The organism is Mycobacterium sp. P2_H7, from assembly GCF_056403275.1.
Genome location: NZ_JBFUFU010000023.1, coordinates 1 through 55,463, shown reverse-complemented (window position 1 = coordinate 55,463; position 55,463 = coordinate 1). Strand labels below are relative to the sequence as shown.

Annotated in this window: 56 protein-coding genes and 1 pseudogene (1 of these 57 running past the window's edge); 21 read left to right on the top strand and 36 right to left on the bottom strand. The window is 68.1% G+C overall.

Going from position 1 to position 55,463, the window contains the following annotated elements; genetic code table 11:
• Both AC1DY7_RS28545 and mqo read right to left on the bottom strand, forming a co-directional pair.
• Positions 1 to 381 carry the 5' portion of a GNAT family N-acetyltransferase gene (locus AC1DY7_RS28545; protein WP_477497120.1) on the bottom strand. 84 nt of this gene lie to the left of the window's left edge, so only the first 381 of its 465 coding nucleotides appear in the window; its start codon is at positions 379 to 381; the stop codon falls past the left edge of the window.
• Between the two features lie 13 nt (positions 382 to 394).
• A complete protein-coding gene (gene mqo, locus AC1DY7_RS28540) occupies positions 395 to 1,906 on the bottom strand; it encodes a malate dehydrogenase (quinone) (RefSeq protein ID WP_477497119.1) in 1,512 nt (503 codons plus the stop codon).
• Positions 1,907 to 2,050: 144 nt separating this feature from the next.
• Here mqo and AC1DY7_RS28535 point away from each other — a divergent pair, with 144 nt between their 5' ends.
• Together AC1DY7_RS28535 and mtr are read left to right on the top strand one after the other, a co-directional pair.
• On the top strand, positions 2,051 to 3,082 hold the full coding sequence (locus AC1DY7_RS28535) for an alpha/beta hydrolase (RefSeq protein ID WP_477497118.1): 1,032 nt from the start codon (positions 2,051 to 2,053) through the stop codon (positions 3,080 to 3,082).
• Between the two features lie 5 nt (positions 3,083 to 3,087).
• Positions 3,088 to 4,476 carry a mycothione reductase gene (gene mtr / locus AC1DY7_RS28530; protein ID WP_477497117.1) on the top strand — a complete coding sequence of 463 codons (1,389 nt, stop codon included), beginning with the start codon at positions 3,088 to 3,090 and terminating at the stop codon, positions 4,474 to 4,476.
• Between the two features lies 1 nt (position 4,477).
• Here mtr and nicT read toward each other — a convergent pair whose 3' ends face one another.
• From nicT to AC1DY7_RS28495, 7 genes are read right to left on the bottom strand one after another with little or no spacing between them, the layout of a single operon-like run.
• On the bottom strand, positions 4,478 to 5,548 hold the full coding sequence (nicT, locus tag AC1DY7_RS28525; protein WP_477497116.1) for a Nickel transporter NicT: 1,071 nt from the start codon (positions 5,546 to 5,548) through the stop codon (positions 4,478 to 4,480).
• Between the two features lie 48 nt (positions 5,549 to 5,596).
• A complete protein-coding gene (locus AC1DY7_RS28520) occupies positions 5,597 to 5,893 on the bottom strand; it encodes an ArsR/SmtB family transcription factor (RefSeq protein ID WP_477497115.1) in 297 nt (98 codons plus the stop codon).
• A 20-nt stretch (positions 5,894 to 5,913) separates the two neighbouring features.
• Positions 5,914 to 6,645: a FadR/GntR family transcriptional regulator gene (locus AC1DY7_RS28515; protein WP_477497114.1), complete on the bottom strand. Its 732-nt coding sequence runs from the start codon at positions 6,643 to 6,645 to the stop codon at positions 5,914 to 5,916.
• Positions 6,646 to 6,669: 24 nt separating this feature from the next.
• Complete coding sequence (locus AC1DY7_RS28510; protein ID WP_477497113.1) at positions 6,670 to 7,443, bottom strand: 3-oxoacyl-ACP reductase; 774 nt, start codon at positions 7,441 to 7,443, stop codon at positions 6,670 to 6,672.
• On the bottom strand, positions 7,444 to 8,808 hold the full coding sequence (locus AC1DY7_RS28505) for an aldehyde dehydrogenase family protein (RefSeq protein WP_477497112.1): 1,365 nt from the start codon (positions 8,806 to 8,808) through the stop codon (positions 7,444 to 7,446). It lies immediately after the preceding gene.
• Positions 8,805 to 9,560 (bottom strand): gamma-glutamyl-gamma-aminobutyrate hydrolase family protein, encoded by a 756-nt coding sequence (locus tag AC1DY7_RS28500; protein WP_477497111.1) that lies wholly within the window; start codon positions 9,558 to 9,560, stop codon positions 8,805 to 8,807. Before AC1DY7_RS28500 ends, AC1DY7_RS28505 begins: the two co-directional genes overlap by 4 nt.
• Positions 9,547 to 10,914: a glutamine synthetase family protein gene (locus AC1DY7_RS28495; RefSeq protein WP_477497132.1), complete on the bottom strand. Its 1,368-nt coding sequence runs from the start codon at positions 10,912 to 10,914 to the stop codon at positions 9,547 to 9,549. The genes AC1DY7_RS28500 and AC1DY7_RS28495 overlap by 14 nt, the downstream gene beginning before the upstream one ends.
• Positions 10,915 to 11,107: 193 nt before the next feature.
• Between AC1DY7_RS28495 and AC1DY7_RS28490 the strand changes: the two genes are divergently transcribed.
• Positions 11,108 to 12,682, top strand: coding sequence for an amino acid permease (locus AC1DY7_RS28490; RefSeq protein WP_477497110.1), 1,575 nt, complete (start codon positions 11,108 to 11,110; stop codon positions 12,680 to 12,682).
• Here the strand turns inward: AC1DY7_RS28490 and AC1DY7_RS28485 are convergent, their stop codons facing one another.
• From AC1DY7_RS28485 to map, 4 genes are all read right to left on the bottom strand, one after another.
• Positions 12,683 to 13,246, bottom strand: a complete 564-nt coding sequence (locus tag AC1DY7_RS28485) for an alpha/beta fold hydrolase (protein ID WP_477497109.1) — start codon at positions 13,244 to 13,246, stop codon at positions 12,683 to 12,685. It abuts the gene before it with no gap.
• 63 nt (positions 13,247 to 13,309) lie between these two features.
• Positions 13,310 to 13,972 (bottom strand): hypothetical protein, encoded by a 663-nt coding sequence (locus AC1DY7_RS28480; RefSeq protein WP_477497108.1) that lies wholly within the window; start codon positions 13,970 to 13,972, stop codon positions 13,310 to 13,312.
• 9 nt (positions 13,973 to 13,981) lie between these two features.
• Positions 13,982 to 15,493, bottom strand: a complete 1,512-nt coding sequence (locus tag AC1DY7_RS28475; RefSeq protein WP_477497107.1) for a cobyric acid synthase — start codon at positions 15,491 to 15,493, stop codon at positions 13,982 to 13,984.
• Positions 15,490 to 16,347, bottom strand: a complete 858-nt coding sequence (map, locus tag AC1DY7_RS28470; protein WP_477497106.1) for a type I methionyl aminopeptidase — start codon at positions 16,345 to 16,347, stop codon at positions 15,490 to 15,492. Before map ends, AC1DY7_RS28475 begins: the two co-directional genes overlap by 4 nt.
• Positions 16,348 to 16,447: 100 nt before the next feature.
• Between map and AC1DY7_RS28465 the strand changes: the two genes are divergently transcribed.
• Positions 16,448 to 16,825 carry a PaaI family thioesterase gene (locus AC1DY7_RS28465; protein WP_477497105.1) on the top strand — a complete coding sequence of 126 codons (378 nt, stop codon included), beginning with the start codon at positions 16,448 to 16,450 and terminating at the stop codon, positions 16,823 to 16,825.
• Here AC1DY7_RS28465 and AC1DY7_RS28460 read toward each other — a convergent pair.
• The 7 genes from AC1DY7_RS28460 to AC1DY7_RS28430 form a co-directional block, all read right to left on the bottom strand.
• A complete protein-coding gene (locus AC1DY7_RS28460; RefSeq protein ID WP_477497104.1) occupies positions 16,822 to 17,409 on the bottom strand; it encodes a DUF1707 SHOCT-like domain-containing protein in 588 nt (195 codons plus the stop codon). The two genes, AC1DY7_RS28465 and AC1DY7_RS28460, sit on opposite strands and share 4 nt — an antisense overlap.
• Positions 17,410 to 17,450: 41 nt before the next feature.
• Positions 17,451 to 19,268 (bottom strand): penicillin-binding transpeptidase domain-containing protein, encoded by a 1,818-nt coding sequence (locus tag AC1DY7_RS28455; RefSeq protein WP_477497103.1) that lies wholly within the window; start codon positions 19,266 to 19,268, stop codon positions 17,451 to 17,453.
• Between the two features lie 87 nt (positions 19,269 to 19,355).
• Positions 19,356 to 20,210: a GNAT family N-acetyltransferase gene (locus AC1DY7_RS28450; RefSeq protein WP_477497102.1), complete on the bottom strand. Its 855-nt coding sequence runs from the start codon at positions 20,208 to 20,210 to the stop codon at positions 19,356 to 19,358.
• Positions 20,211 to 20,282: 72 nt separating this feature from the next.
• Complete coding sequence (gene ispG / locus AC1DY7_RS28445) at positions 20,283 to 21,419, bottom strand: flavodoxin-dependent (E)-4-hydroxy-3-methylbut-2-enyl-diphosphate synthase (protein WP_477497131.1); 1,137 nt, start codon at positions 21,417 to 21,419, stop codon at positions 20,283 to 20,285.
• Positions 21,420 to 21,467: 48 nt separating this feature from the next.
• Positions 21,468 to 22,703, bottom strand: a complete 1,236-nt coding sequence (locus AC1DY7_RS28440) for a M50 family metallopeptidase (protein ID WP_477497101.1) — start codon at positions 22,701 to 22,703, stop codon at positions 21,468 to 21,470.
• Entirely contained in the window at positions 22,700 to 23,878 is a 1,179-nt protein-coding gene (gene dxr, locus AC1DY7_RS28435) for a 1-deoxy-D-xylulose-5-phosphate reductoisomerase (RefSeq protein ID WP_477497100.1), read from the bottom strand. The genes AC1DY7_RS28440 and dxr overlap by 4 nt, the downstream gene beginning before the upstream one ends.
• 162 nt (positions 23,879 to 24,040) lie before the next feature.
• Positions 24,041 to 24,169 carry a hypothetical protein gene (locus tag AC1DY7_RS28430; RefSeq protein ID WP_477497099.1) on the bottom strand — a complete coding sequence of 43 codons (129 nt, stop codon included), beginning with the start codon at positions 24,167 to 24,169 and terminating at the stop codon, positions 24,041 to 24,043.
• Here AC1DY7_RS28430 and AC1DY7_RS28425 point away from each other — a divergent pair.
• Both AC1DY7_RS28425 and AC1DY7_RS28420 read left to right on the top strand, forming a co-directional pair.
• On the top strand, positions 24,162 to 24,704 hold the full coding sequence (locus tag AC1DY7_RS28425; RefSeq protein WP_477497098.1) for a fasciclin domain-containing protein: 543 nt from the start codon (positions 24,162 to 24,164) through the stop codon (positions 24,702 to 24,704). The genes AC1DY7_RS28430 and AC1DY7_RS28425 overlap by 8 nt on opposite strands.
• Before the next feature lie 102 nt (positions 24,705 to 24,806).
• Positions 24,807 to 26,492, top strand: coding sequence for a cytochrome c biogenesis protein DipZ (locus AC1DY7_RS28420; RefSeq protein WP_477497097.1), 1,686 nt, complete (start codon positions 24,807 to 24,809; stop codon positions 26,490 to 26,492).
• Here the strand turns inward: AC1DY7_RS28420 and sigI are convergent.
• Positions 26,483 to 27,322, bottom strand: coding sequence for an RNA polymerase sigma factor SigI (sigI, locus tag AC1DY7_RS28415; RefSeq protein ID WP_477497096.1), 840 nt, complete (start codon positions 27,320 to 27,322; stop codon positions 26,483 to 26,485). The two genes, AC1DY7_RS28420 and sigI, sit on opposite strands and share 10 nt — an antisense overlap.
• 71 nt (positions 27,323 to 27,393) lie before the next feature.
• On the opposite strand from sigI, the gene AC1DY7_RS28410 reads away from it, so the two are divergent.
• The gene (locus tag AC1DY7_RS28410) at positions 27,394 to 28,248 is read left to right on the top strand and encodes an NmrA family NAD(P)-binding protein (protein WP_477497095.1); all 855 of its coding nucleotides are present in this window, start codon (positions 27,394 to 27,396) and stop codon (positions 28,246 to 28,248) included.
• Positions 28,241 to 28,684: a nitroreductase family deazaflavin-dependent oxidoreductase gene (locus AC1DY7_RS28405; RefSeq protein ID WP_477497094.1), complete on the top strand. Its 444-nt coding sequence runs from the start codon at positions 28,241 to 28,243 to the stop codon at positions 28,682 to 28,684. The genes AC1DY7_RS28410 and AC1DY7_RS28405 overlap by 8 nt, the downstream gene beginning before the upstream one ends.
• On the opposite strand, the gene puuE is transcribed toward AC1DY7_RS28405, so the two are convergent.
• Genes puuE through AC1DY7_RS28390 form a run of 3 tightly spaced genes read right to left on the bottom strand, consistent with a single transcriptional unit; the run spans position 28,675 to position 31,962 of the window.
• Positions 28,675 to 29,595: an allantoinase PuuE gene (puuE, locus tag AC1DY7_RS28400; RefSeq protein ID WP_477497093.1), complete on the bottom strand. Its 921-nt coding sequence runs from the start codon at positions 29,593 to 29,595 to the stop codon at positions 28,675 to 28,677. The two genes, AC1DY7_RS28405 and puuE, sit on opposite strands and share 10 nt — an antisense overlap.
• A gap of 52 nt (positions 29,596 to 29,647) precedes the next feature.
• The gene (locus tag AC1DY7_RS28395) at positions 29,648 to 30,493 is read right to left on the bottom strand and encodes a TIGR03619 family F420-dependent LLM class oxidoreductase (protein ID WP_477497092.1); all 846 of its coding nucleotides are present in this window, start codon (positions 30,491 to 30,493) and stop codon (positions 29,648 to 29,650) included.
• Positions 30,493 to 31,962: an amino acid permease gene (locus tag AC1DY7_RS28390; RefSeq protein ID WP_477497091.1), complete on the bottom strand. Its 1,470-nt coding sequence runs from the start codon at positions 31,960 to 31,962 to the stop codon at positions 30,493 to 30,495. Before AC1DY7_RS28390 ends, AC1DY7_RS28395 begins: the two co-directional genes overlap by 1 nt.
• 114 nt (positions 31,963 to 32,076) lie before the next feature.
• Here AC1DY7_RS28390 and AC1DY7_RS28385 point away from each other — a divergent pair, with 114 nt between their 5' ends.
• Positions 32,077 to 32,331, top strand: coding sequence for a DUF2631 domain-containing protein (locus AC1DY7_RS28385; protein ID WP_477497090.1), 255 nt, complete (start codon positions 32,077 to 32,079; stop codon positions 32,329 to 32,331).
• A gap of 92 nt (positions 32,332 to 32,423) precedes the next feature.
• Here the strand turns inward: AC1DY7_RS28385 and AC1DY7_RS28380 are convergent, their stop codons facing one another.
• Positions 32,424 to 33,008: a hypothetical protein gene (locus tag AC1DY7_RS28380; protein WP_477497089.1), complete on the bottom strand. Its 585-nt coding sequence runs from the start codon at positions 33,006 to 33,008 to the stop codon at positions 32,424 to 32,426.
• Between the two features lie 110 nt (positions 33,009 to 33,118).
• Between AC1DY7_RS28380 and AC1DY7_RS28375 the strand changes: the two genes are divergently transcribed.
• Both AC1DY7_RS28375 and AC1DY7_RS28370 read left to right on the top strand, forming a co-directional pair.
• Complete coding sequence (locus tag AC1DY7_RS28375; protein WP_477497088.1) at positions 33,119 to 33,823, top strand: DUF427 domain-containing protein; 705 nt, start codon at positions 33,119 to 33,121, stop codon at positions 33,821 to 33,823.
• A gap of 23 nt (positions 33,824 to 33,846) precedes the next feature.
• A complete protein-coding gene (locus AC1DY7_RS28370; protein WP_477497087.1) occupies positions 33,847 to 34,317 on the top strand; it encodes an SRPBCC family protein in 471 nt (156 codons plus the stop codon).
• On the opposite strand, the gene AC1DY7_RS28365 is transcribed toward AC1DY7_RS28370, so the two are convergent.
• Genes AC1DY7_RS28365 through AC1DY7_RS28345 form a run of 5 tightly spaced genes read right to left on the bottom strand, consistent with a single transcriptional unit; the run spans position 34,306 to position 38,890 of the window.
• Positions 34,306 to 35,223 carry an alpha/beta hydrolase gene (locus tag AC1DY7_RS28365; protein WP_477497130.1) on the bottom strand — a complete coding sequence of 306 codons (918 nt, stop codon included), beginning with the start codon at positions 35,221 to 35,223 and terminating at the stop codon, positions 34,306 to 34,308. The genes AC1DY7_RS28370 and AC1DY7_RS28365 overlap by 12 nt on opposite strands.
• Positions 35,220 to 35,939: an SDR family NAD(P)-dependent oxidoreductase gene (locus AC1DY7_RS28360; RefSeq protein ID WP_477497086.1), complete on the bottom strand. Its 720-nt coding sequence runs from the start codon at positions 35,937 to 35,939 to the stop codon at positions 35,220 to 35,222. Before AC1DY7_RS28360 ends, AC1DY7_RS28365 begins: the two co-directional genes overlap by 4 nt.
• The gene (locus tag AC1DY7_RS28355; protein ID WP_477497085.1) at positions 35,936 to 36,715 is read right to left on the bottom strand and encodes an HpcH/HpaI aldolase family protein; all 780 of its coding nucleotides are present in this window, start codon (positions 36,713 to 36,715) and stop codon (positions 35,936 to 35,938) included. The genes AC1DY7_RS28360 and AC1DY7_RS28355 overlap by 4 nt, the downstream gene beginning before the upstream one ends.
• Positions 36,712 to 37,674, bottom strand: a complete 963-nt coding sequence (locus AC1DY7_RS28350; RefSeq protein WP_477497084.1) for a zinc-binding dehydrogenase — start codon at positions 37,672 to 37,674, stop codon at positions 36,712 to 36,714. The genes AC1DY7_RS28355 and AC1DY7_RS28350 overlap by 4 nt, the downstream gene beginning before the upstream one ends.
• 1 nt (position 37,675) lies before the next feature.
• Positions 37,676 to 38,890, bottom strand: a complete 1,215-nt coding sequence (locus tag AC1DY7_RS28345) for a cytochrome P450 (protein ID WP_477497083.1) — start codon at positions 38,888 to 38,890, stop codon at positions 37,676 to 37,678.
• Positions 38,891 to 38,981: 91 nt separating this feature from the next.
• Here AC1DY7_RS28345 and AC1DY7_RS28340 point away from each other — a divergent pair, with 91 nt between their 5' ends.
• Both AC1DY7_RS28340 and AC1DY7_RS28335 read left to right on the top strand, forming a co-directional pair.
• Complete coding sequence (locus AC1DY7_RS28340) at positions 38,982 to 39,791, top strand: SMP-30/gluconolactonase/LRE family protein (protein ID WP_477497082.1); 810 nt, start codon at positions 38,982 to 38,984, stop codon at positions 39,789 to 39,791.
• A 26-nt stretch (positions 39,792 to 39,817) separates the two neighbouring features.
• Positions 39,818 to 40,633 carry a thioesterase family protein gene (locus AC1DY7_RS28335; RefSeq protein ID WP_477497081.1) on the top strand — a complete coding sequence of 272 codons (816 nt, stop codon included), beginning with the start codon at positions 39,818 to 39,820 and terminating at the stop codon, positions 40,631 to 40,633.
• A 4-nt stretch (positions 40,634 to 40,637) separates the two neighbouring features.
• Here the strand turns inward: AC1DY7_RS28335 and AC1DY7_RS28330 are convergent, their stop codons facing one another.
• The gene (locus AC1DY7_RS28330) at positions 40,638 to 42,569 is read right to left on the bottom strand and encodes a flavin-containing monooxygenase (RefSeq protein ID WP_477497080.1); all 1,932 of its coding nucleotides are present in this window, start codon (positions 42,567 to 42,569) and stop codon (positions 40,638 to 40,640) included.
• Positions 42,570 to 42,655: 86 nt separating this feature from the next.
• Between AC1DY7_RS28330 and AC1DY7_RS28325 the strand changes: the two genes are divergently transcribed.
• Together AC1DY7_RS28325 and AC1DY7_RS28320 are read left to right on the top strand one after the other, a co-directional pair.
• Positions 42,656 to 43,297 carry a TetR/AcrR family transcriptional regulator gene (locus AC1DY7_RS28325; protein ID WP_477497079.1) on the top strand — a complete coding sequence of 214 codons (642 nt, stop codon included), beginning with the start codon at positions 42,656 to 42,658 and terminating at the stop codon, positions 43,295 to 43,297.
• 49 nt (positions 43,298 to 43,346) lie between these two features.
• Positions 43,347 to 44,051 (top strand): NIPSNAP family protein, encoded by a 705-nt coding sequence (locus AC1DY7_RS28320; protein ID WP_477497129.1) that lies wholly within the window; start codon positions 43,347 to 43,349, stop codon positions 44,049 to 44,051.
• A gap of 10 nt (positions 44,052 to 44,061) precedes the next feature.
• Here the strand turns inward: AC1DY7_RS28320 and AC1DY7_RS28315 are convergent, their stop codons facing one another.
• Positions 44,062 to 44,247: a ferredoxin gene (locus AC1DY7_RS28315; RefSeq protein WP_477497128.1), complete on the bottom strand. Its 186-nt coding sequence runs from the start codon at positions 44,245 to 44,247 to the stop codon at positions 44,062 to 44,064.
• A 14-nt stretch (positions 44,248 to 44,261) separates the two neighbouring features.
• Positions 44,262 to 45,518: a cytochrome P450 gene (locus AC1DY7_RS28310; RefSeq protein WP_477497078.1), complete on the bottom strand. Its 1,257-nt coding sequence runs from the start codon at positions 45,516 to 45,518 to the stop codon at positions 44,262 to 44,264.
• A gap of 86 nt (positions 45,519 to 45,604) precedes the next feature.
• On the opposite strand from AC1DY7_RS28310, the gene AC1DY7_RS28305 reads away from it, so the two are divergent.
• Together AC1DY7_RS28305 and AC1DY7_RS28300 are read left to right on the top strand one after the other, a co-directional pair.
• A complete protein-coding gene (locus AC1DY7_RS28305) occupies positions 45,605 to 46,150 on the top strand; it encodes a TetR/AcrR family transcriptional regulator (protein WP_477497077.1) in 546 nt (181 codons plus the stop codon).
• 9 nt (positions 46,151 to 46,159) lie between these two features.
• Positions 46,160 to 48,319 (top strand): glycoside hydrolase family 3 C-terminal domain-containing protein, encoded by a 2,160-nt coding sequence (locus AC1DY7_RS28300; protein WP_477497076.1) that lies wholly within the window; start codon positions 46,160 to 46,162, stop codon positions 48,317 to 48,319.
• On the opposite strand, the gene AC1DY7_RS28295 is transcribed toward AC1DY7_RS28300, so the two are convergent.
• Positions 48,297 to 49,478, bottom strand: coding sequence for a CaiB/BaiF CoA transferase family protein (locus tag AC1DY7_RS28295; protein WP_477497075.1), 1,182 nt, complete (start codon positions 49,476 to 49,478; stop codon positions 48,297 to 48,299). The two genes, AC1DY7_RS28300 and AC1DY7_RS28295, sit on opposite strands and share 23 nt — an antisense overlap.
• Positions 49,479 to 49,521: 43 nt before the next feature.
• Here AC1DY7_RS28295 and AC1DY7_RS28290 point away from each other — a divergent pair, with 43 nt between their 5' ends.
• Entirely contained in the window at positions 49,522 to 50,637 is a 1,116-nt protein-coding gene (locus AC1DY7_RS28290; protein WP_477497074.1) for a phosphotransferase, read from the top strand.
• A 25-nt stretch (positions 50,638 to 50,662) separates the two neighbouring features.
• Positions 50,663 to 51,211, top strand: a complete 549-nt coding sequence (locus AC1DY7_RS28285; RefSeq protein ID WP_477497073.1) for a TetR/AcrR family transcriptional regulator — start codon at positions 50,663 to 50,665, stop codon at positions 51,209 to 51,211.
• Here the strand turns inward: AC1DY7_RS28285 and AC1DY7_RS28280 are convergent.
• The gene (locus AC1DY7_RS28280; protein WP_477497072.1) at positions 51,208 to 53,391 is read right to left on the bottom strand and encodes a molybdopterin-containing oxidoreductase family protein; all 2,184 of its coding nucleotides are present in this window, start codon (positions 53,389 to 53,391) and stop codon (positions 51,208 to 51,210) included. The genes AC1DY7_RS28285 and AC1DY7_RS28280 overlap by 4 nt on opposite strands.
• A 45-nt stretch (positions 53,392 to 53,436) precedes the next feature.
• Here AC1DY7_RS28280 and AC1DY7_RS28275 point away from each other — a divergent pair, with 45 nt between their 5' ends.
• Together AC1DY7_RS28275 and AC1DY7_RS28270 are read left to right on the top strand one after the other, a co-directional pair.
• Entirely contained in the window at positions 53,437 to 54,909 is a 1,473-nt protein-coding gene (locus tag AC1DY7_RS28275; protein ID WP_477497071.1) for an aldehyde dehydrogenase family protein, read from the top strand.
• Positions 54,906 to 55,313 (top strand): nuclear transport factor 2 family protein, encoded by a 408-nt coding sequence (locus AC1DY7_RS28270; RefSeq protein ID WP_477497070.1) that lies wholly within the window; start codon positions 54,906 to 54,908, stop codon positions 55,311 to 55,313. The genes AC1DY7_RS28275 and AC1DY7_RS28270 overlap by 4 nt, the downstream gene beginning before the upstream one ends.
• On the opposite strand, the pseudogene AC1DY7_RS28265 reads toward AC1DY7_RS28270, so the two are convergent.
• Positions 55,310 to 55,463: pseudogene (locus tag AC1DY7_RS28265) on the bottom strand (IS481 family transposase); the annotation flags it as partial. The gene AC1DY7_RS28270 and the pseudogene AC1DY7_RS28265 sit on opposite strands and share 4 nt — an antisense overlap.

Sequence of the window (55,463 nt, the reverse complement as noted above, 5' to 3'; positions counted from 1 at the left end):
TCCGTGCGCGCCGTACATGTCGTGCAGGTAGGTCTGGGCGTCGATCCGGCAGGGGTAGTTGCCGACCTCGGCGAGCGCGGCCTGCATCAGCCGGGCGGTGTGCCCGTTCCCGCGCGCCGGGCGTTTGGTGCAGACCCGCCCGATCCGGAAAACCTTCTCCCCGCGCGGGTGCTCCTCCATCAGACGCAGCGTCGAAATGACTTGTCCGTCATCACTTTCCAGCCAGAAGTGGCGCGTCTCGGCGAGCAGGTCACGGCCGTCGAGCTCCGGATAGGGGCAGGCCTGTTCCACGACGAACACCTCGACCCGGAGCTTGAGCAACTCATAGAGAGTGGCGGCATCGAGGTCCTGGGCCCAGCTTCGGCGCAAGGCGACCGTCATCGGCGCACCGCCGTCATACGACTGCGGGCGTATCGAGTTGCAGCACCTTGGTCCCGTGATCCCACACCTCGCGGAACAGGCCCGGCTCCCCGGACAGCTTGCTGCCCAGCGACGGGACCATCTCCTTGAGCTTGGGCTGCCACGACGAATACCGGTCGGGGAAGCACCGTTCCATCACGTCGAACATGGCGGGCACCGCCGTGGAGGCACCCGGCGAGGCGCCCAGCAGACCGGCGATGGATCCGTCGGCGGCCGAGAGCACCGTGGTCCCGAACTCCAGCACACCGCCGGCGCCCTTCTTCCGGATGACCTGGACGCGCTGCCCGGCGATGGCGAGGTCCCAGTCGGAATCGCGTGCGCTGGGCGCGAATTCCCGCAGATCGTTCACACGGTCGGCCTCGCTCAGGGCGAGCTGGCCGACCAGGTACTTCACCAGGCTCATCTCGGTCAGCCCGACCCCGAGCATCGAGCCGAGGTTGTTCGGCTTGACCGAGAGGGGCAGGTCGGTGAACTTGCCCTGCTTGAGGAACTTCGGCGTCCAGCCCGCGAACGGACCGAACAGCAGGTAGGACCTACCGTTGATGACGCGGGTGTCCAGGTGCGGCACCGACATCGGCGGGGCACCCAGCGGCGGGGCACCGTAAACCTTCGCCTGGTGCGCGGCCGCCAGCTCGGGGTTGTCGGTGCGCAGCCACTGGCCGCCGACCGGGAAGCCGCCGAAGCCCTTGGCCTCCTGGATGCCAGACTTCTGCAGCAGCGACAACGCGCCGCCGCCTGCACCGACGAAGACGAATTTGGCGTTGGTCTTGTACTTCTCGCGGGTGCGCCGGTTGACATAGCTGACGGTCCAGGTGCCGTCGGATTCCTTGCTCAGGTTGCGTACCTCGTGCCCGAACAGGGTGTCCATGCCCTGACCGGCGGTGTAACCGATCAGCTGACGGGACAGCGACCCGAAGTCGACGTCGGTGCCGGACTGGGTCCAGTTCAGCGCGACGGGCTCGGAGAAGTCGCGCTTGGCGGCCATCAGCGGCAACCGGCGGGCGAATTCGTCGGCGTCGTCGATGAACTCCATCGAGGCGAACAGCGGATTGCCGACCAGCGCTGCGTGGCGGGCCTTCAGGTAGCCGACATGCTCGGCGCCGTGCACGAAACTGACGTGCGGGATCGGGTTGAGGAAGTTGCGGACGTCGGGCAGCACACCGTTCTCCACGGCGTAGGCCCAGAACTGCCGGGACACCTGGAACTGCTCATTGACGTTGACGGCCTTGGCGATGTCGATGGTGCCGTCGGCGTTCTGCGGGGTGTAGTTCAGCTCGCAGAGCGCCGAGTGCCCGGTACCGGCGTTGTTCCACGGATCACTGCTCTCGGCAGCCGCGCCGTCTAGGCGCTCGATCAGCGTGATCGACCAGTTCGGCTCGACCAGACGCAGCAGCGCACCGAGGGTGGCGCTCATGATCCCGGCGCCGATGAGTACGACGTCGGTCTTGGCAGGCTTGGGGTCAGACACCGTTGGCTGGTCCTTCATATCGCAGGTCCGCCGCAGGTGGTACACGACGGTTCTTGTGCTTCTCAGGTTATCGTGACGCGTCCGCCGGGTAACGCGCTGTGCCGGGTGCTTTCGGTCACCACGGCTCCCCCCGGACCGCAACCGTGCCGATAGGGTGAACCCGTGACGGCATCGCAGGGCCATTCGCAGGTGCAATGGGAGCCCGACGTCCTGCCCGGCTACCGGGCGCTCGCCCTCCCGTTGGGCGCGGACCCGGACGGCGAGGGCTACCTGGTCGCCACTCTGGTGCACCGCGAGCAGGACAGCGCCCTGCCCCGCGCCGTGCTGGTGGTGCACGGATTCACCGACTACTTCTTCCACACCGAACTGGCCGATCGGTTCGCGGCCCGGGGATACGCCGTCTACGCCCTGGACCTACCCAAATGCGGGCGCTCGTGGCGCGAAGGGCAAACCCCGCACTTCACCACGGACCTGCGCCGCTACGACGCCGCCTTGCAGGCCGCCCTCGAGCGCGTCGAGGAGCCCGAGGTGCTGGTCTACGGGCACTCGGCGGGCGGGCTCGTCGTGACGCTGTGGCTGGATCGACTGCGCCGTCGCTGCGCGACCGGGCGGATCACCGGCCTGGTGCTCAACAGCCCGTGGTTCGACCTGCACGGACCGGCGATCCTGCGCAGCGCACCGACCTCGGCCGCCCTGATCGCGCTGGCCCGGTTCCGCAAGATGAAGGTCATCCGCCGCCCGGTGCCCGAGGGCGGCTACGGCAGCACCCTGCATCGCGACTATTCAGGCGAGTTCGAGTACGACCTGCAGTGGAAACCGCTGGGCGGATTCCCGGTGACGTTCGGCTGGATCAATGCGATCCGGCGGGCGCAGGCCCGCCTGCACCGCGGCCTGGACGTCGGGGTGCCGTCGCTCATCCTGCGGTCAGGTCACAGCGTCCCGGAATCCCAGGACCCCGACTCCATCCAGCGCGGTGACGCGGTGCTCGACGTCACCCAGATCGCCCGCTGGGCCGGTTGCGTCGGCAACCGCACCACGATGGTGCCGATCACCGACGCCAAGCACGATGTGTTCCTGTCCCTGGCCGACCCGCGGGCGGCCGCCTACACCGAGCTCGACGCTTGGCTGGACTGGCATCAGAGTCATCAGCGCGACCAATCCAATTCCTCCACAACACAATCCGGACAGGGCTAGAACGCGTGCAGCATTACGACCTGACGATCATCGGCAGCGGCTCGGGCAACAGCATCCCCGACAGCGGCTACGACCCGCGGTACGGCGACATGCATATCGCCCTCTGTGAACAGGGCACCTTCGGGGGCACCTGCCTCAACGTCGGGTGCATCCCGACGAAGATGTTCGTCTACGCCGCGGAGGTCGCCCACACCATCCGCGACTCGGCGCGGTTCGGCATCGACGCCCACATCGACGGGGTGCGCTGGCCCGACATCGTCGACCGCGTGTTCGGCCGCATCGACCCGATCGCCGCCGGCGGCGAGTCCTACAAGCGCGGCCTGCCCAACATCGACGTCTACGGCCACCACACCCGGTTCACCGGCAGTCAGGATGGCCGCTACCTGTTGCGCACCGACGCCGGCGACGAGTTCAGCTCCGACCGGGTGGTGATCGCCGCGGGCTCGCGTGCCTCGGTGCCGCCGGCGATCGACGACTGCGGTGTGGCGTATCACACCAGCGACACCATCATGCGGATCAAGGAACTACCCGAGCATCTGGTCATCGTCGGCGGTGGTTTCGTGGCCGCCGAGTTCGCGCACGTGTTCTCCGCGCTGGGGGTGCGGGTGACCATCGTGGTGCGCGGGCCGGGTCTGCTCACCCACTGCGACGAGACGATCTGCCACCGCTTCACCGATCTGGCCACCGCGAAATGGGATCTGCGCACCCACGTCAACGTCACCGGGTCCCGGACCGAGGCCGGCCGCACCGTGCTGGAGCTCGACGACGGAACCGAGATCGACACCGATGTCCTGCTGGTGGCCACGGGCCGGGTGCCCAACGGCGACCAACTGGACGCCGAGAAGGCCGGGGTGACCGTCGAGGACGGCAGCATCGCCGTCGACGAATACCAGCGCACCACGGCGCGTGGCATTTTCGCGCTCGGCGATGTGTCCTCGGACTACCAGCTCAAGCATGTGGCCAACCACGAGATGCGGGTGGTGCGGCACAACCTGCTGTTGGACTGGGACGACACGGCGGCGATGGTGGCCAGCGATCACCGGTTCGTGCCCTCCGCCGTGTTCACCGACCCGCAGCTGGCGATGGTGGGTCTCACCGAAGCCGAGGCCCGGGAGGCCGGCCACGACATCGTGGTGAAGGTGCAGGAGTACGGGGACACCGCCTACGGCTGGGCGATGGAGGACACCACCGGCGTGGTGAAGCTGATCGGTCAGCGGGGCACCGGCCGGATCCTGGGGGCACACGTCATGGGCCATCAGGCGTCGTCGATCATCCAGCCGCTGATCCAGGCGATGAGCCTGGGACAGACCGCCAAAGCGATTGCCACCGGCCAGTATTGGATTCATCCCGCGCTGCCCGAGGTGATCGAGAACGCGCTGCTCGGCCTGCTGTAGTTCAGCCCGCCGGGGTGGCGTCCCAGCGTTCCTCGATCCGGCCGAATCGCCAGATGCCGAGCGCGATCAGCCAGGTCACCACGAACATGCCGGCGATGGCGAAGCCGACGAACTCCAGGTCGGCCGAGCCGATCACGCTCAGCGGCCCCGAGGTGATGCCCAACCGATCCACCAGCAGACCGGTCAGCACGATCACCCCGACGGCCAGCGCGACGAGCACCGACAAGACGGTGACGGTCAGGTTGTAGTAGACCTTGCGGATCGGCTTCAGGAACGCCCAACCGTAGGCACGGGCCATGAAGATGCCGTCCAGGCTGTCGAACAGGCTCATCCCCGCGGCGAACAACACCGGCAGCACCAGCACGGCGTACCAGGGCAGCGTGAACGCCGCCGTGCCCGCGGCCAGGATCAGCAACGCCACCTGGGAGGCGGTGTCGAAACCCAGGCCCATCAGGAACCCGACCGGGTACAGATGCCAGGGCTTGTCGACGCGGTGCATCACCCGGCTTACCAACCGGGCCAGCAGGCCGCGGTGGTGCAGCTGGCGTTCCAGTTCCGCTTCGTCGAATTCCCCACGGCGCATGGACCGGAACACCTTGGCGATGCCGACCGCGGCGAACAGATTGCTCAGCCCGATCAGCAGCAGGAATGTGCCCGCGACCACGGAGCCGATCAGGCCCAGCGTCTGCAGCATCGGCGAACCGTCGTCCTGGACCGGGCCCGCGACGGCGCGCACGCCGAGCGCCAGTAGCAGCGCCAGCCCGAACACCACACTGGAATGTCCGAGGGAGAACCAGAATCCCGCCGACAACGACCGGGTGCCCTCGCCCACCAGCTTGCGAGTGGTGTTGTCCACGACGGCGATGTGGTCGGCGTCGAAGGCATGCCGGGCGCCGAGCAGGTACGCGGTGACCCCGAGTCCGACCCCGAACACACCGGCCGACCCGAGCGTGATGTGTTGCGGGGCCACCCCGAAAATCAATACGCCCCAACCGAAGACGTGCAGCGCGAGGACGATTCCGCCGATCGCCGCGATGGACATCCAGTCGGCGCGGTCGAAACGGGATGCCATCAACGCAGCGTAGGGCGCGACGTTATATCTGTCCACCTGAACAGATGATCAGCCGTGCCTGGCGCCGATCCAGTGCAGCAGGTCGTGCACCACCTCGTCGTCGAGCCGGTAGGTGGCCAGCCGCCCGACCCTGGTGCTGGTCACCCAGCCCTGATCGCGGAGCACTCGAAGTGCTTGGGACACCGCATTTTCCGAACGCCCGAGCACGGCGGCGAGATCTCCGACACAGATGCCGGGCGTCCGGTGCAGGGACAGCAGGATCTCCAGGCGGTGCGGGTCGGACAGCAGATCGAATCGCCGGGCCCAGCCACCCGTGTCGACATGGGGATCTGCAGGTCCGGCCATCTGCCAGATTCTAGTGACGTCTAGTCCAGGAAGCCGTGCAGCAGCGCGGTGGAACCGGCGATGTGGGCGGCCATCGCCACGGCGGCACCGTCGGCGTCGCCCGCGAGGATCGCCATCACGATGGCCTCGTGTTGCTCATCGGAGTGCGCGATGTTGCGGGACAGCAGCGGGATCTGGTCCAGCAGGGCGTTGATCCGCATCCGGTTCTGGGCCACCAGGGGCACCAGCGACGGCGACCCGGCGGCCTCGGCGATGGCCAGATGCAGCCGCGAGTCCAACCGCCGGTAGTCGTCGGGGTCGGCGCCGCGGACATCGCCGAGACGCGACCAGAGTCGCTCCCGGTCGGCGGCGGTCAGGCTGCGCCCGGCCGCCATCCGGGCCGCACCGACCTCGAGGATCTCGCGCAGCCGCACCGCGTCGTCGATCTCCTCGCGGGTCAGCCCGTCGCCGCTGGCCGGCAACACCGGCACCTCGGTGGCCAGAAAGGTGCCGCCGTAGCGACCCCGTTTGGACACCAGGTACCCGGCGTCGGCCAGGGACTTGATGGCTTCGCGGACGGTGTCGCGGCTCACGCCGAGCCGGGTGGCCAGTTCCCGTTCGGGCGGTAGGGATTCCCCGGGTGCGAGCACGCCGAGCCGGATGGTCTCCAAGAGTCGCCCGACGGTGTCCTCGAACGCGTTGCCGAGCCGCACCGGGCGCAGCAGAGCCGCACTCGCCGGCAGTGGATCGGGTAGCCGATCGGACTCGGACATGCGACAGAACCTACTGTTCCCGGCTCACAGCGGAGTCACGTAGTGGCCGCTGATGCCGCCGTCGACCAGGAACGTCGAGCCGGTGATGAACGACGCGTCATCGCTGGCGAGGAACGCCACCGCGGCGGCCAGCTCCTCGGGTTCGGCGAATCGGCCCACCGGCACGTGCACCAGCCGGCGGGCGGCCCGCTCGGGGTCCTTGGCGAACAACTCCTGCAGCAGCGGCGTGTTCACCGGACCGGGGCACAGGGCGTTGACCCGAATGCCCTGACGGGCGAACTGGACGCCGAGTTCACGCGACATGGCCAGCACGCCGCCCTTGGACGCGGTGTAGGAGATCTGCGAGGTGGCCGAACCCATCACCGCGACGAACGATGCGGTGTTGATGATCGAACCCTTCTGCGCGGGCACCATGTGCCGCAGCGCGGCCCGGCAGCACAGGTACACGCTCTTGAGGTTGATGTCCTGCACGCGCTGCCAGGCCGGCAGTTCGGTGTTCTCGATCAGGTCATCGTCGGGCGGGCTGATCCCGGCGTTGTTGAAGGCGATGTCGAGTCCCCCGTGCGTCTCGACGGTGGTGGTGAAGAGGTGGTCGACAGCATCCTCGTCGGAGACGTCGACCTGCACGAAGGTGACGTTGAGCTCATCCGCGACGGCCTGGCCGGCGACGGGGTCGACATCGCCGATGACAACGATGGCGCCCTCGGCCTGCATGCGTCTGGCCGTTGCCAGCCCGATGCCGCTGGCGCCACCGGTGATGACGGCGACCTTGTCCTTCAGTCGCTGGGTCAGATCCATCTAGAGCTCCTCTACTGCGAAAAAGACGTTCTTGGTTTCCGTGAACGACAGGGGTGCGTCGGGGCCGAGTTCGCGGCCCAGGCCGGATTGCTTGAAGCCACCGAACGGGGTGGTGTAACGCACCGACGAATGCGAGTTCACGCTGAGGTTGCCGGCTTCCACCGCGCGCGAGACCCGCAGTGCGCGTGAGACATTGTCGGTCCAGATGGACCCGGACAGTCCATAGGACGTGGCGTTGGCCAGCGCGACGGCATCGGCCTCGTCCTCGAACGGCAGCACCGCCACGACGGGCCCGAAGATCTCCTCGGTGACGGTCCGGTCGGTGCGTCCCGGTGTGAGCACCGTCGGCGCGAACCAGTACCCGGGCCCCGTCGGCGCCGATCCCCGGAACGCCACCGGCGCGTCATCGGGTACATAGGCGGCCACCGATTCCCAGTGCGGTTTGGACACCAGCGGTCCCATCTCGGTGTCACGGGCGGTCGGGTCGCCGACCACCACACCTTTGACCGCGGGTTCCAGCAGTTCCATGAACCGGTCATAGACGGTGCGCTGCACCAGGATCCGGCTGCGGGCACAGCAGTCCTGACCGGCGTTGTCGAACACACCGTACGGCGCTGTCGCGGCGGCCCGCTCCAGGTCGCAGTCGTCGAAGACGATGTTGGCACTCTTGCCGCCCAATTCAAGGGTGACGCGTTTGACCTGCGCGGCCGCTCCCGCCATCACCCGGGTGCCGACGCGGGTGGAGCCGGTGAACACCACCTTGCGCACATCGGGGTGGGTGACGAAGCGCTCGCCGACCACCGCACCCGCGCCGGGCAGCACCTGGAAGAGGTCCGGGTCCAGGCCGGCCTCGACCGCCAACTGGCCCAGCCGGATCGACGTCAGCGGCGTCCATTCGGCGGGCTTGAGCAGCACGGCATTCCCCGCGGCCAGGGCCGGGGCGAACCCCCAGGCCGCGATGGTCATCGGAAAATTCCACGGCGTGATCACACCGATCACCCCGAGGGGCTCATGGAAGGTCACATCGAGGCCACCGGCCACCGGAATCTGCTTGCCGCTCAACCGCTCCGGGCTGGCCGCGTAGTAGGTCAGCACGTCACGCACGTGGCCGGCCTCCCATTCGGCCTGCGCGACGGGATGCCCGGAGTTGGCCACCTCGAGCGCCGCGAGCTCACCGATGTGGGCATCCACGGTCGCCGCGAAAGCCCGCAGCCCCGCGGCCCGTTCGGCGGGCGCCAGCCGCGCCCAGCGGCGCTGGGCGGCCAACGCGCGCGCCACCGCGTCGTCGACGGCGGCCTCGTCGAGCAGCTCGACGGTGCGCAGCACCTCCTCGGTGGCCGGGTTGATGACCTGGGTCGCGCTCATGAAACCCTTTCCGTCGCATACAGGGTGGCCGCCTGCACCAGTCCCGCGAACAGCCGCAGGTCGTCGAGGCGTTCCTCGGGATGCCACTGCACCGCCAGCACGAACTGCTCGCCGGGCAGCTCGACCGCCTCGACGACGCCGTCGGCGGTGTCCTGGGCGCTGATGATCAGTCCGTCGCCGAGCCGGTCGATGGCCTGGTGGTGATAGCACTGCGCGTGCGAGGACTCCCCAATGAGCGCGGCCAGCCGGGTGCCGGGCACGGTGTGCACGGCCGAGGTGGAGAACACCGCGTTGCCCTGTTGGTGGCGGGTGTGGCCCAGCACGTCGGGCAGGTGCTGGTGCAGCGTTCCGCCGAGTGCCACGTTGAGCACCTGGGCGCCGCGGCAGATGCCGAGCACCGGCATACCGCGGCGCAACGCCACCTCCAGCAAGGTGAACTCCCAGACATCGCGGGGGCCGGCCGGCTCGTCGGTGGACGGATGACGTTGCTGGCCGTAACTTTCCGGGTTGACGTCGCGACCGCCGGTGATGATCAAACCGTCGATGCCGTCGAGCACCCGCTCGGCCACGGCGGTACTCACCGGCTGCGGCGGCAGGAGCACGGCCGTCCCGCCGCCGAGGTTGACACCCTCGACGTAAATGCCGGGCAGAAAACTGGCCTGCACGTCCCACACCCCGGTCTGCGCCTGTTGCAGATAGGTGGTGAGGCCGATGACGGGCAGCGGCGGGGGGTTCTGCTCAGAGGCGCTCAAAGCCTCGTCTCCTCTCCCAATCCGTGACGGCCCCGTTGAAGGCCGTCAGTTCCACCCGCGCGTTGTTGAGGTAGTGCTCGACGACGTCGTCGCCGAACGCCGCGCGGGCGATCGCCGACCCCTCGAACAGGTCGGCCGCCTCGGCCAGCGTGGTGGGCAGGCGCGCGGCGCCGCCGGTGTAGGCGTTGCCGGTACACGCCTCTTCGAGCTCGAGATTCTGCTCGATACCGTGCAGGCCACCGGCGATCAGTGCGGCGACCGCCAGATACTGGTTCACGTCGCCACCGGGCGCGCGGCATTCCGCCCGCATGCCGTGGCCGTGCCCGACGACACGCAACGCACAGGTTCGGTTGTCCATCCCCCAGGCCACCGCCGTCGGGGCGAAGCTGCCATCGGCGAAACGCTTGTAGGAGTTGATGTTCGGCGCGTAGAACAGCGCCATCTCACGCAGCGTCGCCAGTTGGCCTGCCACGAAGCTGCGGAACATGCTCGACATGCCTTGCGGATCGGCGTCGTCGGCAAAGACTGCCGTGCCGTCGGTGCCGCGGAAGGACAGGTGGATATGACAGCTGTTACCTTCGCGCTCATCGTATTTCGCCATGAACGTCAGCGATTTTCCGTGCTGGTCGGCGATCTCCTTGGCACCGTTCTTGTAGATGGTGTGGTTGTCGCAGGTGACCAGTGCGTCGTCGTAGCGGAAGGCGATCTCCTGCTGGCCGAGGTTGCACTCCCCCTTCACGCCTTCGCAGTACATCCCGGCGCCGTCCATGCCGCGCCGGATGTCCCGCAGCAGCGGCTCCATCCGGGTCGAGGCGTGCATGGCGTAGTCGACGTTGTAGTCGGTGGCCGGCGTCAGGCCGCGGTAGTCGGCCGCCCAGGCCGCCCGGTAGGTGTCGTCGAACACCATGAATTCCAGTTCGGTGCCGACGAAGGCGCCCAGCCCCCGTTCGGCGAGCCGGTCGAGTTGCTTGCGCAGGATGCTGCGTGGCGCCTGCAGCACCGGACGCCCGTCCGTCCAGGTCAGGTCGGCCATCACCAAGGCGGTACCGGGCAGCCACGGCAGCTTGCGCAGGGTGCTGAAGTCGGCCGTCATCACCATGTCGCCGTAGCCGGTCTCCCAGCTGGAGATGGCGTACCCGTCGACGGTGTTCATGTCGACGTCGACGGCCAGCAGGTAATTGCAGCACTCGGCGCCGTGGGCGGCGACGTCCTCGACGAACAGCCGCGCCGACACCCGTTTGCCGGTGAGTCGGCCCTGCATGTCGGTGAACGCGACGATGACGGTGTCGATCTCACCGTCGGCGACCAGCCGCTCGAGCTCGAACTGCGTCAGCACGCCGGTTCCTTCAAGTATCCAGGCATCAGCACCCTCTCCACGCCGAGAAGTCAACCATTACCGCCATGTCGTCAACGCAGGTGCGTTGGGATCGACGGTCATTCACCTACACATTTACACATCCGTCACCCCAAAGGTAGGACAGCAGACCAATAGCGGCCTATTCTCCCCCTAGATCCGCCATGCCAGGGCTGTCACAAAGGAGAACGCCGTGCCAGAAGGCCACGAACTGCTCGACGAGGACGAACGACACCTCGCGAGCCTCGGTTACACCCAGGAACTGCACCGCTCGTGGTCGGGGTTCTCCAACTTCGCCATCTCGTTCTCGATCATCTCGATCCTGGCCGGCTGCTTCACGTCGTTCGGGCTGGGCTGGAACAACGGCGGCCCGGCGGCCATCGCCTGGGGCTGGCCGATCATCTCGGTCTTCATCCTGATCATCGGGCTGTGCATGTCCGAGCTGGTGTCGGCGTACCCGACATCGGGCGGAATCTATTGGTGGGCAGCCAAACTCGGCGGCCCCAAGGCCGGGTACTACACCGGCTGGCTCAACCTCGTCGGCTTGATCGCCATCCTGGCGTCGGTGGCCTACGGCAGTGCCACCTTCCTGGATCTCACCCTGAGCACCTTCAGCGAGACGTGGGCGTCCGAGTACAGCCTGACCCGGGTATTCGTCATGTTCCTGGTGATCCTGGCGATCGTCGCCACCATCAACATCTTTTCGTCGCATCTGCTGGCTGTCATCAACAACATCTCGGTGTGGTGGCACGTCGCGGGCGCGGCGGTGGTGATCGCCATCCTGTGGCTCATCCCGCAACAACACGCCAGCCTCTCGACGGTCTTCGCCACCACGGTCAACAACACCGGCTTCTTCGGCGGGTCGACCTCGGGGCTGACGTTCCTGTTCTTCGTGTTACCCATGTCGGCGATCCTGACGCAGTACACGATCACCGGTTACGACGCCTCGGCCCACCTGTCCGAAGAGACCAAGAGCGCGGCCGACGGTGCGGCCAAGGGCATCTGGCGCTCGATCTTCTACTCCGCCATCGGCGGCTGGATCCTGCTGCTCACCTTCCTGTTCGCCGTCCAGGACGTCGACGGGGTGACCGCGGGCGGCGGCGCGGTGGCCACCATCTTCACCCAGGCCATGGACTCGAAGTGGGTCGGCATCGTGCTGCTGATCTCGACGGCGGGCCAGTTGTTCTGCACCACCGCCTGCCAGACCAGTTCCTCGCGGATGCTGTTCGCGTTCAGCCGGGACCGCGCGGTGCCCGGTCATCAACTGTGGTCCAAGGTCAACGCCAAGCGGGTGCCCGCCAATGCGGTGATCATCACCGCCGTCATCGCCGCGCTGATCACGCTGCCCGCCCTGGTCCAGGTGGACATCAACGGCGCCCCGGTGCCCGTCGCCTTCTTCGCGGTCGTCTCGATCGGCGTGGTCGGCCTGTACTTGTGCTTCGCCGTGCCGATCTACTACCGGTGGAAAGCCGGGGACGATTTCCCGCTGGGCAAGTGGAACCTGCGCGGACACCACAAGTGGATGGCACCGCTGGCGCTGGCCGAGATCATCATCACCTCGATCATCGCGATGTTCCCCACATCCATCGGTGGCGCGCCCTGGGATCCCAGCTTCGAACTGAAGTTCGTCAACTACACACCGATCCTGGTGGGCGTCGTACTAATCCTGCTGTCGCTGTATTGGCAACTGTCGGTTCGACATTGGTTCACCGGTCCGGTGAAGCAGGTCGACCTCAGCGGCGACGCGCTGGTAGAGGACGGCGCCTGATCACCAGGTGCTCGTGCGCATGACGATCTCCGCGGCGACCTGCGCGGTGGATTCACCGGCGTTGCGCCGGCTGAGGAGTTCCACCAGCCGGTATTCGCCGTAGACGTAGCGCTGGCTGGCCTGCGCCACCGCGCGGGCGCCCGGGTTGCTCACCAGCACAGTGGTGTTCAGTTCCACCGGCGGGCACTGTTCGTCGCGGACGACGCCGGTCTGGTCGGCGACCCGCGGGTGACCGCGGTCGATCACCACCAGCCCGATGAACCGGTCGAGCCGGGTCGCCGCCAGCTCCCAGGCCAGTTCGCCGCCGAGCCGGTCCCCCACCAGCAGGCCCCACCGGACCCCGAGGGCGTCGAGCACCCCGACCACAGCCGCGGCCGTCAATTGTGGATCGGGATAGATGACGATCGTGCGGAGGGTGGCGGTGTGCAGCCTCTGACACACGGCGTCATACGCGCGTGCCCCGGGCTGCGCGGCGCCGAGCAGCACCACTACGCCGCCCTTGTCCGGGCCCGCCACCTCGACGGCGACAGGTACTCCGTCGACGGTCACCATGGTCGAAGGCATTGCGTCACGCTAGGACATGAACCGGTCCGGCGCGGGCGTTTTCGCCGGTCTGACCCCGGACGGTCAGCTGCCACCGATGCGGCCCGCTTGTTTGCCGGTGACGTCGAGGAAGGTTTGCGGCAGGGCCCCACGGACGGTGACGGTGGGGTCCGGCGTCGGGAAGCCGACGGCGAAAACCGCCATCCCGTCCACGTTTTCGAACGAGTAGTACACGCTGCTGCGCTGGGCGCCGAGCTGCATCGTCTGCTCGAAAGCCAGCGCCGCCGGGCGCGGGGTGTCCAATCGGGTGGTGGTGATCGGGATGGCGGGCGAGGACCGATCGAAGAAGGTGTCGTAGTGCGCGCACCGTTGCGCGGTCGCCTCCAGCGCGTCGACGTCCAGTTGCCAGCTGAGCACCGTGACGAGCATCCGGGCTCCGTCGTAGGTCACCGTGTACTTGGCCGCACTGCCCGGACCGCGTTCGGCCGTCGCCGCGATCACCCGGGTGAAGCCGTCACTGCAGCCCTCCGGCGTGGACAGCATCGCCGGTGGCCCACCGGCACCGTCGGGCTCGCCCGGCCGTTCGACGACGCGGTCATAGAGCACGCCGGGCGCAAAGTCGGCCGAGGTGAGCAGAACTTTCTGCAGCCGGGTTCCGGGCCAGGCGGGTGTGCCGTCGATGACATGCGCGCATCCGCTGAGCGCCGACGCGATCAGCAGCGCTGGTATCACCAGGCGCGCGATCATCGGCCCAGGCTACCGATCGGCGACGTCCGCCGTCGGCGTGATCGTGCTGGCGATGATGTTGCGCCGCGGTGGCCCGTCGAGCAGCCCCCACACCGCGTCGAGGTCGACGTGGGCGGCCAGCGCGTCGGCCATCACATCCAGTTGCCCGTCGCGCCGGGCCCGCACATCGGTATCGGTGGCCACGACGAATCCGGTACGGCCCGCCGCCCCAGCCGCCTCGGTGAGCCATGCCCGGCGTACCTCGTCGTTGTCCAGCAGACCGTGCCAGTGCGTGCCGAAGACCGTACCGCGGCGGATGCCCACCCCGAGCCAGTCCTGTTCATCGGAGCTGCGTACCTGCCCGTGGTGGATCTCGTAGCCGTGTAGCGGAGTCTCCCAGTGCCGCAAGGTTTTCTGCGGGTCGAACACGATCTCGGCGTCCAGCAGGCCCAGACCGTCGACCGCGCCGGCCCGCGATTCGACGGAATCGTCGATCCGGCGGCACAGCATCTGGAATCCGCCGCACACCCCCAGCACCGGCCGGCCGGCCCGGGCGTGCGCCACCACCGCGTCGGCAAGTCCGCGCTCGCGCAGCCACGCCAGATCCGACACGGTGGCCTTGCTGCCCGGCAGCACCACCACGTCGGCGTCACCGATATCGGCCGGGTCCGCCACCCAGCGCACCAGCACACCGGGCTCGCAGGCGAGCGCCTCGACGTCGGTGGAGTTGGAGATGCGCGGCAGCCGGACCACCGCCACCCGCAGCCATTCGGACCCGCGCGGCGCCACCGGTTCACCGAGGGTGGCACCGGTGGTCACCGACAGGGAATCCTCGGCGTCCAGCCACAACGAGTCCAGATGCGGGATCACGCCGTAGGTGGGCCGTCCGGTCAGCGTCTGCAGTTGCTCCAGCCCGGGAGCCAGCAATGCGGGATCACCCCGGAACTTGTTGACCAGGAAGCCGCTGATGAGTTTCTGGTCCTCGGGTTCCAGCACCGCCACCGTGCCGAACAGATGTGCCAGCAGGCCACCGCGGTCGATGTCACCGACCAGCAGCACCGCCAGCCCGCCGGCCCGCGCCAGGCCCATGTTGGCCAGATCGCTGGCGCGCAGGTTGATCTCGGCGGGCGACCCCGCGCCCTCACAGATCACGACGTCGAATTCGGCTCGCAGCGCGGATAATTCGTCGGCCACGACACCGGCCAGCTCGGTGCGGCGGGTGAAGTAGTCTCCCGCCGCCATGGTGCCCGCCACCTGACCCCGCACCACCAACTGCGAGGTGCGGTCACTACCGGGTTTGAGCAGGATCGGGTTGAACCGGATGCTGGGCGCCAGGCCGGCGGCGCGGGCCTGCATCGCCTGCGCGCGGCCGATCTCGCCGCCCTCGACGGTCACGGCGGAATTGTTGCTCATGTTCTGGGCCTTGAACGGGGCCACCCGAATACCCTTGCGCGCCAACAGCCGGCACAGCCCGGCGACGACCATCGACTTGCCGGCGTCAGAGGTGGTGCCGGCGACCAGTAGCGCGCCGCCGGAGCTCACGCCAGGGTCAGGATGTCGGCGCCGTCCGCGGTGACGACGAGGGTGTGCTCGAACTGCGCGGTCCACTTGCGGTCTTTGGTGGCCACGGTCCAGCCGTCGTCCCAGATCTCGTAGTCCAGCGCGCCGAGATTGATCATCGGCTCGATGGTGAAGGTCATCCCCGGCTCGATCACGGTGTCGACGGCCGGTTGGTCGTAGTGCAGCACCACCAGGCCGTTGTGGAAGGTGGTGCCGATACCGTGGCCGGTGAAATCGCGAACGACGTTGTAGCCGAAGCGGTTCGCGTAAGCCTCGATGACCCGTCCGACCACCGAGAGCTGCCTGCCCGGTTTGACCGCCTTGATGGCCCGCATGGTGGCCTCGTGCGTGCGTTCCACCAACAGCCGGTGTTCCTCGGACACGTCGCCGGCCAGGAAAGTGGCGTTGGTGTCCCCGTGCACCCCGTCGATGTAGGCCGTGACGTCGATGTTGACGATGTCGCCGTCCTCGATGACGGTGGAGTCCGGGATGCCGTGGCAGATGACCTCGTTCAGCGAGGTGCAGCAGGACTTCGGGAAGCCCTTGTAGCCCAGTGTGGACGGATAGGCGCCGTGGTCGAGCATGTACTCGTGGGCCACCCGGTCCAGGTGATCGGTGGTGACGCCGGGCGCCACCGCCTTGCCGGCCTCGGCGAGTGCGGCCGCGGCGATCCGGCCGGCGACCCGCATCTTCTCGATCACCTCGGGTGTCTGCACCCAGGGTTCGTGTCCTTCGACCGCGGTCGGCTGCCACGCGTACTCCGGGCGCGGGATGGACTTGGGCACCGGCAGGGTCGGGGACAACTCTCCGGACCGAAGAGGCGCGCGAACAGACATGGCGGTCAGCCTAGTCGTCAGCCGACGGCGATCGTCCCGACGAGCCGCGGCTTCGTGGGCACCGGGCTTCCACCAGCGGTAATGGTGTTACCGTACGGCGGTGAGCGAAGACCACATCCTGAACCGGCTCGGCTACGTCGAGGTCGAGTCGACCGATGACCGGCTGGTCCTGGAGATGGACAACCGGCCCGATCTGGCCAACGTCCGGGGCGCGCTGCAGGGCGGCCTGGTGGCCACGCTCATCGACATCGCCGCGGGCATCCTCGCCGGACGGCACACCGGCGTCGGGTACGACGTCACCACCGCCGACCTGAACATCCACTTCCTGGCGCCGGTGCTGGGCCGGGCCCGGGCCGAGGCGACGATCGTGCGCGCGGGCAGGCGCCTCATTGTCACCGCCGTCGATGTCTTCGACGTGGACCGGAACAGGCTGGCCGCCAAGTCCACCCTGACGTTCGCGGTGCTCGAGCCGCGTTAGTTCCCGCGTCGGATCCGAGGCACCCAGGACCGCCGGGGCCCGCGGATGTCCACCGACCCGCAGACCACCTTGCCCGTGAAGACGATGTGCGGCGTGCCCTCGGCCGGGGCGTCCCGCCGGTGGTCGTTGGCGCTGCCCACGACCACCTCGACATCGTCGATCGAGGCACTCGCGCCGTCGGGCAGCCGGATGTCGATGCCGCCGAATTTGAGGTCGAGCTCCACCACGATCATCGGGCCGGCGAACCGCGCCTGAGTCAGGTCGAGATCGACCGACCCCATCCGGCGATGCAGCGACAGGCGGGTGGGCACCACCCACTCCCCCTGGCGCTTGAGCGAACCCATCACCCCGCGCAGCTCCACCCGGTCGGTGGCCGACGTCACGATGGCCCCCGGACCCGGCAGGTCGCCGACCAGGGCGTCCAGGTCGGTGTGCAGCCGGGCTTGGGAGACCAGGGCCGACCGTTCCTCGAACTCGCCGATGTCGATCAGCCCGAGTGCCACAGCGTTGTGCAGCCGCCGCAATGTGCCGTTGCGGTCGGCGTCGGAGACGCGCAGCGCCGTGTAGTCGTCTATGCCTGTCATGGTCACCCGCCAGGGTACCCAGCAGGCGTCAGGCGAGGTAGTCAGGCCAGATAGTCCGGCGGCAGGCCGTTGAGCATGTCCCGGCACATCCGCACGGCATACTCCGAGCTGCCACCACCGACGATCAGCGCGGCGAAGGCCATATCGCCGCGGTACCCGGCGAACCAGGCATGCGACCCGCCGTTGAACTCGGCCTCACCGGTCTTGCCGCGGACGTCGCCGAGCCCGTTGAGGTCCTTGGCCGTGCCGTTGGTCACCACCAGGCGCATCATCGGCCGGAGCGCGTCGAGCATCTTCGGCGAGATCGGCGCAGCGGTGCCGTTGATCTGCGTCTGGCGTCCCAGGATCAGTTGTGGCACAGGTGTTTTCCCGGCCGCCACGGTGGCTGCCACCATGGCCATCCCGAACGGGCTGGCCAGCACTTTGCCCTGGCCGAAACCGTCCTCGGTGCGTTCGGTCAGGTCCACCGTCGGCGGCACCGATCCGGTCACCGTGGGGATACCGTCCACCACGTAGTCGGGGCCCAGACCGTACTGGGCAGCCGCCTGGTTCAGGCCACGCGGCGGCAACGTGCTGGCAAGTTCGGCGAAGGTGGTGTTGCACGAATTGGCGAACGCCCGCGACATCGGGACCGTGCCCAAGTCGAAGGTGTTGTAGTTGTTGATGGTCCGGTGCCCGATGTCCAGCGACCCCGGGCACCCGAGCAAGGTGTTGGGGGTGGCCATGTCCCGGTCCACCACCGCACCCGCGGTGACGATCTTGAACGTCGACCCGGGTGGGTAGAGCCCCATCGTGGCCGTCGGTCCGTCGGCATCGGCGGCGGCGTTCTGCGCGACGGCCAGGATCTCACCCGTCGACGGCTTGATCGCCACGATCATCGCCTTCTTGCCGACCATGTTCACCGCGTCCTGCGCAGAGTTCTGCACCGCGCGGTCCAGACTGATCGTCACCGAGGGCGCCGGGTTGCCCGGCACCTCGTTGAGCACGTCGACGTCCACGCCGTTCTGGTTGACGCTGACCACCCGCCACCCGGCCTGACCCACGAGGTCGGCTGACACCGCCTTCTTGACCTCCGAGACGATGGCCGGCGCGAATCGCTCGTCGGTGGGCATCATCTCGGGTTGTGGGGTGACCACCACGCCGGGCAACTTGCCGATCGCGGGCGACACCCGGTCGTTGTCGTCCTTGCGCAACGTGATGAGGTCCATCGGCTTGGTCGACGAACTCGCCTCCTCGGCCAGCCGCTGCGCGTCCAGGGTGTTGTCGAACGGCCGCAGCGCGTCGGTGACGGCGCGGGCCGTCGGCATCAGCGCCGCGCCGGCGACCCTGGCGTCGAGCTCGTAGTGGTACAGATACCCCGGAACCAGCACGTCGGAGCCGCCGCGCTCGTTGACCGAGGCCCGCCGGGGTGGGTCGGCCCGCAACGCGAGGGTCTGGTTCTCACCGAGCTGGGGGTGCAGGCCGGTGGCTTTCCAGCGCACCTGCCAGTGCCCTTCCTCGCGGATCATGTTGAGTTCGCCGTCGTAGGTCCAGACCCGGTCCTTGGGCAGGTGCCAGCTGTACCGGTATTTGATGGTGCCGGTGTCCTGGGCGTACTTGGATCCCAGGATCTGGGTGTCCAGCCGGGTGGCCTGCAGCCCTGACCAGGCCTCGTTCAGTGCGGCCTGCGCCTGCGCCGGATGGTCGGCGAGATCCGCTGCGGCCGTGGTGTTCCCGGTGGCAAGTGCGGTGAAGAAGGCTTCGGCGGTCGGTTCGGGACCTTTGGGTTTGGGTGTGCAGGCACTCAGCGTGGCGGCGGTCGCGACGACGGCCATGACGGCCGCGGCGACTCGCGAGACTGGTGAGGTTGTAGTTGCCATTGAGGCAAATGTTAAAAGTGTGACGACGTTCGTGGGTGGAGGCGCACCGAGACGGAACCGTGACAGATCCGAGACCGGGCGGTCGGCTCAGTCCAACAGGACTGTGGCGAACGTCCCCACCTGGGTGAAGCCGATCTTCGCGTACGCGCCGCGGGCGACGTGGTTGTAGCCGTTGACGTACAGGCTCGCGACGCGCCCGCCGCGCAACACCGCCTCGGCCAGCGTCGCGGTGCCCGCGGCGCCCAGCCCACGGCCCCGCCACTCCGGATGGACCCACACACCCTGGATCTGACCGACCGTCGGCGACTGCGAACCGATCTCGGCCTTGAAGACCACCTGACCGTCCTCGAAACGTGCCCAGGCGCGGCCCGCCGCGATCAGGCCGGCCACCCGGCGCCGGTAGCCGCGCCCGCCGTCACCCATCCGCGGGTCGATGCCCACCTCGCCGATGAACATCTCGATGGCGGCCACCAGATAGGCGTCCAGCTCTTCCATCCGCACGGGCCGCACCGCGGGGTCGCCCGCGCATTGGGGCGGAGCCGACAGCGCCATCAACGGTTGCTCGTCGCGCACATCGCGCGCCGCGCCCCAGCCCGCTTCGAGTCGCCGCCACAGCGGCAACACCAGCTCGGCGCGGCCGACGAGCGAGGAACACCGACGCGGCGAGCCCAGCGCCTTGTCGGCGAACGCGGCGATGTCGTCGGGACCACCGCGCAGCGGGATGAGGTTCGCCCCTGCGTAGCAGAGTGATTCGTCGACCCGGCGCCGCGTCCACAGTTCGCCGCCGATCGCATTCGGGTCGACGCCGTAGTCGAGTACCCGGCACGCCACCATGCACGAGCCGACCGGATCCTCGTCGAGAACCTCGCGAACCTGGCCGACGTCGCGCACCAAAGAGACACGGCGCTCATCGGTGAGGCGGTACAGGGGCGGTGCCGACATGACGATTCTTTCTGAACAACCAGAGCCTGAGCTACCTGAACCGGAGGGTGACCCCGCTCACAGGGCCGGGTTTCAGCTTACGGTGACAACGGGCGAACCGCTGGCACTTGCGCCCGAGTCCAATTCGGCCGCGATGCGCATGGCCTCCTCGATGAGGGTTTCCACGATCTGCGACTCCGGCACGGTCTTGACCACTTCACCCTTGACGAAGATCTGGCCCTTGCCGTTGCCGGACGCGACACCCAGGTCGGCCTCGCGGGCCTCGCCCGGGCCGTTCACCACGCAACCCATCACGGCCACGCGCAGCGGCACGTCGAGCCCCTCGAGGCCGGCCGAGACCTCGTTGGCCAACGTGTACACGTCCACCTGGGCGCGGCCGCACGACGGGCAGGACACGATCTCCAGGCCGCGCGGCCGCAGGTTCAGCGACTCCAGGATCTGCGTGCCGACCTTGATCTCCTCGGCGGGCGGCGCGGAGAGCGAAACCCGGATGGTGTCACCGATACCGCGGGACAACAGCGCACCGAACGCCACGGCGGACTTGATGGTGCCCTGGAACGCCGGTCCGGCCTCGGTGACGCCGAGATGCAGCGGGTAGTCGCACTGGGCGGCCAGCTGCTCGTAGGCGGCGACCATGACCACCGGGTCGTTGTGCTTGACGCTGATCTTGATGTCGCCGAAACCGTGCTCCTCGAACAGCGAGGCCTCCCACAGTGCCGACTCGACGAGCGCCTCGGGCGTCGCCTTGCCGTACTTCTTCATCATCCGGGCGTCCAGCGAGCCCGCGTTGACCCCGATCCGGATCGGGATTCCGGCCGCGCCCGCCGCCTTGGCGACCTCGGCGACCCGACCGTCGAACTCCTTGATGTTGCCGGGGTTCACCCGCACCGCCGCACACCCGGCGTCGATCGCGGCGAAGATGTACTTCGGCTGGAAATGGATGTCGGCGATGACCGGGATGTTCGCCTTCTTCGCGATGATCGGCAGCGCGTCGGCGTCCTCCTGCCGGGGGCACGCGACCCGGACCATGTCGCAGCCCGACGCGGTCAGCTCGGCGATCTGCTGCAGCGTCGCGTTGATGTCGTGGGTCTTGGTGGTGCACATCGACTGCACCGAGATCGGCGAGTCGCTGCCCACCCCGACGTCGCCGACCTTGAGCTGGCGGGTCTTGCGGCGCGGCGCCAGAGTGGGCGCCGGCGGGGCAGGCATGCCCAGACCGATGGAAGTCACGATGTTCTCCTCTTGGCTGTGCCAGATCTACTGGAAGAGTCTGATGGGATTGACCAGGTCGGCGGTGACGGTCAACAGCATGTATCCGACGACGAAGACCAGCACCACGTAGGTGGCGGGCATCAACTTGAGGTAGTTCACGGGGCCGGCCGCGTCGACACGGCGCGCCGCCCGGATCATGTTCCGGACCTTCTCGAACACCGCGATCGCGATGTGACCGCCGTCGAACGGGAGCAGTGGGATCAGGTTCACCGCGCCCAGCACGAAGTTCATCTGCGCCAGGAAGAACCAGAACGCCACCCACAGCCCGTGGTCGACGGTGTCACCGCCGATGATCGATGCGCCGACCACCGAGATCGGCGTCTCCGGATCACGCTCGCCACCCCCGATCGCGTGCACCAGTGCACCGACCTTGGTGGGGATCTTGGCCAGCGACTTGCCCAGTTCGACGGCCAGGTCGCCGGTGAAGGTGAAGGTGGCCGGGATCGCCGACAGCGGGTTGTACTGCGTCGGTCCGGGTGGGGCGGCCATGCTGACGCCGATGGCACCGACGGCAGCCGTCTTGTCGGAGTCCTTGTCGACAAAACGCTGCGTCTGCGCGACGTCGACGACGGTGGCGACCCGCTCGCCGTTGCGTTCGTAGACCACCGGGATCGGGCCTGACAGCTTGCGGATGGCCGCAGCCATGTCGGCGAACGTCGCCACGTCGGCGCCGTCGACCTTGACGATGGTGTCGCCGGCCTGGATGCCGGCCCGTGCCGCAGGACCCGGGCCCGGCTGCGGGCACGGTCCGTACGGGTTGTCCCCGTCTTTGCTGATCTGCGGTGCCACACAAGCGGTTTGGCCGACGATCGCGGTGGTCGGCGGCCGCAGGTTGGGCAGGCCCCAGATGACGGCGATGGCGTAGATGAGCACCAGGCCGATCAGGAAGTTCATGCCCGGGCCCGCGAATAGCACGGCGACGCGCTTCCACACCTTCTGCTTGTACATCGCGTGGGGTTGCTCGTCGGGGGTCAGTTCCTCGACCGATGTCATGCCCGCGATATCGCAGAACCCGCCGAGCGGGACCGCCTTCACGCCGTACTCGGTGTGGCCGAGCCGATTGGGCCGCATGGTCGACCACAGGGTGGGACCGAAGCCGACGAAATAGCGGCGGACCTTCATACCGGTGGCACGCGCCACCCACATGTGACCGCATTCGTGTAGGGCCACCGAGACCAGGATGGCCAGCGCGAACAGCGCGATGCCGAGAGCAAACATCATCGGGCTGCGGTGACCTCCTGCGTCGATTCGGTGTTGATCAGGCGCTGGGCTGCGGCTTTGGCCCAATCCTGCGCGTCGAGTACTTCTTCCACGGTAGCTGGTGCGGCGGCCCATTGGTCTGCAGCGTGCAGCACATCGGCAACAGTTCGGACAATCGATGGGAAAGCGATACGCCCTGCGAGGAAGGCGGCCGCGGCTTCCTCGTTGGCTGCGTTGTAGACCGCGGTGAGACATCCGCCACGCCGGCCTGCTTCGCGGGCCAGCTCCACCGCCGGGAACACCTGCGCGTCCAGCGGCTCGAACGTCCACGTCGACGCTGTGGTCCAGTCACAGGCCTGCGCGGCCCCCGCCACCCGGTCCGGCCAGCCCAGCGCCAGCGCGATCGGCAGTTTCATGTCCGGCGGGCTGGCCTGGGCCAGGGTGGAGCCGTCGGTGAAGGTGACCATCGAGTGCACGATGGACTGCGGATGCACCACGACCTCGATGCGGTCGTAGTCGATGCCGAACAACAGATGCGTCTCGATCAACTCCAGGCCTTTGTTGACCAGCGAGGCCGAATTCAGCGTGTTCATCGGTCCCATCGACCACGTCGGGTGCGCGCCGGCCTGCTCGGGGGTGACGCTCTTGAGCGCGTCGGCGGTCCAGCCGCGGAACGGACCGCCCGACGCCGTCAGCACCAGTGCGGCCACCTCGTCGGCGCTGCCGCCGCGCAGGCACTGCGCCAGCGCCGAGTGTTCGGAGTCCACCGGCACGATCTGCCCGGGCGCCGCGGCGGCGAGCACCAGGGGCCCACCGGCCACCAGCGACTCCTTGTTGGCCAGCGCCAGGCGGGCTCCGCTGTGCAGGGCGGCCAGGGTCGGTTTGAGGCCCAGCGCGCCGACGAGGGCATTGAGCACCACGTCGGCCTCGGTGTCCTCGACGATGCGGGTGGCCGCGTCGGGTCCGCGGTAGGCGGCCTCGATGGTGGCGTCGGGGTCGGCGACGGCGACATTGCGGACACCGGTCTCGGCGGCTTGGCGGGCCAACAGGTCGGCGTTGCCACCGCCGGCGGCGAGACCCACCACCTCGAAGCGGTCCGGGTTGGCGGCGATCACCTCGAGCGCCTGGGTGCCGATCGAACCAGTGCTGCCCAGCAGCAGGACTCGAACGCGGCCGGACTCTGAGGGGACGTTCACCGCACCATTGTGCCGCGCGGAATCGGCAGTGGTGGCACCGACGCCGGATGTGCTCTCACAGGCCGACCCATCCGTGACGGAGATCGCACCGAATACATCGGTGAGGGCGGCCCAAAAGACCGCTCCACAACAGATTCGAGTAATGACAGTGATGCACATAGCTCAATCGAAAACAGTGGCGGTCGTCGGACTTTCGGCGCTCACCCTGTTCGGAAGCATTGCGTGTTCGAAGGATTCGTCCACGAACGCCAGCGCCGCGCCGGAAACCAGCACCTCGACCAGCATGGCCATGACGGCGCCCGCGATGACCAGCGCGATGGGCGACCCCGCTGCCGGACTGGTGGGAGCAGGTTGCGCCGCGTACGCCAAGCAGGTCCCCAGCGGACCGGGGTCGGTGGCCGGTATGGCCCAGGACCCGGTGGCCGTCGCCGCCTCCAACAACCCCATGTTGACGACCCTGACCTCGGCGTTGTCGGGCAAGCTGAATCCGCAGGTCAACCTGGTGGACACGCTGAACAGCAACCCGGGGCTGACGGTGTTCGCGCCCACCGATGATGCGTTCGCCAAGATCGACGCGGCCACTCTGGAGAAGCTCAAGACCGATTCGGATCTGCTGACCAAGATCCTGACCTATCACGTGGTCGAGGGCCAGGCCAGTCCCGCGAAGGTCGGCGGCCAGCACACGACGCTGCAGGGCGCGCCGGTCACCGTGACGGGCGCCGGACCGGACATCAAGGTCAACGACGCCGGACTGGTGTGCGGCGGCGTCAAGACCGCCAACGCCACGGTCTACATGATCGATACCGTTCTCATGCCCCCTGCCTGAGTCTGACTGCCCCACAACAAGACCCACGAACGGCGCCCTCGTGTCGATCCCCCCGTCGCACGACGGGCGCCGCTCGTGCCTTCGCAGGTCGGAAGCCGCACCATGCTCACACTCGTCGCCATCGGGTTTCTCGGCGGCCTGATCACCGGGATCTCGCCGTGCATCCTGCCGGTGCTGCCCGTCATCTTCTTCTCCGGCACCCAGACCGAGAACTCCACCGCTCGGCGGCCGTACCTGGTGATCGCCGGCCTGGTGCTGAGCTTCACCGCCGTGACCCTGGCCGGGTCGGCGCTGTTGACACTGCTGCGTCTGCCACAGGACGCGCTGCGCTGGGTGGCGCTGGCAGCACTGATGGCCATCGGTATCGGGCTGATCTTCCCGCGCGTCGAGGCCATCCTGGAGAAGCCGTTCGCCCGGTTACCGCAACGGCAATTCGGTTCCGGAAGTTCTGGTTTCGGGCTGGGCCTGGCGCTCGGCGTGCTCTACGTGCCGTGCGCGGGACCGGTGCTCGCCGCGATCATCGTGGCGGGCGCGACCGGCGAAATCGGGTTGTCCACCGTGGCGCTCACGGCGTCGTTCGCGGTCGGCGCGGCGCTGCCGTTGCTGTTCTTCGCCCTGGCCGGCCGACGGGTCAGCGAGCGGGTCACCGCTTTTCGCCGGCGCCAGCGCGGCATCCGCATCGCCGCCGGGGTGGTCACCATCGCGCTGGCCGTCGCGCTGGTGTTCAACGTTCCGGCCCGACTGCAGCGGGCCGTGCCCGACTACACGGCCGCGTTGTCCGACGCCGTCGGCGGTGACCAACAGATCCGGGACAAACTCAACCTGGGCGGCATCGTCAACGAACAGAATGCCGGACTGTCCCAATGCTCCGACGGTGCAACCGAACTCGAGAATTGCGGAATGGCACCGGATATCAAAGGCATCACGGCCTGGCTCAACACACCGGAGGGCTCGGCCGTCGAACTGGCCGCCTTGCGCGGCAAGGTGGTGCTCATCGATTTCTGGGCCTACTCCTGCATCAACTGCCAACGCAGCATCCCGCACGTCGTCGACTGGTACCGCGCCTACCGCGACACCGGATTCGAGGTCATCGGCGTGCACACCCCGGAGTACGCGTTCGAACGCGAAGAAGGCAATGTCGTCAGTGGTGCACGCGATCTGGGGATCACCTATCCCGTGGCCCTCGACAACGGTTACGCCACCTGGACGAACTATCGCAACCGTTATTGGCCGGCCCACTACCTGATCGACGCGCAGGGCACCGTCCGGCACGTGAAGTTCGGCGAGGGCGACTACGACGTCACCGAGAAACTGATCAGGGAGCTGCTGTCGCAGGCCCACCCGGACAAGACACTGCCCGCACCGACCGAGGCTCCCGACACCACCCCGCGGTCACCGCTGACCCCGGAGACCTATCTGAGCGTCGGGAAAGTGGTGAACTACGGCGGCACAGGCCCCTACGACGAAGGCACCATGACCTTCGCGCTCCCGGCCCGCCTGAACGACGACTCCTTCGCGCTGGGCGGCCCCTGGCAACTGGACTATCAAGGCGCCACCGCGACCGGGGACGACGCCCAGATCGCGCTGAACTATCACGCCCGCAACGTCTACGTGGTCGTCGGCGGCACCGGCACGCTCGGGGTCACCAGTACCGGGGTCACCCGCCGCATACCGGTCAGCGGACCGCCCAACATGCGGCAGATCGTCACCGACCACCCCGACGGCGCGGGGCGCATCGACGTCGCGTTCTCCCGCGGCCTGCAGGTGTTTTCGTTCACCTACGGTTGACGTGCGGACGGGTCGGCCGTCGCCTCGATCTTGACCACCCGGTCGGCACGGAATGTCAGCACCACCACCGCGAACAAATGGCCGCGGTCGAAGGCCAACAACACCGGTTCGGCGGCGCACACCACCGTGGCCCCCGGCCCCAGGTACCGCAACAGGTTCACGGCGACATCGTGCGGCCCGTGATTGACCTGATCCGCGATGGGCGGATCGGCCAGCACCGAGCCCACCCCCCACACCTCGGGATCCAGTACCGACGTCAGCGCCGCGAGGTCGCCGTTGGCGCACGCCGTGATGAATGCCTCGGTGACCCGGCGGTGTTCGGCCCGGGTGACGTCACCGAGCAGCGGCCCGGAGCCGGCGACCTTGGTCCTGGCCCGACGGGCCAACTGCCGGCAGGTGCCCACCGGCCGGCCCACCGTCTCGGCAATTTCGTCGAACGGGATTCCGAACACGTCGTGCAGCACGAACGCGACCCGCTCCCCCGGGCTGAGCGTGCCCAGCACCGCCAGTAATGCCGTGCTGACCTCGTCGTCGAGCGTCACCCGGTCGGCAGGGTCGGGCGCCGGATCAGGCAGCACGCCTGCGGCACCGTCCCCGTCGGGGCGTTCCCGGCGCATCCGCGCCGAGCGCAGCAGATCCAGGCACAGCCGGCCGGTCACCACGGTGAGCCAGGCCCGGACGTCGTCGACGGGTTCGGCGGCACGCGACAACCGCAGGAATGCCTCCTGCGCAAGGTCTTCGGCGTCACCCACATCCCCGAGCATCTGGTATCCGAGATTCACCAGATACGCGTGGTGCTCGCGCCAGGCGGTGTCGATCGCGTCGGTCATGGTGTTATGACGATCCCGCACCCGGAAAAGTTACGCGTAACTTTCGGCGCTGCCGCCCCGTCCTTGTGAGCATGAAAACAATTCTGGTCACCGGGGCGACCGGCAACATCGGCCGCCCGCTCGTGCAACTTCTGGTCGACGCCGGCGTCCGGGTGCGCGCCGTCAGCCGTTCTGCGCCCGCCTTCCCGGGGTCCGTGGACATCGTGCCCTGCGCCGCGGCCGGGATGTCCGGCGTGGACGCGGTCTTCCTCAACTCGCGTGCCCTCATCGGCGAACTCGAGGCCACCGTCGAGTGCGCGCAGGCCGCCGGCGTGCGCAAGCTGGTCGCACTCTCGGCGATCAATGCCGACGACGACGATGACCGTCAGCCGTCGCGGGTGCGCGGTGATCGCAACCGCGAGTGCGAACAGCTCGCGGTCGGCTCGGGCCTGGACTGGGTGAGCCTGCGGCCCAGCGTGTTCGCCTCGAACTTCGCCGGCATGTGGTCGGGGCAGATCAAGGCCGGGGATGTGGTCAGCGGACCGTACGCGCAGGCGGCCACCGCGGTGATCGCCGACGCCGACATCGCCGCGGTGGCCGCGGTGGCCCTGCTCACCGACGACCTCGACGGAACGCGGATTCCACTCACCGGGCCGCAGTCGCTGACCAACACCGAGTTGGTCCGGGCCATCGGGGTCGCGTTGGGTCGCGACCTGCGCTACACCGAACTGCCACCGGCCGCGGTGCGGGAACGCTTCGCCGCCATCGGTTTTCCGGCGGCGTTCGCCGACGCGTACATCGGGCTGCTCGAAGCGGGCGTCGGCCGGCCCGCCCTCGTCACCGACGAGGTGCCGAGGATCCTCGGACGGCCCGCCACCCCGTTCGCGCAATGGGTCACCGACAACCGTTTCATGTTCGCCGAAACCCAAGGAGCACAGCATGTCTGACGATCCAAAACCTCCGAGCTGGCTGAAATCGATGAACAAGCTGGTGGTCGCCCTCGGCAGGCTCGGGGTGCCCGCCGGACCGTCGCAGGTACTGACGGTGCCGGGCCGCAAGTCCGGCCGGCCGCGCAGCACCCCGATGACGCCGTTCGAACACGACGGGGCGCTGTACACGGTCGCCGGCTATCCGGGTGCGGATTGGGCCGCCAACGCCCGCGCCGCCGGTACCGGCGTGCTGACCAGGGGAAGGCGCTCGCGCCGGGTGCAGATCGTGGAACTGACCGCCGAACAGTCCCGGCCCGTGCTGCGCGCCTTCGCCGAGAAGGTGCCCGTCGGCGTCGGCTTCGCCAAACGCTCCGGGCTGGTCACCGACGGCACGCCGGAGGAGTTCGAGGCCCTGGCGGGCCGGTTGGCGGTGTTCCGCTTCGATCAACGGTGAGGGTCGCCAGGCGGAAAACGCTCGATCCAGTGCCGCGCGATGTCCACCCGCCGGGTGATCCACACGTGGTCATGTGCCTGCACATGGTCCAGAAAACGTTCCAGCGCGGCGATGCGCGCGGGCCGGCCCACCAGCCGGCAGTGCAGGCCCACCGACAACATCTTCGGGGCACCGGCCTCGCCTTCGGCGTACAGCACGTCGAAGGCATCCCGCAGATAGGTGAAGAACTCTGTGCCACTGGGGAATCCACTGGTCGACACGTACTTCATGTCGTTGGTGTCCAGTGTGTAGGGCACCACCAGATGGTCGCGACCGCCGGTGCGGGTCCAATACGGCAGGTCGTCGGCGTAGGAGTCGGAGTCATAGAGGAAGCCACCGTGCTCGACGACAAGCTGCCGGGTCTGCGGCGAGTCACGGCCGGTGTACCAGCCCAGTGGGGCCGCGCCGGTCAGCTCGGTCATCAGCCGCACCGCCTCGGCCAGGTGCGCGCGCTCCACGTCGACGTCGGCCAGTTGGTAACTCAGCCAACGCAACCCGTGACAGGCGATCTCGTCGCCTCGTGCGGTGAACGCCGCCACCGCCTCTGGATTGCGGGCCAGCGCCATGGCCACGCCGAAAATGGTCAGCGGCAGGCCACGCCGGTCGAAGGTGCGCAGCACCCGCCACAACCCGGCCCGCGACCCGTACTCGTAGAGCGATTCCACGCTCAGATGCCGGTTCGGAAACGATTGCGCCCCCACCACATCCGAGAGGAAGGTCTCCGAGCCCGCGTCACCGTGCAGCACCGAGTTCTCGGCGCCCTCCTCGTAGTTCAGCACGAATTGCACGGCGATCTTCGCCCCGCCGGGCCACTGCGGGTCAGGTGGGTGCGGCCCGTAGCCGACCATGTCGCGGGGGTACGCGTCATCCATGATTCGCTCCGCTGGCTCCGCTCACGGGATCAATGTCGCACGGCCGGCCGGGTCAGCGCATCTTGATGATGACCTCGTCGGCGAACCTGGCGATCGCCCCTTCCAGGTCATCGGAGCCGTACCAGGGCGCACACATCACCGATGTGATCCCGGCCTCCTCCGCGCGCTGGAACACCTCCAGCGTCGGCACCTCGAGCAGGGCCAGCATGATCTCGAAGGGCTCGTTCTCCCGGCCGTAGTCGCGGCGCAGTGCGCGCAGCCGCTCGACGTAACGCACCGCGTCGTCGAGCCGGTAGGCGGTGCCGACCCAGCCGTCGCACAGCCGGGCGGCCCGGCGCAGCGCGACCTCGGATTCCCCGCCGCACAGGATCGGTACCGGCGCGGGCGGGTGCGGCTCCAGCATCAGTTCGGGCACCTGATAGTGCTCGCCGTGCCAGGACACCCAGCCGCCCCGCCACAGTTCCCGCAAGGCGGGGATCATCTCGTCCAGGCGCGCGCCCCGGGTGTCGAAATCCTGGCCGAGCAGGTCGAACTCCTCGCGCATCCAGCCGGCACCGACGGCCAGCGACACCCGGCCCGCGCTGATGACGGACGCGGTGGCCACCAGTTTGGCCACCTGCACCAGCGGGCGCGACGGCGCCACGTAGACGGCGTTGGAGAACCGCAGGCGCTTGGTCAGCGCGGCCATCGCCCCGATGAGCACCCACGAGTCGGGCCACGCGGTCTCCGGCTGCCACGGCGGAACCCCCTCCGGCGAAGGGTATTTCGACCTCAGGTCACGCGGGTAGACGAGGTGGTCGGCACTGATCAGGCCGTCGAAGCCGGCGTCGTCGAGCAGTGGTGCCAGCCGCAACGCCGCCGCGGTGTCCATGAACGCCGTACCGCTCCAGAACTGCATCAGCGCAGCACCTCCTCACGTTGACCCAGCTTCGAATGCCGCCGCCCGTAGGCCAGGTACACCACCACCCCGATGACCATCCAGATCCCGAACCGCAGCCAGGTCAGGCCGGTGAGGTTGAGCATCAACCACGCACATGCGGCGATCGAGGCCAGCGGCAGCAGCGGCACCCAGGGCACCCGGAAGCCGCGCTGCAGGTCGGGCCTGCTGCGGCGCAACACCATCACCCCGGCCGACACGAGGATGAAGGCGAACAACGTGCCGACGTTGACCATCTCTTCGAGCTTGCCGATCGGGAACACGGCCGCCGCCAGCGCGGTCAGCACCGCGACCACGACGGTGATGCGCACCGGTGTGCCACGGGTTCCGGTGTGGGCCAGCCGGCGCGGCAGCAGACCGTCCCGGGACATCGCGAACAACACGCGGGACAGCCCGAGCAGCAGCACCATGACCACGGTGGTGAGGCCGGCCAGGGCGCCGATCGAGATGACTTTCGCGGCCCAGTGCACGCCGTTGAGTTCGAAGGCGGTGGCCAGGTTCGGGTGCCCGTTGCCGGCCTGTTTCAGGTCGAGGTGGGATGCCATCCCGGACAGCACCACCGCGACCGCGACGTAGAGCAGGGTGACCACCGCGAGGGAGGCCAGGATGCCCCGGGCCACGTCGCGCTGCGGATCCTTGGTCTCCTCGGCCGTGGTCGCCACGACGTCGAACCCGATGAAGGCGAAGAACACGATCGACGCCCCGGCCAAGACCCCGTAGAGGCCGTAGTGGCTGCCCGCGGCCCCGGTCAGCAGTGAGAACACCGATTGGTCCAGGCCGGTTCCGGATGCCTCGCCGGATTCCTGCGGCGGGATGAACGGTGTGTAGTTGGCGGCCTTGATGTAGAACGCGCCGACGATCACCACCAGCAACACCACGGACACCTTGATGGCGGTGACGACGGCACTGAAATGCGAAGACAGTTTGGTGCCGAAGGCCAGCAGTGTCGCCACCACCGCGACGATCAGCAGCGCACCCCAGTCCAGGGTGAGCGAGCCGATCTCGGTGGTGCCGCCCGCGAACCCGAAGACGGTGCCCAGATAACTGGACCAACCCTTGGCCACCACGGCCGCCCCGATGGCGAACTCCAGGATCAGGTCCCAGCCGATGATCCAGGCCACGAACTCGCCGAAGGTGGCGTAGGAGAAGGTGTAGGCACTGCCGGCGACGGGCAGGGTCGAGGCGAATTCGGCGTAGCACAGCGCGGCCAGCCCGCAGGTGACGGCGGCGATGATGAACGACACCGAGATGGCCGGGCCGGTGATGTTGGCGGCGGTGGATGCGGTGACCGTGAAGATGCCCGCGCCGACGACGACCGATACCCCGAACACGGTGAGGTCCCACCAGGTGAGGTCCTTGCGCAGCCGGGTGGCCGGCTCATCGGTGTCGGCGATGGACTGTTCGACGGTTTTCACGCGGCGGCCCGGCATCTAGGGAAAGTACCCACAATCGGCGGCCGGTCGGGTGAGATCGGACCGGTGTGCCAGAATAACGGCACTGCCTGGACCAGATGCAGACCAGATGTAGACCAGCGAGGAGCAGCCGTGGCCAACACCGAGGTCGAGCGACACACCGGTGTCGACGTGGAAGACGTTCCGTCCGCCGAATGGGGCTGGTCGAAGGAAAACCACACCTGGATCCACATCGGCGGCATCCTGTCGGCCATCTTCCTGCTGTGCATGCTGCGCGGTAACCATGTCGGTCACGTCGAGGATGTGTTCCTGATCCTCTTCGCCATCGGCATCCTCGGCGTGGTCGCCCGCGACTGGTGGGCCCGCCGCGCCGGCTGGTACCGCTGACCCGTCAGCGGAAAAGGACAGCCGGATTGAGATAACCGGCAGCGTCGACGGCGGCTGTCCACCCCGTGCGGGGGCATCGCCGAATACTCAAGCTAGCCAGCTGAAATCAGGTCGGGGCCGTCCAGCGGGTACCACAACGCGCAGCTGTGGAACTCCTCCGAAGCCGTGCCGGCGGCCGGGTCGTCCCCGGCGGCGATCAGCGCCTGTGCCTTGAATGCCCGCGCGGCGGGGCTGAGTCGGTGCACCACCGGCTCCACTCGTCCGGCCACTTCGGGTGGGCGTGCCCCCCAGACCGACACCTCGATGGCCCGGCGTTCCACCGCCCGCACCACGTTCAGGCGCATCCGGGCATCCAGGTCCCAGGCCTGCGCCGACACCGCGAGCGCGGCGGGATCTGCCGTCAACAGCTCAAGATCTGTCTCCAGCGCGTACGCCCGGACACCGAGGATGCCCAGGGGCCGCGGATCGAAGCGTTGCGGCACAAGCACATTGACCTTCCAACCGGCGCGCACGCGGTCGCACATCCAGCCACCGGCCGCGCGCACCGCGTCCAGCGGCTCGGCCGCGATCACCGACAGCTCGTAGGACAGCAGGTCCCCCGCGGACGCACGGACCCCCACTCCGTGCCGGGTGGGCGACGGTTCGATGTCGTCGAGGCGAAATGAGCGGGCTTTCATGCGGTCTCACTCCTTACTTCGTGAACGCGGCCTGGTGCACCAGGAGACGACCCTGACGACGCCATTCCAACAGCGTGACATTTTCGACTGTTTCTGTAAAGCTCTGACCCATGAGTCTCTACGCCGGCCGCGGCCCGCTCGGCGCCGATCCCGCGGGATGGTTCTTTCCACCGCTGCCCGACGATGTCGTGTTCATCGAGCCGCATCCCCGGCGTGTACAGGCAGTGGTCGACGGCCGCCTCGTCATCGATACCGAAGCCGCGCTGATGGTGCACCGGCACGGGCATCCCCTGGCCTACGCCTTCCCGGCCGGCCAGACCGGGGATCTGCCGACGACACCACTCCCGGAGAAGCCCGGCTACCTGCAGGTGCCCTGGGCGGCCGCGGACAGCTGGCTCGAGGAGGGCCGCACCCTGGTGCACTACCCACCCAATCCTTATCACCGGGTCGACTGCCGGCCCGGCCACCGTGGGCTGCGGGTGACGGTCGACGGCACGACGCTGGTGGACACCGCCGAGTCGACGGTGCTCTTCGAGACGGCGCTGGCCCCCCGTCTGTACGTGGCTCCCGCACAGGTGCGCATGGATCTGCTGCGAAGGTCGGCGACCACCAGTTACTGCAATTACAAGGGGCACGCGACGTACTGGTCGGCCGTGGTCGGTGACACCGTCGTCGACGACATCGCCTGGAGCTACGAGACTCCCCTGCCCGAGTCGACCCCGATCGCCGGGTTTCTGAGCTTCGACGACACCCGCACCGAGTTGCTCGCCGAGTTGCCTGCAGACGGCCTCGGCGACTGCGGTTGCACCACCTGACCTCAACCCGAAAGGCACCATCCGTGGGCATCGTGACCACCAGTTCGTCGACCACCTTCACGCACTCCGCCGAGACGATCTACGACTTCGTGACCAATCCGGCGAACTGGACCAAGACCTACCCCAACGCTCCCCGGATCAGCGGCCTCGACGGCACGCTTCCGCTGCGCGTCGGCGACACGTGGCAGGAGTCCCACCCCACCGCCGACCGCACCTTCACCTGGCAGCTGGCGATCGCCACCCGGCCCAGGATGTGGGTGTTCAGTTCGGTGGGGCGCCTGAGCGCAGACAGCACCGGTGAGGTCGGCTTCGACGGCAGGATGACCATCGAATACCACTTCAGTTCGCCGGGACCGGACCTCACCTTGTTCACCAGGACGATGACCATCGAGGCCTACCGGGACGCACCGATGTCGGATGGCTTCTTCCGGATCGTCAACCCGTCGCACATCGACGCCTACCACGCGGCGGTGGCACGGGAACTAGCTGTGTAAAGCCCGCGTCAGCGCCGCACCCTGCAGGGCGAACAGCTGCCGACTGGTCTCCCACTGCGGCACCAGGGAATCGAAGCCGTGACAGGTGCCCGGAATGACGTGCAGCTCGGTGGACACCCCGGCCCACATCAATCGCAGCGCATAGTCGATCGCCTCGTCGCGCAACGGGTCCAGCTCCGAGCAGCTGATGAATGCGGGCGCCAGGCCGGCCAGGTCGTCGCGACGCCCGGGTGCCGCCCCGGCCGGCACCGGTTCACCGCCCAGGTAGTGGCGCCACATCTGGCGCACGGCGGGCCCGTCGAAGCCTGGGGTGGTGTCGAATTCGTCCTTGGACGGCGTCAACCGGTCGTCGAGCACCGGCTGATGCAACAGCTGGAAACGCACCTGGGGTGCCGCACCGGACGCCGCTCGCTGCGCAAGCCCGGCCGCGATCGCCCCGCCGGCGCTGCTGCCCGCCACGGCGATCCGGTCGGCGTCGATACCGAGGGCGGCGGCATTGCCGACGGCCCAGTCCAGTACCTCGCCGGCATCGTCCGCGGCGGCCGGGTACGGATCTTCCGGGGCCAGCCGGTAGTCGACGGAGATGACCGTCACCCGCGCCCGCCGGGCCAGTTCGACACATTGGTGGTGATCGGTGTCGAGGTTGCCAAGGACGAATGCCCCACTGTGGCAGAAGATCACGGCCGGCGCCCCGCCCCCGCGGTAGATCCGCACGCCGATACCACTCGCCACGACGTCGTCGTCGATCTGCACCCCGGTGGTGTCCACCACACGTGCGGTGTCACCGCGCCGGGTGTCGAGCGAATCGCGCACCGCGGCAATCTTTTCGGGTGACAGATCGGTGCGGGCGGCGACCAGGTGCCGCAGCGCCGGCGCGAGCCGCTCATCGATGCCCACCGTCGTCAGCCGATCTTCAGGATCTGGCCGCCGTCGACGACGAGCTCCGAACCGGTGATGAACGACGCCTGGGTCGAGACGAGGAACGCCACCGCGTCGGCGATCTCGGCGGGGGTGCCCAGCCGACCGTGGGCGGCCAGCCGGTCCTGGGTGCGGTCGTCGAGCATCGGGGTGGCGACCGGACCGGGGAACACGGCGTTCACCCGGATACCGGACGGCGCGAGCTCGACCGCGGTCGCCTGGGTGAGACCGCGCAGCGCCCACTTCGACGATCCGTAGGCGGTGTGGTTCGGGAACGGCCGCACGGCACTTGTGCTGCAGGTGTTGACGATCGATGCCCCGTCGGCCACCGTCAGCGCCGCCAGCGCGGCCCGGATGCCCAGGAACGGGCCGAGGCAGTTCACCCGCCAGCTGCCTTCGAAACCCGCGGCAGTCTCGTCGGCCAGCGCCGCCCTATGCAACACACCGGCGTTGTTGACCAGCGTGGTCAGCGTTCCGAACCGGTCCACCGCGGCCGCCACCGCCGCCGCCCATTGCTCCTCGGAGGTGACATCCAGTGCCACCGTGACGACCCTGTCGCCGTAATGAACTGTACTGGAATGTAATTCATCGGCAAGGACATCGCCCGCGACGATCCGGAAGCCGTCGGCGTGCAGCCTCGCGACGATGGCGGCGCCCTGGCCGCGGGCGGCGCCGGTGACCAGGGCGACGGGCGTCGCGGTCATGTGTATCCCCCGGGTGTGTCGGTGACCGCGGCGCCGTCGCGGGCTTCGGTCAGGTGAGCGGCCGCACCCCGGCGCAGGGCCTGGGACTCCGAGGCCAGCGTGATCATCCGGAAACCCAGTTCTGCCATGGCTTTTCCGAGCGGGCCGCTGCCCGCGTGGATGCCGGTGATCAGCCCGGCCGCGGCCGCGGTGTGCTGGATACGCGTCATCGCGGCTTTCACCTGCGGGTGGGTCCAGGCATCGGCCAGGCCCAAGCCCATCGAGATGGCCAGATCCGCGGGCCCGACGTAGACACCTGTCACGCCGGGCACCGCGCAGATGACATCGAGCGCGGCCAGCCCGCGCGCCGTCTCGATCATCACGTACACCCCGGCCCGGGATTGAAGGGCGGCGACATCGTGGCCGAGGCTGGCCCGCAGTGGCCCGAAACTGCGCACCCCGGCCGGTGCGTAGCGGGTGGCGGCGACAGCGGCGGCGGCCTGTTCCGGCGTTTCGACCATCGCGATGATCACCGCATCGGCGCCGGCGTCGAGCACCCGGCCGATGGGTGCGGGATCCGCCGACGGCAACCGCACGGCGGTCGCGATCGGTACGTGCTCGAGGCGGCGCAGCAGTAGCGCGATATCGGCGTCGTCGAGATAGCCGTGCTGGGCATCGAATCCGACGTAGTCGTAGCCGGCCTGCGCGAACTCCTCGGGGCCGAGGATGGTGGGACCCACCACCCAGCCGCCCCAGATCTGCGCGTTCGCCGCCAGGGCGTCCTGTAGGCGACTCATGGCACCAGCGCGATCTTGACCCGTGCCGGCTCCGGGCGGCACGCCAGCTCGAACGCCTGCTGCGCCTGCGCCACGGTGAACGTGTGGGTGAGATAGGCCGGCAACAAGGCGGGATGCTCGCGGGCGAACGCGTCGGCGCTGCGCAACACCCGTCGCCGCTCCAGCGTGACACCGGATTTCAGGGTCAGGTTGTTACGCAACATGATCCGCATGCTGATCGGGTAACTGTCGTCGTCGGGAACGCCGAAGTAGAACACCGTTCCGCCGAACGCCGCGGCCTCCACCGCGTGACCGAGGGTGGCCACCTGGTGTCCCACCGCTTCGATGACGACATCGGGCCGCGATCCGGGATCGAGGTGGCGCACCCAGCGATCACTCGTGGACCGCACGGCGGTGTCGACCCCGAAGGTCTCGGCGAGAGCAGACCTGTCGACGGGATCCACGCCGGTGACATGCGCGGCGCCCAGCGCCTTGGCAACGTAGGAGAACAACAGGCCGATCGAGCCCTGCCCGATCACCGCGACCCGCTTTCCGGTGAGGTCACCGAGCTGCTCGACGGCGTAGAGCACACACGCCAGCGGTTGCAGGCCGATCGCGTGCTGCGGCGTCAAAGACTCGTCATACCGGGCCAGTCCGTCGCCGTCGGCGACCACCTGTGCCATCAGGCCGTCGAATCCGGATGCCCAGCCGACCACCCGATCCCCGACCGCGTGGTCCGGGTGGGCGCTGGCGAGTACTTCGCCGGCGATCTCATGGATGGGGAATCCGTCCATTTCGGCGGCGCAGCAACCGGTGTCGCCGGGCAGTTTGCCCTGGGTGCCGCGGAAGCCCGGCAGATCACTACCGCAGATACCGGCCGCCAGGAATCGCAGCAGCACCTGTCCGTCGTGCAGGTCCGTGGGTTCGGGACGGTCGATGCGTTCGAACGCGTACGGCGCGACCAGGCGATAGCCCCACATGTCAGCCGACCTTCACCGGGACACGATTCCAGCCCCACTGGAAGCTGGACGGCGGCCGGGACGCGGACTCTTCCAGGATCGTGAAATCCGGCACCCGCTTGAGCCATTCGGTCACCAGGATGGTGATCTCCAGACGCGCCAGGTGCACGCCGAGGCAGAAGTGGGTGCCGCGGCCGAACGACAGGATCCTGGTGTTGGGCCGATCCCACCGGAACGCATCGGGATTCTGATATTCCCGGTCGTCGCGGGCAGCCGAGCCGAGCAGTGTGATGATCCGCTGACCCGGGTTCATCGTGGTGCCGTGCAGCGTGAACGGCTTGCGCAGCGTGCGCGCGAACCATTGCGCGGGTGCGCAGTACCGGATCATCTCTTCCCGGGCGACCGCGACGGCGGCGTCCGGATCCGCGCGGATCGCGGCCAGTTGTTCGGGGTGGCGCAGCAGTTCCCAGAGACCATGCGCGACGATCTTGGGCACCGTCTCGGTGCCGCCGATGAAGACGCCGAGCATCTGTACCGCGGCCTCGGTGTCGGTGAATGCGGACCCGTCGGGCAGCCGGTGGTCGATCAGATTGTCGGCGATGGCCAGTGGTGCGCCCGCACCGGCCCGCCGGCGTTCGATGATCGGCGTGAGGTATTCGAGGAAGCCGGGGCGGGCGTTGGCCACCTCCACCCCACTGCCGGGTGCGGCCAGGCTGCCGGCATTGACCGTCGCCAGCACATCGGCGGCCAGATCGACCGGCAGGCCGACCAGTTCACACACCATCGAGGCGGCCACGATGCCACCGTAATCCTGGGTGAGGTCGAACGAGCCGAGCGGCAGCAACGCGTCGAGCCGTTCATTGGCAAGGTGGCGGATACGGTCGGCGAAGGTGGCGGCGTTACGGGGCCGGAACTGGCCGGAGGTGCAGCGGCGGACGTCCTCATACAGCGGGGAGTCGAAGTTGGCGTGAAACGGCATCGGATGCACGGGCGGGTCGGGCACCGGTCCGTCGTTGTGCCGCGCGAGAACCGTTGCGGCGGGCAAGGTCCCCTCCGAGGGCACGAAGGTGCCGTCGTTGATCGCCAGCACATCCCAGATGTCGGCGAATCGGGATACGGCGTAGGTGTCCCACTTCGGCAGGTAGTACACGGGATACTCGTCGCGCAGCACCTGGTAGTACGGCAGCGGGTTCGCCATCACCGCGGGATCGAACGGATCGTAGGCGAATTCTTGCATCACGGAATTGGTGGGCTGTCGCACCCACCGAGCGTGACATTTGAGGCGTGTTTTGTAAAGGTACGGCGCACCTGTCGGCTATCGTGACCCCATGACGGTGCAGTCGCTGGCCAACGGATTCTGCTTCGGCGAGGGCGCACGCTGGTTCGAGGGTCTCGTGTGGTTCTCCGACATGCTCGGCGAAGCGGTGCACACCGTGACGCTGGCCGGCGAGATGTCCACCCTGGCGCTGCCGGGACACGCGCCGTCCGGGCTGGGATTCCGGCCCGACGGAACGTTGTTGATCGTCTCGACCGAAGCGCGCCAGATACTGCACTACGACGGCGAAACCACTTCTGTCCTGGCCGATCTCAGCAATCTGGCGCCTGCGGATCTCGGCGACATGGTGGTCGACGCCCACGGTCGGGTCTATGTCGGCTCACAGGCCCGCACCGGCGGCGTCATCGTGCGCATCGACGCCGACGACAGCGTCCAGGTGGCCGCCCACGATCTGGAGTTCCCGAACGGCATGGTCATCACCCCGGACGGTGCCACGCTCATCGTGGCCGAGTCGACGGCCCGCCGGCTCACCGCCTTCACCATCGACGCGGCAGGCACGCTGCACGACCGCCGGGAGTTCGCCGCCGGATTGGACGGGCCGCCCGACGGGATGGCCGTCGATGCCGAGGGGGGCGTGTGGGTCTCGATGACGCTGGCGCACCAGTTCGAGCGATTCGATGCCGCCGGCACCCTCACCGACCGTATCGACATGGACGGTCGCACCGCGATCGCCTGCGCACTCGGCGGCCCGGAGAACCGAACGTTGTTCCTGCTCACCTCGACCGACGCCTATCCGCAGCGCCTGGTCGGTACCAAACTGTCCCGGCTCGACGCGGTCATGGTCGACGTTCCCGCGCCCTGACCCGCACCACGACCAGAAAGCGAAACATGTCGGACTGCTATTACGAACTGATCGACGCCGACGACACCATGGGCGAGCGATTCCGGGCCACCGACATGGTGCGCAGCACGTGGTCGGCGGACATCCAGCACGGCGCCCCGCCGTCGGCGCTGTTGGTGCGCGCCCTGGAGCGGTGTGAGCACCGCGACGACACCCGCCTGAGCCGGGTGCTGGTGGACCTGCTGGGGCCGGTTCCGGCCGCCGGCGACTTCTGGGTGCGGGCCACCCGTGAGCGCGCGGGCAAGCAGATCGAGCTCATCAGCGCCGAGATGCTGGCGCCGGGGCCGGACGGCACCGTGCGGCCCGTGGTGCGGGCCAGTGGCTGGCGGTTGCAGCAGCAGGACACCGCCGATGTGGTGCACGCCGCCGCGCCGCCGTTGCGCCCACTGGCGCAGGCCCGCAGCCGCGACATGGCCGAGCAGTGGGATCCGAACTATGTGCACAGCATCGACTGGCGTTGGCTGACAGAGCCTTTCGGCGACGGCCCCGGAGAATCCTGGCTGTCACCGACCGTCGACCTCGTCAAGGGTGAGACGCTGACTCCGTTGCAGCGGCTGTTCACGGTGGCCGACGACGCGAACGGGATCGGCACCAAGGTCGACATCCGGAAGTTCACGTTCCTCAACACCGACCTGGCCGTGCACATCCACCGGATCCCCGATGGTGAGTGGATCGGCATTCGCGCCGAGACGAACTACGGGCCGGACGGTATCGGCACCACCCTGGGCACCTTGTTCGACGAGCGTGGCCCGATCGGCGCGATCCAGCAGTCGGTGTTGGTGCGGCGCCGCCAGAGTCGTTGACCGGTCACCCGAGCACGTGGTCTTCGGGTGCCACCGATCGGGTGCGCCGCCAATAGTCGACGGAGCCGAACGGGCTCAGCACGTACACGCCGCCGTCGGGAGATTTGTACCAGGAGTGCTCGATCGACGGATGCCCCCACATCAGCGTGGCGACTTCCGCCTGCAGTTCACCGTTGTATCGCGCGTCGGCTTCCACGGTGGGTTCGATGGTCTGCTTGCCGTTCTCGATGATCATCCGCAGCGCCGCCCCGATATAGCGCATCTGGCACTCGAGCATGAAGATGACGCTGCCCGCATGGGCCAGCCCGGTGCCCGGGCCCGCCATCATGAAGAAGTTCGGGAAGCCGGGCACCGAGATGCCGTTGAAAGCGCCGGGTTTGCCGTCCCATACGGTCGAGATGGGTTGGCCGCCCCGCCCGATGACCTCCATGGGACACAACACCTCGGAGGCGCGAAATCCGGTGGCCAGCACGATGATGTCCACCTCGTGGCGGCTTGTTGCGGTGTGTATCGAATTCGCGTCGATGCCGGTGATCGGGTCGTTCACCAACTCGACGTGCTCGCGCCGCAGGCATCGCAACCAGCTGCCGTTGTCCTGCAGCATCCGTTTGGCCATCGGCGGGTAGTCCGGGGTGACCTTGGCCGCCAGCTCCGGCATGTCGCCGACCTGGTCGTCGATCCACTTCGCGAAGATCTCCCGGCGCGCCGCACTGGCTGCGTTGGCCGTGTGGGGGAAGTCGGGCCAATCCGGGTCGGCGCGAACAAGTTCCAGCAGTTTGTCGCTGGACTGCCACATCAGCATGAACCGGTACCAGCGCGAATATCCCGGAAGATGACGCATGGCCCAGCGTTCACCGCCACTCACCTCGGCGTGATAGCGCGGGTTGGGCGCCATCCACTGTGGCGTCCGCTGGAACACCACCAGTTCGCCGACCTCGTCGACGACGGCCGGGCCGATCTGGAATCCGCTGGCGCCGGCTCCGACGAGGGCCACGCGTTTACCGCGGAGGTCCACCGTGTGGTCCCAGCGGGCCGAATGGAAGACCGGGCCGCCGAACTGGTCGAGGCCGGGAAGGTCCGGGATCATCGGGCGGTTCAGGAAGCCGACGCAGGAGATGATCGCGGCGGCGGTGCGCAGTTCGATGTTCCCGTCGGCGGCGCGCAGCGACACCGACCATTGCGCGTTCTCCTCATCCCACTCGGCGCGCTCGGCCTCCCGTCCCCAACGCACGTGCGGTTCGATGTCGTGCTGCGCCATGACTGCCCGGAAATATTCGTGCAATTCGGGCTGACGGGTGTAGTAGGCCGTGAAGGCCCCGACGTGCTCGAACGAGTACGAGTAGTAGTGACTGGCCACATCCACCCGACAGCCGGGGTAGCTGTTCTCCAACCACGTGCCCCCGACGTCGGGGTTCTTGTCGACGATCTCGAACGGGATCCCGGCCTCTTTCAAACGGATCGCGGCGAGTAACCCGGAGGCACCGAATCCGATGATGAGCACCGAGAATCCAGGTGGTGGCGTGACACCGGCCGGACCGGCGATGGCGCGCGGGTTCGCACCGGCGAGGTCCATCTCCTCCATGTACAGGGCGGCGTTGTCGTCGGGCACCGGCTCGCACGCGATCCAGTCCATCACCTCGCGGATCAGGGCCGTGCCCATCGGCGGCGCGGGCGGGCACCCGGCGTCGCGCCACGCACAGATCGCCTTCGCGGCGTCGCGGCGCAACCGCTGTTTGTCCCCGTCGGGGAGCATTCCCTGGAATTCGTTCTGCACGAACTGAATCGGGCGTATCGGACCGCGCACGAAGCCCGGATCACCGGTCAGCTGAACGACCGACGCGATCAGAGCCGACACCGACAGCCCGTCGACCGCCGAGGCGATCGTGGCGTCGTCGACACCGACGATCGATTCGGTGTCGAGATGCCTGCTGGCCATGAAACCTCCCGGTGTCGACACCCAGTAGTGTTATCGATGGCACTTATGAGTGTCAATAGCTCGACCTGGACGCTAGACTCTCCCCCGTGCCGAAACCCGCTCCCGCCACGGTGGCCGAGGCGAAACGCCAAGCCACCGTCGACCACATCCTGGCGCTGGCACGTCGCCTGGTGTTGCAGACCGGCCTCGACGTCACCATGGACCAATTGGCCGAGACCACCGGGGTGAGCCGGCGAACCCTGTTCCGCCTGTTCGACACTCGCGAGAAATTGGTCGGCGCCGCGTTCGAGGCCGGCATGGGTGGCTATGTGCGACAACTGCCCGAGTACGGCGCCTACCCCGGCGATCCCGCCAGGTGGCTTCGGGCCACCTGCGACACCGCACACCGGATGAACGCGACCATCGGACCCGGTTTCTTCGAGCTCGCGTCCCGCCGCGACCTGCCGCCCGACCTGGCCGCCGCCGAACGTCTGCGCCGGGTGGAGTTCCGGGGCGCGATGGCCGAGATCACCCGCACGCTGTGGCACGCCACGGGCGGCGACGGTGAACCCCCGTCGGCGCTCAACACCACCGTCACCGCACATCTGAGCCCGCACTTCACAGCCGCCCTGGTGGTCGACGCCGACCGGGACTGGCAGACCGCGGCGGACCTCGCCCACCGGGCGATCGCGACGGCACTTCGGACCGAATCGGGTTTCGCACTGCCCGATTTCGCGGCGCAGGATTGACCGTACTTTACATTTTTGCCATGAAATGTCACGCTCGTCCCTCATGAGCATGAAGAAGTATTACGGCCACACCTTGCTGTACCTGCACGAGACGATCTCGTTGGGAACCGGGTGCAGTGACCGCTTCTCCGACGTGTTCGCCGAGGTCTACCAGCCGATGATGGAGCAACTCGGGGCACGGCTGTTCTCGCTGTGGGAGAGCACCCCCTACAACAGTCACTGGCCGCAGGTCACCGTGATCTGGGAGATCGACGCCTTCGCCGACTACGCCCGGATCGGCCGCGCGCAGGCCCGCGGCGGCAGCCATGCGGAAGCCGCGACCCGATGGTCGCAATTCCTGGCCGAGACCGGCGCATCGGGCGAAGGCCGGATCATGTACGCCGGCAAGTACAACAAGACACTCAGCCAGCTTACAGAGGCGAATTTCGGTGCGGGCCTGGTGATCCAGGAGATCATGCAGACCAAACCCGGCCGCCAGGACGACTACATCCGCGAGTTGGAACGTCTGTACGTGCCATGGTCGGAATCCACCGGCAAGCGGTGGCTGGGCTCGTTCATCACCACGTTCCGTTTCAACGAGGTGATCCACTACTGGGCACTCGACGGTGACTGGGCCTGCTTCGAGAACCACTACCCGTCGTGGAAGGACGCGCCCCCGGCGGAGATCGTCACCTGGATGAGTGTGGCGCCCGCACTGCGCGACGGCTGGGAGGACTCCATCTTGGCGGCCCTTCCGGCGCATCCCTTGCCGTGATGCGCCGCCGTCAATCCGCCCATCGCAGAGCCGCCGCCGGGCACTGAGTCACGGCCTGGCGCAACAACTCTGGGTCGGCGGCCGCGCTGCCGTGGATGACGACGCTGCCCTCCGCGGTCACCTCGAACACGTCCTCGGCCAGCGACTCGCAGATGCCGTGCCCCGTGCACTTCCCCAGATCGACCTCGACGTGCATGACGGCCCCCGCGCTCACCGGATGTGCGCGGGCACGCGCTTGATGCCATGGACGAACGAGCTGTACAGGAGGTCCGGTTCACCGAATTCGACGGAGGTCAGCCGGGTCAACAACTCGCGGAACAGATTCCGCAATTCGGTCTTGGCCAGCTGGTTGCCCAGGCAGAAATGCGGTCCGCCGGCACCGAATCCGACGTGCGGGTTGGGCGAGCGGCTGAGGTCGAAGGTCCCCGGGGCGTCGAACACCGATTCATCGCGGTTGGCCGAACAGTAGAACAGCCCGACCTTGTCCCCGGCGTTGATCTTCTGACCGCCGACCTCGACGTCCTCGGTGGCGAACCGGGCGAACTGCAGCACCGGCGTCGACCACCGCACGAATTCCTCGACGGCTGTACCGATCCGGCCGTCGAAGTCCGCCATCAGCCACTCCCGCTGCTGCGGGTGGGCCGCCAGCGCCATCATGGCGTGCGTGGTGGTCTGCTTGGTGGTGTCGTTGCCCGCCGAGGCCAGCAGGATCAGGAAGGCGCCGATCTCCTCATCGGTGAGTCGCTGCCCGTCCACCTCGGCGTTGACGATGCTGGTCATCAGGTCGTCGCCCGGATTGGCGCGGCGGAACTTGGCCAACTCCACGCCGGTGTTGGAGATCAGCATGATCTCGTTGATGGTCGCCATGGCGCGTTCCTCCAGGGTGGAGAACTCGTCATCGCTCATGCTGAACAGCTTCTCGGCGGCCTTGGCCAGCGCCGGCTGGTCGGCCTTGGGCACACCCAACATCTCCGAGATGGTCAGCATCGGCAGCCGCGCGGAACAGGCTTCGACGAAGTCGACGTCACCCGATCCGACCAGATCGTCGACCACGGCGACCGCGTCGCGGTGGATCTGCTCATCGATCTCGCGCATGTGCCGCGGGGTGAACGCCGAACTGATCAGCTTGCGGTACACGGTGTGCTGCGGCGGATCCATCATCAGGAAGAAGGTCGCGAACTTCTGCACCTCGGCGGGCATCGGGTCCAGCGCCACCCCCTGGGTGGAGGTGAACAGCTCGGGGTGCTGGCTGGCGAACTGGATGTCGGCACGCCGGGTGAGCGCCCAGAATCCGGGCTCCGCATAGTCGAACAGGGTCGACAGCGGTTGGTGCCAGCTGAGCCCGTCGGCCGCCCGCAGCCGGGCGAAGGTCTGGTCGCGCACGGCGAACGGCTGACTCCAGAAGTCGTGTGACGTGATGTCGAACGGGCTGTATTCGCGTGCCTGCGGCGTGCTCGCAACTGTCACGGGGCGTTCCCTCCTCCAGCGGTGCGACGGCGATGTCGCTGCAGATTTAGCGTGACAGTTCGCCGATAGTTTGTAAAGCTGTGGGGATGCCGGATCCCGCCGTCGCCGAGGACGAGAACAGCACCCGCGAGCGCATCCTCGCGGCGACCGCCGAGGTGCTCGGCGACTACGGCATGACCAAGCTCAGCCTGTCCGAGGTCGCCGCCCAAGCCGGGGTGTCCCGCCCGACCCTGTATCGATGGTTTGCCTCGAAACAGGAACTGATGGACGCGTTCGTGGTATGGGAGCGCAGGCATTACGAGCGCGCCGTCGCCGCGGTCGCGGCGCGGCTGCCCGCCGCCGAACGGCTCGACGCCGCACTCCAGGTGATCGTCGAGTATCAGCAGTCCTACCCCGGATTGCGGATGGTCGACATCGAACCCGAACACGTGATCGCGCGTCTCGCACAGTTCATCCCGTTGATGCGCGAGCGCCTGGAACGGCTCTCCGACGAGCCGGACGCGGCCGTGGCTGCGGCCACCGCGGTCCGGGTGGCGGTCTCGCACTACCTGGTGCGCAGCGACGACGGTGACGATTTCCTGGCCCAACTGCGGCACTCCGCGAGAGTCAGGACGCACAGCAGCCGTCGGTAGCCTGGCGCCATGCTCGATATCGGTGGACTCGATGTGTCAGAGGCGGCCGCGCTCGGTAGTGGCGCAAGTTTCTGGGCCAGTAAGGCGGTCGGACCCGTGCCCGCCATGGTGCTCACCGACGGTCCGCACGGCGTGCGCAGGCAGACCGGCAGCGGCGATGATCATCTGGGTATCGGCGACAGCGCCCCGGCGACCTGCTTCCCGCCCGCGGTCGGGTTGAGCCAGGCGTGGGATCCCGAACTCGTCGAGCGGGTCGGGGTTGCCCTCGGCGACGAGAGCCGAGCGCTGGGAGTGCACGTGCTGCTGGGCCCCGGGATCAACATCAAGCGGGATCCGCGGTGTGGTCGCAACTTCGAGTACTTCTCCGAGGACCCCCTGCTGTCCGGGGCGCTCGGGGCGGCCTGGGTGCGCGGCGTGCAGAGCCGCGGCGTGGCGGCATCGGTGAAGCACTTCGCCGCCAACAACGCCGAATTCGACCGGATGCGAGCCAGTTCCGATGTCGACGAACGCACCCTGCGCGAGATCTACCTGCGAGCCTTCGAGCATGTGGTGCGTCACGCCCGGCCCTGGTCGGTGATGTGCTCCTACAACCGCATCAACGGGGTGTATGCGTCGCAGAACCACTGGCTGCTCACCGATGTGCTGCGCGCCGAGTGGGGTTTCGACGGTGCGGTGGTCAGCGACTGGGGCGCGGTGACCGACCGGGTCGCGGCGGTGAGCGCCGGGCTGGACCTGGAGATGCCCGCCACCGGCGGTGCATCGGACCGCGACGTTGTCGAGGCGGTCGAGCACGGCAGGCTCGCCGCAGCCGTGGTCACCCAGGCCGCCGAACGGGTGGCACTGCTGGCCGAGCGGACGCGGCAACACGCTTGCACGCCGGCGCCATTCGATGTCGATGCGCACCACCGGCTGGCCCGCGAGGCGGCGGCGCGCTGCGTCGTGCTGCTCAAGAACGACGGCGGACTGCTCCCGCTGACCCCGTCCCGGATCGCGGTGATCGGCCACTTCGCCCGCGAACCCCGCTACCAGGGCGGGGGTAGCTCGCACGTGCACCCCACCCGGCTGGACACCGCACTGGACGAGATCCGCAGGCTCGCTGGGGATCACGAGGTGACGTACTCGGACGACGCGGCTCACGCCGCCACGGCTGACACCGCCGTGGTGTTCCTGGGCCTGAGCGCCGAGGACGAGTCCGAGGGTTTCGACCGGTCGCATATCGACCTGCCTGCAGCACAACTCGACCTCCTCCGCGAGGTGATGCGCGTTCAGCCGCGCACGGTGGTCGTGCTCTCCCACGGCGGTGTGGTGGCGTTGGATGAGGTGAGTGCCCTCGCCCCGGCGATGCTGGACGGCGCGTTGCTCGGGCAGGCCGGCGGCGGGGCCATCGCCGACGTGCTGTTCGGCGTGGTGAATCCGTCTGCACGCCTTGCCGAGACGGTGCCGGTGCGGTTGCAGGACACTCCCGCGTACCTGAACTTCCCGGGCGAACGGGGCCACACCGTCTACGGGGAACGGATCTACGTCGGCTACCGCTGGTATGACGCGCGCGAGTTGCCCGTCACGTATCCGTTCGGGCACGGCCTGTCCTACACCACCTTCGGCTACCGCAGCATGGGGATCGCCGAGCGCGGCGACAGGCTGAGCGTCGCCGTCACCGTCGTCAACACCGGCGCCCGGGCCGGCCGCGAGGTGGTGCAGATCTATGCCGGCAAGGAGGACTCCCGGGTCAGCCGCGCGCCGCGCTGGCTGGTGGGTTTCGGATCGCTGACCCTGGATCCCGGCGAAGAGGGCGTCGTCGAGGTGGCGGTGTCCCGCGACGACCTCGCGCACTGGGCGGGCCGCTGGACCGTCGAAGGTGGCGACTACACGGTGTGGGCCGGGGCATCCAGCCGGGATCTGCGGTTGCACACCGAGATCGCACTGACCGGTGATGAGACAGCCGAGGCGTTCACCGCCGAATCCACCCTGGGCGAGGTGCTGGCCGACCCGAAGGCGGCGGCGCTGATCGCCGAGTCGTTCGGGGCGGCCATGCCCACGTCGAGCCCGGAGCTCCTGGCGATCATCGCGTCCACGCCGCTGGACCGCCTCGTCGGGTTCAGCGGCGGCCTGCTGACCCGGGACCGGCTACAGCTGTTACTGGCCGAGATCAACGATCACCCCGCGCCCTGAGCTCGGCAAGGATCTCCTCGGTGTGCTCACCCAGTTCGGGCGCCACCGCCCGGGGTGCCCATGGCGTGCCTGCGAAGTCGGCCGGGCTGGCGACCATCGCAACGGTGGAATTCCCTTCGGGCACATCGACGATGCCGCCCGCGGCGTGGAACTGTTCGTCGGCGATGACGTCGTCCAGGGAGTTGATCGGCGACCAGAAGAAGTCCGGTTCACCCGCGAACACCTCGGCCCAGTCCGTCAGCGGCTTGGTGGCGAAGATCGCATCGAGCGCGGCAATCAGTTCGCGGGCATTGACGTAGCGGTCACGGGGCCGCGCGAACCGCGGGTCGGTCAGCCAGTCGCCCCGGTCCACCGCCCGGCAGAGCGCCGGCCAGTGCCGCTCGCCCTGCAACCCGACGATCCAGAACCGCCTGCCGTCTCCGGCGGCGTAGTTGTTCATACACGGATTGCCCATCGACTCACGCTGACCGATCGCCACCTGCTGACCGGTCAGCAGCACCGTGTTGAGGTCGAAGGACACGGTGTAGGCGCCCTGGCGGTACAACGAGGTGCTGACCAATTGTCCGGCGCCGGTGCGGGTGCGGGCCAGCAGGGCCGCGCACACCGCCGCCGCGAGCGTCATCCCCACCGAATGGTCGCCCATGCCGCCGCGCTGGAACGGCGGCGTCTCACCGGGCCGGGTGAGCAGGTCGGCCAGGCCGGCACGCGCCCAGAACGCCGCGACGTCGTAGGCGGCCCGGTCGGCGTCCGGACCGTCGATGCCGTAGCCGGTGATCAGTCCGTACACCAGCCGCGGATTGATCTGCGCCACGGCTTCGGGCCCCAGGCCGAGCCGGTGCAGGGCGCCGGGGCGCAGGTTGGTGACGAAAACATCTGCGGTGCTGAGCAACTCGACGGCGGTGTCGCGGCCCTGCGCGGTACCGAGATCGAGCACGATGCTGCGTTTGGAGCGGTTGTCCATCTGGAAGGGCGGATTGGCCGCGGTACCCGTCTCGGCGCCGAGGCCCATCATCGCCCCGAAGGTGCGTGCCGGATCGCCCGCAGGCGGTTCTATCTTGATGACGTCGGCGCCCCAGTCCGCGAGGATGGCACCGGTCGCCGGGGCGGCCACCCACACGCCGAGTTCGACCACGGTGAATCCGTCCATCGGCCCCGCCATGACACCCCTTTACAATCGGGTCGTACTTTGTAAACATCGACAGATGTCCTCGCTGACCCAGCGCGTCACACCGGTCGTCGGCCTGGCCGCTCACCTCGGCCGCGGTGTGCAACGTATCGCAACCGATGCCGCCGTCGGGCGGATGCGGGCACTCCCGCGCCGGATCAGCGACCTCGACGCGGCATACCTGTCCGGGCTGCTGGGCAGCACGGTCGATTCGGTCTCGATCATCGGTGGCGACGCCGGTACCTCGTCACGGGCACGGCTGGCGCTGACCGGCACCGACGTGCCGGCCTCGGTGTTCGTCAAGATGCCCGCCGAGACCGCGGCGACCCGCCTGATGGGCGAACTCGGCAGGCTGGCCGACACCGAGGTGCGGTTCTACCGCCATCTCGCGCCGCAACTGGCCGATGTGCCCGTCAGCCACGGCGGCACGTTCGACGCCGTCACCGGGCGTTTCGTGCTGGTGCTCGAGGACCTGGCCGTCGACCGTTGTGAGTTCCCCGACACCCTGCACCCGCTCGCGGTCGATCAGGCGGCGCTCATCGTCGAACTGCTGGCCCGCGTGCACGCCACCTTCTGGGAGCGGGTGCCGGCATGGTCCTACTCGGCTTCCGGTGATGCCACCTCACTGCTGACCGGGTCCCTGGCCAACGCCTCGGTCCGCCGGCTGGCCGGCCGGACCACCATCCCGGTGGAGGGCGGCCGCTTCATCAACGACAACTACCGCGCCGTCGCGCAGCTCATCGACACCGCGCCGCACACCGTGATGCACGGGGACGCCCATCCGGGAAATGTCTACTTTCGCAACGGAAAAGCCGGCCTGCTCGACTGGCAGGCGGTGCGCCGCGGCCACCCGTCGAGGGAACTGTCCTACACCTTGATCACCAGCATGACCACCGCCGACCGGGTCGACCACCAGCGCGACCTGCTCGACGTGTACCGCCGTGCGCTGGCCGCCGGCGGCGGCCCCCAACTGGACGGCGACGAGCTGTGGAACAGGTACCGCCAAGCCGCGTTGTATGCCTACATCGCGACCCTCATCACCGCGGGCATGGGTGGCATGCAAGACGAGACGATCGCCTTGGAAGGACTGGGCCGGTCGGTGGCGGCGCTGGAAGATCTCGACACGGTCAAGACACTGAAGGCGAATTTGTAATGCACCAGCAACTACCATCAGGGATGTGAACAAGCCATTGACCACCGATGCGAGCGAGGACACCTCGACGCGACGGCGGATTCTGGTGGCCACGGCAGAGGTACTCGGGCGCAGCGGACAGACCAAACTGAGCCTGTCCGAGGTCGCCCTACAGGCCGGGGTGTCCCGGCCCACGCTGTACCGGTGGTTCGCCTCCAAGGAAGAGTTGCTCGGCGCCTTCGGGCAGTACGAACGCGAGATGTTCGACACCGGGATGAGCCGGGTCACATCCGGGCTGCGCGGCAACGAAAAGCTCGATGCCGCACTGCGATTCATCGTGGAGTATCAGCAGTCCTACTCGGGCGTGCGGGTGGTGGACATCGAACCCGAGGTGGTGATCGGGCAGCTGGGCCACATCATTCCGCTGATGCGCGCGCGGCTGCTCAAGCTGATGCCCGGCCCGAACGGGCCGGTGCGGGCGGCGACCGCCATCCGCGTCGCCATCTCGCACTACATCGTGCGCAGCGATGACGAAGGTCAGTTTCTGGCGCAACTGCGGCACGCCGTGGGCATCCGCCAGACCGACAACGACTAGACGCCCTCCAGGCGGACCGCCACCCCGTTGAGCACGGCCATCCCGGCCAGCGCCTCCAGGTCCTCGGGCCGATTGGAGGTCAGTTCGTTGACGTTGGCCCCGGGCACCGTATTGGCCAGCTGCCAGCCGCCGCCGCGATGTCCCCAGCCCTGCGGGATCGCGACGGTGCCCGCCGCCATCTCGTCGGTGATCAGCACGTCGGTTTCGATCTTCCCGTGTTCGGACACGATACGAACGCGGTCCCCTTCGACGAGACCGGCGGCCGCGGCGTCGGCGGGATGAATCCGGGTGCGTTGCGTTCGGTCGCCCTTCATCAGGGTGGGGCTGTTGTGCATCCACGAATTCTGCGAACGCATCTCGCGAATACCGATGGCCAGCAATGGAAACCGGGGATCGTCGGGATGGTTGTCGCCCAGCCGGGCGATCTCCGCGGCGATCGGTGGCGAGTCCAGTGCCACCTTGCCGTCGGGGTGGCGCACCACGTCGGGCAGGATCCCGGTCGGTGCATGCTGCGCCAGCACGATTCCGTGCGGATGGGCACGAAGCCGTGTCAGGTTCAGCCCGCGCCGCCGAAACCCGAACAGATCACCGTGCGGGCCGGTGCGCAACAGCAGCTCCATCAGCCGGCGCGGCGTCATCCGCGCGATACCCCGCCGATCGAGCCACGCCAGCGCCCGGTTGAAGCGCAGCAGCGGGCCGGTTGCGAACATGGCCATCCCCATCCGGCGGGCGATCTCGGAGTACACCTCCCATTCCGGGCGGGCCTCGCCGTACGGCACCAGCGCGGGTTCGGTGGACTGCACGAACAACGTCGGCGAACACGCCGCGAATGCGATCGGCAGGTCGTCACGTTCCAGCATGGTGGTGGCGGGTAACACGTAGTGCGCCAACCGGTTTGTCTCGTTGATGTAGAGGTCGAAGGACACGAAGAGGTCCAGGCGGCGCAGCGCCGACTCCAGGGCCGCGCTGTTCGGGACCGACAGCACCGGGTTGCCCGCCACTACGAACAAGGCCCGCAGCTGGCCCTCGCCCTCGGTGGTGATCTCGTCGGCCATCAACGCGGCCGGGAAGGTGCCGAGCACATCGGGGAAGTCACCGATGCGCGACCGGGTCTTGTCGTAACTGAAGCTGTCGACCCGCTCCCCCATCTCCTCCAACGGGATCACCGAATGCGACATCAGCGTGCCGCCGGGACGGTCCAGGTTGCCGGTCACGGCGGTCAGCGCGTCCAGCAGATAGCTCACCAGGGTGCCGTGCCTGCCGAGGCAGGCTCCGGTGCGCCCGTAGGCGGTGGCACTCGGCGCCGCCGCGAAATCACGGGCCAGCCCACGCACCACCGCGGCGTCCACCCCGGTGCGGGCCGCCGTCTGTTCGGGCGGGAACGGCGCGCACAGCGCCCGCAAGGTCTCCGCCCCGCGGGCCTGGTCGCGGATGTCGGTGGCCAACCCCTCCTCGAAGACGACGTGCAGCATCGACAGCAGCAGCCACGCGTCCGAGTCGGGCCGGACCGCGATGTGCTCGTAGCGCCGGGCCGTCTCGGTGCGCCGCGGATCCAGCACCACCACCCGGCCCCCGCGGCCGACGATGGCGGACAGATCATCCTTGATGCGGGGTGCCCGCACCGCACTGCCATGTGAGACAAGCGGATTCGCGCCCAGCATCAACAGGAAGTCGGTGCGTGGCAGATCGGGGAAAGGCAGCTGACTGGCCGCACCGTAGAGCAGTTTGCTGGCCACGAAGCGGCTGTTGATGTCTTGGGAACCCGCCGAGTACAGGTGCCGTGACCCGATGCGGGCCATGAAGAGGCCGGCCCACACGCTGGACGCGTAGCCGAACGCCGCCGGGTTGCCGAAATACTGCCCCACCGAGGCGCCACCGCGCTCGGTCACCACGTCGGTCAGGCGGGCGGCGATATCCGCCAGCGCGGTGTCCCAGCTGACCTGCTCGAAGGTGCCGTCGTCGCGGCGGCGCATCGGGTGCAGCACCCGGTCTGGATCGTTCTGGACGTCGGTGAAGGCGATGCCCTTGGGGCAGGCCCGGCCCTGGGACAGTGGGTGATCCTGGTCGGGGCGCAGGGATACCAGGCGACCGTCGGCGACGGTGGCGATCAGGCCGCACATCGGCTCGCAGATGCGGCAGTAGGTGACCTTCTGTTCCTCGGTCCCGAGGCTGGCTGACATCGCGAAAGCGTGACACTTCGCGAACTGCATGTAAAGCTTTGGGGCATGACGGACACGGGTGTTCTGGCCGGCGAACAACGCATGCTCATCGACGGCGAACTACAGCACACGTCCAGCGGCGCAACCTTCGACGTGATCCACCCTGCCAGCGAACAGGTGGCCGGCCAGGCCACCGACGGCACGGTCGACGATATGGCCCGCGCGGTCGGCGCGGCGCGGCGCGCCTTCGACGAGACCGACTGGTCGCGCGACCTGGATTTCCGCTACCACTGCCTGAACCAGCTGCACGCGGCCTTCGAACGCAACAAGGAACACCTGCGCCGGGTCCTGGTCACCGAGGTGGGCTGCCCGCTGAAGGTGACCGGCGCCCAGATCGAGAGCCCGATCGAAGAGGTCAAGCACTGGGCCGAACACGGCAAGAACTTCGAGTACCTGGCCGACAACGGTGTGCATGACACGCCCCTGGGTCCGGCGCGGCGCAAGATCCACTACGAGGCCGTCGGAGTGGTCGGGGCGATCACCCCGTGGAACGTGCCGTTCTACCTGAACGTGGCCGAGACGGTGCCCGCGTTGATGGCGGGCAACACCGTGGTGCTCAAACCCGCTCAGTTGACCCCGTGGTCGGGCAGCGAGTACGGGCGCATCGTGGCCGAGGAGACCGACATCCCGCCCGGCGTGTTCAACGTGGTGGTGTCCGATGCCAATGAGGTCGGCGCGGCCTTGTCGGCCGATCCGCGGGTCGACATGATCACGTTCACCGGCTCGACGGCGACGGGCCGGGCGATCCTGGCCTCGGGTGCGTCGACGGTGAAGAAGACGCTGCTGGAACTGGGCGGCAAGAGCGCCCACATCGTGCTCGACGACGCCGATTTGAACATGTCGCTGCCGATGGCCGCGCTGATGGCGTGCGTGATGAGCGGCCAATCGTGCATCCTGCCCAGCCGGATCCTATTGCCGCGCAGTCGTTATGACGAGGGCATCGAGATCATGAAGAACATGATGGAGAACTTCCCCGTCGGCGACCCGTGGGACCCGAACAACATGCAGGGCCCGCAGATCAGTGCGACGCAACGCCAGAAGGTGCTCGGGATGGTCGCCGCCGCAGTCGATTCGGGTGCCCGGCTGGTCACCGGCGGTGGGGTACCCGAGAACCTGCCCGTCGGGTACTACACACAGCCGACCCTGCTGGCCGATGTCGACCCGGACAGCCAGATCGCCCAGGAGGAGGTCTTCGGGCCGGTGCTGGCGGTCATCCCCTACGGCAGCGACGACGAAGCCGTCGCGATCGCGAACAACTCGATCTACGGGCTGTCCGGTGAAGTCTCCGGCGGTGACCTCGACCGCGCGTTCGCCGTCGCCACCCGGATGCGCACCGGCAATGTCACGATCAACGGCAAGAGCCACTTCGGGATCGGCAGCCCGTTCGGCGGCACCAAGCAGAGCGGACTGGGCTACCGCAACGGCGACGAGGGCTACAAGGAGTACCTCGACGCGAAGACCATCGGCATGCCCGCATGAGTGACCGCGCCGAGATAACGGCGCTGCTCTACCGCTACGCCCGCGCCGTGGACACCAGCGACTGGGAGCTCTACCGGTCGGTGTTCACCCCGGACGCGCACATCGACTATTCGTCCGCGGGTGCCGCGGCGGGACCGCGCGACGAGATCGTCGACTGGTTCGTCACGGGGTGGGGCGCCATCGCGTGGAGCATGCACTACATCACGAACATCGAAGTGCTCGCCGCCACCGCCGACGAGGCGACCGTGCGGGCGATGTTCCACAACCCTTTTCAGATCAAGGGATTGCCCGAGATGTGCACCTGCGGCGGCTACTACCACCACGAGCTGGTGCGTACCCCGGACGGCTGGCGCAGCCGGAGCCTGCGCGAAGAGAACGTCTGGTTCGTCAACAAGCCCGGCTAGTTGTACTGACCTGAGAGGTTAGGTACGCGGCTGGCGGGTGGTTGACCGTTGAGTGCTGTGTGGCCGCGGTGGTGATTGTAGGTGTGTAGCCATCGCGGGAACTCGTCGCAGCGTTCGGCGTCGCTGCGGTAGAGGCGGGCGTAGGCCCAT

Coding starts and splice junctions, on each gene's coding strand:
- AC1DY7_RS28440 (WP_477497101.1), bottom strand. CDS start 22,703: ATGATGTTTGCTCTCGGCATCGCGCTGTTCGCGCTGGCCATCCTGGTC.
- AC1DY7_RS28320 (WP_477497129.1), top strand. CDS start 43,347: ATGAAGAAGTATTACGGCCACACCTTGCTGTACCTGCACGAGACGATC.
- AC1DY7_RS28395 (WP_477497092.1), bottom strand. CDS start 30,493: ATGCAGTTCTGGAGCGGTACGGCGTTCATGGACACCGCGGCGGCGTTG.
- AC1DY7_RS28420 (WP_477497097.1), top strand. CDS start 24,807: ATGCTCACACTCGTCGCCATCGGGTTTCTCGGCGGCCTGATCACCGGG.
- AC1DY7_RS28350 (WP_477497084.1), bottom strand. CDS start 37,674: ATGTGGGGCTATCGCCTGGTCGCGCCGTACGCGTTCGAACGCATCGAC.
- AC1DY7_RS28380 (WP_477497089.1), bottom strand. CDS start 33,008: ATGAAAGCCCGCTCATTTCGCCTCGACGACATCGAACCGTCGCCCACC.
- AC1DY7_RS28360 (WP_477497086.1), bottom strand. CDS start 35,939: ATGACCGCGACGCCCGTCGCCCTGGTCACCGGCGCCGCCCGCGGCCAG.
- AC1DY7_RS28430 (WP_477497099.1), bottom strand. CDS start 24,169: ATGGCCATGCTGGTCGAGGTGCTGGTTTCCGGCGCGGCGCTGGCGTTC.
- map (WP_477497106.1), bottom strand. CDS start 16,347: ATGTCTGTTCGCGCGCCTCTTCGGTCCGGAGAGTTGTCCCCGACCCTG.
- mqo (WP_477497119.1), bottom strand. CDS start 1,906: ATGAAGGACCAGCCAACGGTGTCTGACCCCAAGCCTGCCAAGACCGAC.
- AC1DY7_RS28315 (WP_477497128.1), bottom strand. CDS start 44,247: ATGCACGTCGAGGTCGATCTGGGGAAGTGCACGGGGCACGGCATCTGC.
- AC1DY7_RS28455 (WP_477497103.1), bottom strand. CDS start 19,268: ATGGCAACTACAACCTCACCAGTCTCGCGAGTCGCCGCGGCCGTCATG.
- AC1DY7_RS28275 (WP_477497071.1), top strand. CDS start 53,437: ATGACGGACACGGGTGTTCTGGCCGGCGAACAACGCATGCTCATCGAC.
- AC1DY7_RS28390 (WP_477497091.1), bottom strand. CDS start 31,962: ATGCCGGGCCGCCGCGTGAAAACCGTCGAACAGTCCATCGCCGACACC.
- AC1DY7_RS28480 (WP_477497108.1), bottom strand. CDS start 13,972: ATGATCGCGCGCCTGGTGATACCAGCGCTGCTGATCGCGTCGGCGCTC.
- nicT (WP_477497116.1), bottom strand. CDS start 5,548: ATGGCATCCCGTTTCGACCGCGCCGACTGGATGTCCATCGCGGCGATC.
- AC1DY7_RS28290 (WP_477497074.1), top strand. CDS start 49,522: ATGTCCTCGCTGACCCAGCGCGTCACACCGGTCGTCGGCCTGGCCGCT.
- AC1DY7_RS28280 (WP_477497072.1), bottom strand. CDS start 53,391: ATGTCAGCCAGCCTCGGGACCGAGGAACAGAAGGTCACCTACTGCCGC.
- AC1DY7_RS28330 (WP_477497080.1), bottom strand. CDS start 42,569: ATGGCCAGCAGGCATCTCGACACCGAATCGATCGTCGGTGTCGACGAC.
- AC1DY7_RS28345 (WP_477497083.1), bottom strand. CDS start 38,890: ATGCAAGAATTCGCCTACGATCCGTTCGATCCCGCGGTGATGGCGAAC.
- AC1DY7_RS28340 (WP_477497082.1), top strand. CDS start 38,982: ATGACGGTGCAGTCGCTGGCCAACGGATTCTGCTTCGGCGAGGGCGCA.
- puuE (WP_477497093.1), bottom strand. CDS start 29,595: ATGGATGACGCGTACCCCCGCGACATGGTCGGCTACGGGCCGCACCCA.
- AC1DY7_RS28300 (WP_477497076.1), top strand. CDS start 46,160: ATGCTCGATATCGGTGGACTCGATGTGTCAGAGGCGGCCGCGCTCGGT.
- ispG (WP_477497131.1), bottom strand. CDS start 21,419: ATGCCTGCCCCGCCGGCGCCCACTCTGGCGCCGCGCCGCAAGACCCGC.
- AC1DY7_RS28460 (WP_477497104.1), bottom strand. CDS start 17,409: ATGACAGGCATAGACGACTACACGGCGCTGCGCGTCTCCGACGCCGAC.
- AC1DY7_RS28375 (WP_477497088.1), top strand. CDS start 33,119: ATGAGTCTCTACGCCGGCCGCGGCCCGCTCGGCGCCGATCCCGCGGGA.
- AC1DY7_RS28485 (WP_477497109.1), bottom strand. CDS start 13,246: ATGCCTTCGACCATGGTGACCGTCGACGGAGTACCTGTCGCCGTCGAG.
- AC1DY7_RS28270 (WP_477497070.1), top strand. CDS start 54,906: ATGAGTGACCGCGCCGAGATAACGGCGCTGCTCTACCGCTACGCCCGC.
- sigI (WP_477497096.1), bottom strand. CDS start 27,322: ATGACCGACGCGATCGACACCGCCTGGCGCGAGCACCACGCGTATCTG.
- AC1DY7_RS28410 (WP_477497095.1), top strand. CDS start 27,394: ATGAAAACAATTCTGGTCACCGGGGCGACCGGCAACATCGGCCGCCCG.
- AC1DY7_RS28335 (WP_477497081.1), top strand. CDS start 39,818: ATGTCGGACTGCTATTACGAACTGATCGACGCCGACGACACCATGGGC.
- AC1DY7_RS28305 (WP_477497077.1), top strand. CDS start 45,605: ATGCCGGATCCCGCCGTCGCCGAGGACGAGAACAGCACCCGCGAGCGC.
- AC1DY7_RS28515 (WP_477497114.1), bottom strand. CDS start 6,645: ATGTCCGAGTCCGATCGGCTACCCGATCCACTGCCGGCGAGTGCGGCT.
- AC1DY7_RS28405 (WP_477497094.1), top strand. CDS start 28,241: ATGTCTGACGATCCAAAACCTCCGAGCTGGCTGAAATCGATGAACAAG.
- AC1DY7_RS28425 (WP_477497098.1), top strand. CDS start 24,162: ATGGCCATGACGGCGCCCGCGATGACCAGCGCGATGGGCGACCCCGCT.
- AC1DY7_RS28505 (WP_477497112.1), bottom strand. CDS start 8,808: ATGAGCGCGACCCAGGTCATCAACCCGGCCACCGAGGAGGTGCTGCGC.
- AC1DY7_RS28355 (WP_477497085.1), bottom strand. CDS start 36,715: ATGAGTCGCCTACAGGACGCCCTGGCGGCGAACGCGCAGATCTGGGGC.
- AC1DY7_RS28510 (WP_477497113.1), bottom strand. CDS start 7,443: ATGGATCTGACCCAGCGACTGAAGGACAAGGTCGCCGTCATCACCGGT.
- AC1DY7_RS28450 (WP_477497102.1), bottom strand. CDS start 20,210: ATGTCGGCACCGCCCCTGTACCGCCTCACCGATGAGCGCCGTGTCTCT.
- AC1DY7_RS28520 (WP_477497115.1), bottom strand. CDS start 5,893: ATGGCCGGACCTGCAGATCCCCATGTCGACACGGGTGGCTGGGCCCGG.
- AC1DY7_RS28295 (WP_477497075.1), bottom strand. CDS start 49,478: ATGGCGGGGCCGATGGACGGATTCACCGTGGTCGAACTCGGCGTGTGG.